Genomic DNA, 52,053 nt, shown 5'->3' on the forward strand with positions numbered 1-52,053 from the left:
ACGCATTCCTGGAGGCCGGCAGATGAGCCTGCGCGACGCCCACGGTCCGTTCTTCGGTGACTTCGGCGGGCGTTTCATGCCCGAGTCACTCATCGCGGCCATCGACGAGCTCACGGCGGAGTACGAGGCCGCGAAGGCGGATCCCGCCTTCGACGCCGAGTTCCGGAGCCTCCTGCACTCCTACGCGGGTCGCCCGTCGCCCCTCACCGAGGTGCCCCGCTTCGCGGAGCACGCCGGGGGAGCGCGTATCTTCCTCAAGCGCGAGGACCTCAACCACACCGGATCCCACAAGATCAACAACGTCATCGGCCAGGCGCTGCTGACCCGCCGACTCGGGAAGACGCGCGTGATCGCCGAGACCGGTGCCGGACAGCACGGGGTCGCGACGGCCACAGCGGCGGCCTTGTTCGGGTTCGACTGCACGATCTACATGGGCGAGGTCGACACCGAGCGGCAGGCGCTCAACGTCGCCCGCATGCGCCTTCTCGGCGCCGAGGTCGTGCCCGTCACGACCGGCTCCCGCACCCTGAAGGACGCGATCAACGACGCGTACCGCGACTGGGTGGCCACCGTCGAGACCACGAACTACATCTTCGGCACAGCGGCGGGCCCCCACCCTTTCCCCGCCATGGTGCGCGACTTCCAGAAGGTCATCAGCGAAGAGGCCCGCCAGCAGCTCCTCGACGAGACGGGGCGACTGCCCGATGCCGTGGTGGCGTGCGTGGGCGGCGGATCCAACGCGATCGGCATGTTCGACGCCTTCCTCGACGATGAGGGCGTGAAGCTCTACGGCGTCGAGGCCGCCGGCGACGGCGTGGACACCGAGCGTCACGCCGCCTCGATCGAGCGCGGACGCCCCGGCGTCCTCCACGGGGCCAAGACGTTCGTCCTGCAGGACGAGGACGGCCAGACGATCGAGTCTCACTCGATCTCCGCGGGGCTCGATTACCCCGGAGTCGGACCCGAGCACGCGTGGCTCGCCGACATCGGACGCGCCGAGTACATCCCGGCCACCGACGCCGAGGCGATGGATGCTCTCCGGCTCCTGTCCCGCACCGAGGGCATCATCCCCGCCATCGAATCGGCGCACGCTCTCGCGGGCGCCTTGCGGCTCGGGCGCGAGCTCGGCCCCGACGCCCTCATCGCCGTGAGCCTGTCGGGCCGCGGTGACAAGGACATGGACACAGCCGCGCGGTGGTTCGATCTGTACGACGACGGAGCGCAGCAATGACCTCTCGCGTCGCGGCAGCCATCGACGCCGCCCAGGCACAGGGGAGGGGAGCGCTCGTCGGCTACTTGCCGCTCGGATTTCCCGACCTGAAGACGAGCATCGACGCGGCGGTCGCCCTCGCCGAGAACGGTGCCGACGTGCTGGAGCTCGGTCCGCCCTACTCCGACCCGGTGATGGACGGCACCGTCATCCAGGAGGCGACGCAGACGGCGCTCGCCCGCGGGTTCAAGCTCCGCGACACCTTCACCGCGGTGCGGGAGATCACGGCACGTGTGGACGTGCCGGTGCTGGTGATGACCTACTGGAACCCGGTGATGCAGTACGGCGTCGACCGCTACGCTGACGATCTCCTCGCCGCGGGCGGAGCGGGACTCATCACGCCCGACATCACCCCGGATGCGGCAGCGGAGTGGATCCGGGCGTCGGAGCGCACGGGCCTGGATCGCGTGTTCCTGGCCGCGCCGACCTCCACTGACGAACGCCTCGACCTCATCGCGGCCCAGTCGACCGGGTTCGTCTACACCGTCTCGACCATGGGGATCACGGGGGAGCGGGCCCAGCTCGACGCCGCGGCGCGCACGCTCGTGAGCCGCCTCCGCGACCGCGGCGTGACCCACGCCTGCGTCGGCATCGGCATCTCCACCGCCGAGCAGGTCAGTGGAGTGCTCGAGTATGCGGACGGCGCGATCGTGGGAACAGCTCTCGTGCGCGCTCTGCGCGACGGGGGAGTCGAGGGACTCGCCGCCGAAGCACAACGCCTGTCGCGCGGCACGCGGCGGTAGTCAGCCGAAGTAGACTGCCCTTCGTGCTTTCACCCTCTGTCCTGGCCGGCGTCCCGCTGAGCATTCCCAGCCCCGGGATCAGCTCCTTCGCGATCGGTCCCCTCACGATCCACTTCTACGCCCTTTGCATCCTGGCGGGGATCGTGGTGGCCACTCTCATGACCAACCGCCGGCTCACGCGGCGCGGTGCGGAACCATGGGTCGTCATCGACATCGCGCTCCTGGCGGTGCCCCTCGCGATCATCGCCGCACGCATCTTCCACGTGGTGACTCACCCCGGCTTCTACTTCGGCGAGGGCAAGGACCTTTGGGCGGTCTTCCGCATCTGGGAGGGCGGAATCGCGATCTACGGCGCGCTCATCGGCGGCGCGATCGGCGCCTGGCTCGGGTGCCGCTGGACGGGCATTCGCTTCTGGAGCTTCGCCGACGCGTTGGCCCCCGGCCTCCTTCTCGCCCAGGCTCTGGGCCGCTTCGGCAACTGGTTCAACCAGGAGCTCTACGGCTTGCCGACCGACCTCCCGTGGGGTCTGCAGATCGACTACCCGAACTCGGCATGGCCCGCGGGTCTCCCGGAGGACACGCTCTTCCACCCCACCTTCCTGTACGAGGTCACGTGGAACGTGATCGGCGTCGTCGTCCTGCTGTGGGCCGGCAAGAGGTTCCGTCTGCAGTGGGGCCGTCTGTTCGCCCTGTACCTCATCTGGTACTCCGCGGGCCGCATCGTGTGGGAGTCGATCCGCATCGACCCGAGCGAGGTGTACTTCGGATTGCGGACCAACGTGTGGGCGGCCATCGCCGGCGTGGTCATCGGTGCCGTGATCTTCTTCGTGCAGAAGAGGCGTCACCTCGGCTTCGAGCCCTCGCCCTACGTCCCGGGACGCGAATGGACCGGCGGCGGGGCTGTACAATCGCAGAACACCGACGACTTCGTGGACATCAGCGCACCCCCGCAGTCCGAGTCCGTCGAAGACGCCGCCACAAGCACTGTCAGCGCGAAGTAGCGATCGCGCATCCAACGTGAAGTAGTCCGCAGGGCCGACGTCGTCCCAGTTGAGCATCAAGTGAGGACGGTATACATGCCTTCGAGCACCCGTATGCCCTCGAGTCCCGGCGACAACGGCGCCCGTGCGCTGGCCGGTTTCCCCGCCAAGCAGGGCATGTACAACCCCGCGTTCGAGAAGGACGCCTGTGGCCTGGCGATGGTCGCCACGCTCCGGGGCGAGGCGGGACACGACATCGTCCAGCTCGCTCTCACCGCGCTGCGCAACCTCGAGCACCGCGGCGCCATCGGTTCCGACGCCGGAACCGGCGACGGCGCCGGAATCCTGACGCAGATGCCCGACGCCTTCCTGCGCGCGGTCGTCGACTTCGAGCTGCCCCCGGTGGGGGAGTACGCCGCAGGTATGGCCTTCCTGCCGCGCGATGAAGACGCTCGGACCGAGATGAAGGCAGGCGTGGAACGCATCGCCGCGACCGAGGGGCTGACGGTCCTCGGGTGGCGCACGGTCCCGGTCGAAGACCAGCACCTCGGGAAGCTCGCCTTCGACGCGCGACCCGCCTTCGAGCAGGTGTTCGTCTCGCGCCCTGCGGTCGGCGACGCTCCCGCCCTGTCGGGCATCGAGCTCGACCGCCGCGTGTACCGGCTGCGCAAGCGAGCACGGCGCGAGCACGACGTCTACTTCGTCTCCCTGTCCAGCCGCACGATCGGCTACAAGGGGATGGTCACCACGCTCCAGCTCGAGCCGTTCTATCCCGACCTCCAGGACGAACGGTTCGCGACCGAGCTCGCGGTCGTGCACTCGCGCTATTCCACCAACACGTTCCCGTCCTGGCCCCTGGCACAGCCGCTGCGCATGCTCGCCCACAACGGTGAGATCAACACGGTCGGCGCGAACCGGAACTGGATGCGCGCTCGTCAGTCCCAGCTCGAGTCCGAGCTCATCGGTGACATCCGTCCGCTCCTGCCGATCTGCACGGAGGGCGCCAGCGACTCGGCCTCGTTCGACGAGGTGCTCGAGCTGCTCACGCTCACCGGTCGGAGCCTTCCCCACGCGATCATGATGATGGTGCCGGAGGCGTACGAGAAGCAGGGCGACATCGACCCGAAGCTCCGCGCGTTCTACGAGTACCACTCGATGCAGATGGAGCCGTGGGACGGCCCCGCCGCTCTCATCTTCACCGACGGCACCCTCGTGGGTGCGACGCTGGACCGCAACGGACTGCGCCCCGGGCGATGGACCGAGACCACCGATGGCCTCGTCGTCATCGGGAGCGAGACCGGCGTGCTCGACTTCGCCCCCGAGCGGATCAAGCGTCGTGGCCGCCTGCGCCCCGGGCGCATGTTCGTCGTGGACACCGCGCAGCAGCGCATCATCGAGGACCACGAGGTCAAGCAGCAGCTCGCCGAGCTCCACCCGTGGCAGGAGTGGCTCGACGCGGGGCGGGTGCGCCTGAAGGAACTGCCCGAGCGCGAGCACATCGTCCATCCGATCGCCTCGATCACGCGCCGCCAGCGCACCTTCGGATACACGGAGGAGGAGGTCCGGATCCTCCTCACCCCGATGGGACAGACGGGTGCCGAACCCCTGGGTGCCATGGGATCGGACACCCCGATCGCGGTGCTGAGCGAGCGTCCGCGCCTGCTGTTCGACTACTTCACGCAGCAGTTCGCGCAGGTCACCAATCCGCCGCTGGACTCGATCCGCGAAGAGGTCGTGACCTCTCTGGCCCTGGGCCTCGGACCCGAGCGCAACCTGTTGGAGTGGGGTCCCGATCACACGCGGACCATCACGCTCGACTTCCCGGTGATCGACAACGACGAGCTCGCCAAGCTGCAGAACATCGACAAGGCGCTCCCGGGTCGCCGTTCGGTGACCATTCGCGGCCTGTATCACTTCGATCAGGGTCCGGGAGCGATGGAGGCCCGTCTCGACGCGATGTGCGCGGAGGTGGACGAGGCGATCGCCGAGGGCGCCGAGTTCATCATCCTCAGCGACCGCGACTCGAACAAGGACCTCGTTCCGATCCCGTCGCTGCTGATGCTCTCCGCCGTGCACCACCACCTGATCCGCCGCGAGAACCGCATGAAGGTCGGCCTCGTGGTCGAGGCAGGCGACGTGCGCGAAGTCCACCACGTCGCGACGCTCATCGGCTACGGCGCGTCGGCGGTGAACCCGTACCTCGCGATGGAGACCGTCGAGTACCTCGTGCGCGCCGGTTTCATCACCGGCGTCACCCCCGAGAAGGCGGTCAAGAACCTGATCTACGCCCTCGGCAAGGGCGTTCTGAAGATCATGTCCAAGATGGGGATCTCCACGGTCTCCTCCTACGCCGGATCGCAGGTGTTCGAAGCGGTCGGCCTCTCCCAGGAGTTCATCGACCGCTACTTCACCGGCACCGAGACCAAGCTCGGCGGTATCGGGATCGCCGAGATCGCCGCCGAGAACGAGGCCCGTCACGACTTCGCCTACCCCGAGGACGGGGCGGCCCGCGCTCATGAGCGACTGTGGACGGGTGGGGAGTATCAGTGGCGACGCGACGGCGCCCCCCATCTCTTCAACCCCGACACCGTGTTCCGACTGCAGCACGCCACCCGCACGCGTCGGTACGACATCTTCCGCGAGTACACCAAGCTCGTCGACGACCAGGCAGCCGAGCTGAAGACGTTGCGCGGCCTGTTCCGTCTCAAGACCGGTCAGCGCCCGCCCGTGCCGATCGACGAGGTGGAGCCCGTCTCGGCCATCGTGAAGCGCTTCTCGACGGGTGCCATGAGCTACGGCTCGATCTCGAAGGAAGCCCACGAGACTCTCGCGATCGCGATGAACCGCCTCGGCGCCAAGTCGAACACGGGCGAGGGCGGCGAGGACGTCGAGCGTCTCCTCGACCCCGAGCGTCGTAGCGCCATCAAGCAGGTCGCGTCGGGCCGGTTCGGCGTGACGAGCATGTACCTCACGCACGCCGACGACATCCAGATCAAGCTCGCCCAGGGCGCGAAGCCCGGCGAAGGCGGCCAGTTGCCGCCGGCGAAGGTGTACCCCTGGATCGCGCGGACCCGTGGCGGCACTCCCGGTGTGGGGCTCATCTCCCCGCCGCCGCACCACGACATCTACTCGATCGAAGACCTCAAGCAGCTCATCTTCGACCTCAAGCGGGCCAACCCCGCGGCGCGGGTGCACGTCAAGCTCGTGAGCCAGTCAGGGATCGGCGCCGTGGCGGCCGGCACCGCCAAGGCCCTCGCCGATGTGATCCTCGTGTCCGGCCACGACGGCGGAACGGGAGCGAGCCCGTTGAACTCGCTCAAGCACGCGGGGACGCCGTGGGAGCTGGGGCTCGCCGAGACGCAGCAGACGCTCATGCTCAACGACATGCGCGATCGCGTGGTCGTTCAGGCGGACGGTCAGCTCAAGACCGGCCGTGACGTCATCGTGGCGGCGCTGCTGGGCGCCGAGGAGTTCGGGTTCGCCACGACCGCGCTCGTCGTCGAAGGCTGCATCATGATGCGCGTCTGCCACCTCGACACCTGCCCGGTGGGTGTCGCGACGCAGAACCCCGTGCTGCGAAGCCGGTTCTCCGGCAAGCCGGAGTTCGTCGTGAACTTCATGGAGTTCATCGCGCAGGAGGTGCGGGAGTACCTCGCCGAGCTCGGATTCCGGAGCCTCGACGAGGCGATCGGTCACAACGAACTGCTCGACATGAACGGTGCCGTCGAGCACTGGAAGGCGAACGGTCTCGACCTCGCTCCGATCCTGCATGGCCCCGCCTTCGCCGAGACGGCGCCACGGCGAGCGATGCGCACTCAAGACCACGAGCTCGACGAGCACTTCGATGTGCAGCTGATCCAGCGCGCACAGGACGTCATCGCCCATGGTGGTCACGTGACGATCGACCTCCCCATCCGCAACACGGAGCGTGCGGTCGGAACGATGCTCGGCAACCGGGTCACCCTCGCCCACGGAGCGAACGGGCTTCCGACCGGGTCGATCGAGGTGAACCTCACCGGCTCGGCGGGGCAGTCGTTCGGCGCCTTCCTCCCGGCCGGCATCACGCTCCGCCTGGAGGGCGACTCCAACGACTACGTCGGAAAGGGTCTTTCCGGCGGTCGAGTGGTCGTGCGTCCGCCGCGGGCTGCGACCTTCGACGCATCCCAGAACGTCATCGCAGGCAACGTCATCGGCTACGGCGCCACCCAGGGATCCCTGTTCCTTCGCGGCGTCGTCGGCGAGCGTTTCCTGGTGCGAAACTCCGGCGCGACGGCGGTCGTCGAGGGCGTCGGCGACCACGCACTGGAGTACATGACCGGCGGTCTCGCCGTGATCCTCGGGACGACGGGGCGCAACCTCGGCGCGGGCATGTCGGGTGGCTCCGCCTACGTGTACAAGCTCGACAAGAGTCTCGTGAACCGGGAAGCGCTCGCTTCCGGAGAGCTCGAGCTGCTCTCGCTCGGCGCGGGCGACGCGGAGATGCTCCGCGATCTGCTCGAGCAGCACGTCGAGGAGACCGGGTCGACTCTGGCCGCGGCACTCCTCGACGACTTCGAGGACGAGCTGACCCACTTCGTCCGAGTCCTGCCGCGCGATTACGCTGCGGTCCTGCAGACCCGCCAGGAGGCGGCCGCCGAGGGGCTCGACCCCGACGGCGACGTCGTCTGGACCCGCATCCTGGAGGTGACCGGTGGCTGATCCCAAAGGCTTCCTGAAGACCACCGAACGCGAGCTGCCCGCGCGCCGCCCGGTTCCCGTCCGTATCATGGACTGGAAAGAGGTGTACGAACCGGGTGACTCCGCCGTGCTCCGGCGCCAGGCCGGACGCTGCATGGACTGCGGCATCCCGTTCTGTCACAAGGGGTGCCCGCTGGGCAACCTCATCCCGGAGTGGAACGACCTGATGTGGCGGGGGGAGGGGCGCGCCGCGATCGAGCGGCTCCACGCGACCAACAACTTCCCCGAGTTCACCGGTCGGCTGTGTCCCGCACCGTGCGAGAGCTCCTGCGTGCTGGGCATCAATCAGCCCGCGGTCACGATCAAGCAGATCGAGGTCTCGACGATCGACGACGCGTTCGCGAACGGCTGGGTGGAGCCGGAGCCGCCGGGACGCCTGACCGGCAAGACCGTTGCCGTCGTGGGGTCGGGACCTGCCGGGCTCGCCGCTGCGCAGCAGCTCACGCGGGCCGGTCACACCGTCGCCGTCTACGAGCGCGACGACCGCATCGGTGGGCTCCTGCGATACGGCATTCCGGACTTCAAGATGGAGAAGCGCCATCTGGAGTCGCGACTGCGGCAGATGCAGGACGAAGGCACGCGCTTCCGCGCGGGTGTCGAGATCGGCAAGGACATCTCGTGGGACGAGCTCCGTGCCCGGTATGACGCGGTCGTCGTCGCCACCGGCTCGACGGTGCCGCGCGACCTGTCGATCCCCGGGCGCGACCTCGACGGCGTCCACTTCGCCATGGAGTACCTGATCGAGTCGAACAAGGCGGTCGCGGGGGACCAGGTACCCCACCAGATCCACGCCGAAGGCAAGCACGTGATCGTGATCGGCGGCGGTGACACCGGCGCCGACTGCATCGGCACCGCCCACCGTCAGGGGGCTCTCAGCGTCACGAACCTCGCGATCGGCAAGCAGCCGCCCGCGGAGCGTCCCGACCACCAGCCCTGGCCGATGACGCCGACGATCTTCGAGGTCCAGTCGGCTCACGAAGAAGGGGGAGAGCGCACCTACCTCGCCTCGACCGTCGAGTTCCTCGGGAACGCCGCGGGAGAGGTGCGCGCTCTGCGCATCGCCGAGACCGAGTACACGCAGGACGGACGTCGCGTGCCCAAGAGCGGCACCGAGCGGGAGATCCCCGCCGACCTCGTCCTCATCGCGATGGGTTTCACCGGCCCGGAGCGCAGCGCGCTGGAGGACCAGCTCGGTACCGTTTTCTCGGGCCGCGGCAACGTCGAGCGCGGCGACGACTACCAGTCGACCACCCCGGGCGTCTTCGTCGCGGGCGACGCCGGCCGCGGTCAATCGCTCATCGTCTGGGCGATCGCCGAGGGCCGCGCGGCGGCCGCCTCCGTGGACGAGTACCTGATGGGGCGGACGAACCTGCCGTCGCCGGTGCGTCCTCACGACATCGCGATCGGCCTCCAGCCCGCGTAGGCTGGAACCACCCCCGAAAATCGAACACAGACCGGAGAGTCAGTCAGTGAGACGCGCGAAAATCGTCGCAACCCTGGGACCCGCCACCGAGTCGTACGAGATGATCCGAGCGATCATCGACGCCGGTGTCGACGTGACCCGAATGAACCTGAGCCACGGATCGTACGCGGAGCACGAAGTGCGTTTCGCGAACGTCCGGAAGGCCGCCGAGGACTCGGGTCGAGCCGTCGCCATCCTCGTGGACCTCCAGGGTCCCAAGATCCGCCTCGGCAAGTTCACCGATGGTCCGCACGAGCTCGCCGTCGGCGACATCTTCAAGATCACCGCCGAGGATGTCCCCGGGACCAAGGAACTGGTCTCCACGACCTTCAAGGGCCTCCCCGGAGACGTCAAGCCGGGTGACTTCCTGCTGATCGACGACGGCAAGGTGCGGGTCCAGGTCGAGAGCGTCGACGGCCCCGTCGTCACCACCAAGGTGATCGTCGCCGGCCCCGTCTCCAACAACAAGGGCATCAACCTGCCGGGCGTCGCCGTGAGCGTTCCCGCCTTGTCCGAGAAGGACGAGGCGGACCTCCGCTGGGGGCTGAAGGCCGGAGCCGACATCATCGCCCTGTCGTTCGTGCGCAACGCCGCCGACGTCACGCGCGTCCACGAGATCATGGCCGAAGAGGGACGCAAGGTTCCCGTCATCGCCAAGATCGAGAAGCCCCAGGCCGTCGACAATCTCGAGGAGATCATCGACGCGTTCGACGGCATCATGGTCGCCCGTGGTGACCTGGGTGTCGAGCTTCCCCTGGAAGCGGTGCCGATCGTCCAGAAGCGGGCGGTGGAGCTCTGCCGCCGCATGGCCAAGCCGGTCATCGTCGCCACGCAGATGCTCGAGTCGATGATCGAGAACCCGGTGCCCACGCGCGCCGAGACGAGCGACGTCGCCAACGCCGTGCTCGACGGTGCCGACGCTGTGATGCTGTCGGGCGAGACGAGCGTCGGGAAGTACCCGATCGTCGTCGTGGAGACGATGGCCCGCATCGTGGCCTCGACCGAGGAACACGGGCTCGAGCGCATCCGCCCCTTCTCCGCCAAGCCTCGCACGCAGGGCGGCATCATCACCCTCGCCGCCAACGAGGTGGCCGAGTTCGTCGAGGCCAAGTTCATCTGCATCTTCACCGAGTCGGGGGACACCGCGCGTCGTATGTCGCGACTGCGCCCGGGCATCCCGATGATGGCCTTCGCCGTCGATCCCGCGATCCGGCGCCGCATGGCCCTCACGTGGGGGGTGCAGTCGACTCTCGTCGAGCACGTCGCCCACACCGACCTCATGTTCCTGCAGGTGGACGAGTTCTTCCTCGGCAACAAGCTCGCCTCGGAAGGCGACAAGGTCGTCGTGATCTCCGGATCGCCTCCCGGAATCATCGGCTCGACCAACGACATCCGCGTGCACAAGATCGGCGATGCCGTGCACGGCAACGCGCCGATCTACCAGGCGGAGAAGTAACGGGTCACACCGGAACGACGGAGGGCGGGAACCATGCGGTTCCCGCCCTCCGTCGTTGTCGTGCCGGTGGTGGGAGTCGAACCCACACGCCCTTTCGGGCAACCGAGTTTGAGTCGGTCGCGTCTGCCATTCCGCCACACCGGCGCACGTCTCACGACGATACCGCAGTCCGGGGTGTGCTCCTGGCCGCCGGAGCGGCGACGTGGCTCTAGGATGGACGAGTGACAGAGCAGGAACAGACCACCGCCGCCTCGTCCTCCGCTCCGCGACGCGTCGTCGTCGCCGAGGACGAGTCGCTGATCCGCCTCGACATCGTCGAGATCCTCCGCGACAACGGCTTCGATGTCGTCGGGGAGGCTGGGGACGGCGAGACCGCCGTGCAGTTGGCGACCGAGCTTCGCCCCGACCTGGTGATCATGGACGTCAAGATGCCCGTGCTCGACGGCATCAGCGCCGCCGAGAAGCTGAGCAAGGCCCACATCGCCCCCGTCGTCCTGCTGACCGCCTTCAGCCAGAAGGAGCTCGTCGAGCGCGCGAGCGAGGCCGGCGCGCTGGCCTACGTCGTCAAGCCGTTCACTCCCAACGACCTGCTCCCCGCGATCGAGATCGCCCTGGCACGTCACGAGCAGATCATCACGCTGGAGGCCGAGGTCGCCGACATGGTCGAGCGCTTCGAGACCCGCAAGCTCGTCGACCGCGCGAAGGGTCTTCTCAACGAGAAGATGGGCCTGAGCGAGCCGGAGGCCTTCCGCTGGATCCAGAAGGCGTCGATGGATCGTCGCCTCACGATGCAAGACGTCGCCAAGGCGATCATCGAGCAGCTCTCGCCGAAGAAGGGCTGACGACCCCTCCCCAGATGCGGCGAGGCCGCGTCAGGCGGGGAGCTCCCGGATCATGTTGGTGATCCGGATCGTGGAACACCGGCGTCCTTGGTCGTCGGTCACGACGATCTCATGAACGGTAATGCTGCGCCCCAAGTGCACGGGTGTGCAGACTCCCGTGACGACGCCGCTGGTCGCGGAACGCGTGTGCGTGGCGTTGATGTCCACACCCACGGCGAGGCGTCCGGGACCGGCGTGGAGATTCGCGGCCATCGAGCCGAGCGACTCGCCCAGCACGACGTAGGCACCGCCGTGCATGAGGCCCACCGGCTGCGTGTTGCCCTCCACGGGGAGGGTCGCCACGCACCGCTCGGTGGAGAACTCGAGGAACTCCATCCCCATCTTCTCGGCGAGGGCCCCCATCCCTCGCTGCGTGGCCCAGTCGAGCCCGGAGAGGTCGGTGGAAGTGGAATCGGACGTCATCGCTCACCTTCGAAGTGGACCGTTCGTGGTGTCCGCGCCCCCGTCTAGGCTTGCAGGGTGACGGACTCCGCAAAGCCTACCCTTCTCGTCGTCGACGGCCATTCGCTGGCCTATCGGGCGTTCTTCGCTCTGCCGGTCGACAACTTCTCCACCAAGGACGGCCAGCACACCAACGGCATCTACGGCTTCCTGTCCATGTTCGTGAACCTCTTGAAGGCCGAGAAGCCGACGCATCTGGCCGTGGCGTTCGACACGTCTCGTCATTCGTTCCGCACCGACGAGTATGCGGAGTACAAGGCGAACCGCTCCGAGTCGCCCGCGGAGTTCAAGGGCCAGATTCCGCTGCTCCAGGAATGCCTCGCGGCGATGAACGTGACGGTGCTGACCAAAGAGGGGGTCGAGGCCGACGACATCCTGGCGACTCTTGCCACCCAAGGTGCCGCGGAGGGCTTCGATGTGCTGGTGTGCTCGGGCGACCGCGACACGATCCAGCTCGTCACCGACGACGTCACGCTGCTATACCCCAGTGTGCAAGGCGTCTCGCAGCTCAAGCGCTACACGCCCGAGGCCGTCGTCGAGAAGTACGGTCTGCCGGCGGCCAACTATCCCGACATCGCCGCGCTCGTCGGAGAGACCAGCGACAATCTTCCCGGCGTCCCCAAGGTGGGGGAGAAGACGGCGGTCAAGTGGCTCACGCAGTTCGGCTCCCTCGACGATCTCCTCGCCCGCGCCGACGAGATCAAGGGCGTCGTCGGAGGGAACCTGCGCGAGCATCTCGACGACGTCCGGCGTAACCGCCGCCTCAACACCCTCCTGCGCGACGTCGAGCTCGGTGTCACCCCCGACGACCTCATCGTGAAGCCGCTGGACGCGCAGGCCGTGCGCGACATCTTCGCTCGTCTCGAGTTCCGCACCCTCCTGCCCCGGGTCTTCGAAGCGGCAGGGGAGGCGGGCACTCCGACGCACGACACGCCCTCGGTCAGCGCTCCGACGCCGAGCCAACCCGACGCCTTGGGCGTGGCAGCGTGGATCGCGGCGCACACCACCGATGCGGTCGACGAGACCGGTGTGCAGGGCATCGGAGTCACGCTGACGACCGTCGGCGGCCTTCCCGATCGGATCGGTCTGGCGACGCTCGATGAGGCCATCGAGGCGTCGTGGTCGGACGAGCTCGCCGAAGCGATCACCCCCTGGCTCGAGAGCGCCGCGCCGAAGATCCTCTCCGACGCGAAGCCACAGGTCAAAGCCTTGCGGCGGGCCGGTGTACGGATGGGCGGGCTCGTGTTCGACCCGATCCTGGCAGGCTGGCTGCTGCGCCCCAGTTTCCCCGACAAGTCCCTGTCCGACCTCGTGGAGCGCTACCTCGACGAGAAGCTCCCCGAGGCCGATCCGACCCAGCTGATCCCCGAGACCGAGGGCGCGACGCCTGGCCAGCTGTCCTGGTACGCGCTCCGCGTCGTCGCGGCGCTGCGCCCCGAGCTCCCCGAATCGGTGCACACGGTGCTGACCGATATCGAGCTCCCCACTCTCGACGCGTTGTCCGACATGGAACTGGCCGGCGTCGCGGTCTCGCATGAGCTCTTGTCCGCGTTCTCGTCCGACCTCGCCGTGCGAGCCGACGACGTCGCGCAACGGGCGTTCGCCGAAATCGAGCGCGAGGTCAACCTCGGCTCGCCCAAGCAGCTGCAAGAGGTCCTGTTCGACCAGCTCCAGCTCCCCAAGACCCGCAAGACGAAGACCGGGTACTCCACCGATGCCGCGGTGCTCGCCGACCTGCAGGAATCGCATCCGCATCCCTTCCTGGATCTCCTTCTTCAGCACCGCGAAGCCACGAAGATGCGGCAGATCATCGAGTCGCTGGATGCCGCGATCGGTGCCGACGGCCGGGTCCACACGACCTACCTCCAGACAGGCAGTCAGACCGGGCGGCTCTCGAGCACCGACCCGAACCTCCAGAACATTCCGATCCGCACCGAGGAGTCGCGCCGTATCCGCGCGGCCTTCGAGGTGGGCACCGCCTACGAGACACTGCTGACGGCCGACTACTCGCAGATCGAGATGCGCATCATGGCGCATCTGTCCGGCGATCCCGGGCTCATCGAGGCGTTCAACTCCGGTGAGGATCTGCACCGCTTCGTGGGCGCCCGCGTCTTCGGGGTCGATCCCGCGGACGTCACTCCCGCCATGCGGACGAAGGTCAAGGCGATGTCCTATGGGCTGGTCTACGGGCTCAGCGCTTTCGGACTCTCCAAGCAGCTGCGCATCGAGCAGGCGGAGGCCAAGCAGCTGATGACCGAGTACTTCGCGCGGTTCGGAGCAGTGCGCGACTACCTCCGCTCGTCGGTGGCCCAAGCGCGGATCGATGGATACACCGAGACGATCTTCGGCCGCCGTCGCCCGTTCCCCGACCTGGGGAGCCCGAACCGCGTGCTGCGGGAGAACGCCGAGCGCGCGGCGCTGAATGCCCCGATCCAGGGGAGTGCCGCCGACATCATGAAGATCGCGCTGTTCCGGATTCATCAGGAGCTCCGCCAGGCGGAGATGGAGTCGCGCGTGCTCCTGCAGATCCACGACGAGCTCGTGATCGAGGTCGCCGCAGGAGAGGGCGACGAGGTCGAGCGGATCGTCCGCGAACGCATGGGCGATGCGGCGGAGCTCACCGTGCCGCTCGACGTGCAGATCGGCCGCGGCGCCAACTGGGATGCCGCCGGCCACTGACTCTGTCGACGGCCTGAGGAGGGGGCCGTGCGCTCCCGGTGAGAAGGGGCGCGGGACTAGGCTCGAAGGATGACTGACGCACAGCGCACTCCCACCCAGATCGACGCGATCGCAGACGCCTGGGTCGACACCGCGGCCGAACTGTCACCGGGCCTGGCGACCTACATCGGGCGGTTCGAGTACAACGATCGACTCGACGATTTCTCTCCCGAGGGTCATGAGCGGGCCTACGAGGCGGCACGAGCGACCCTGGCTGCGCTGCAGGCGGCGGAGCCGGCCGACGAGGTCGATGTCGTCACGAAGGCGGACCTCGCCGGCGACCTCCAACTCGACATCGATCTGCACGAGGCCCGCAGTCATCTCCGCGACCTCAACGTCATCGCCTCCCCGGCACAGGACATCCGCAGCACCTTCGACCTGATGCCGACGGCCACGGTCGAGGACTGGTCGGTCATCTCGGCGCGGCTGAAGGCGGTCCCGGCGGCGATCGACGGGTACATCGAGACCCTCCGCTCCGGTATCGCCGAAGGCGTGGTTCCCGCACGTCGCCAGGTCACCGAGGTGATCACCCAGATCGCGCGTTACACCGCCGACAACGGCTTCTTCGCCACGTTCGCCGGTGAGGCCGCACCCGAGGAAGGGAACCTCCCCGCCTCCTTGGCCCGCGACCTCACCGACAACGCCAACGCCGCTCGCGTCTCGTACGACGGCCTCGCCGCGTTCTTCTCCAGCGAGCTGGCACCAGCCGCGAACGACAAGGACGCGGTGGGACGCGACTTGTACGCGCTCCACTCCCGCCGCTTCCTCGGCGCCGTGATCGACCTCGACGAGACGTACGAATGGGGCATCGAGGAGCTCGCCCGCATGGTCGCCGAACAGGAGTCGATCGCACGGGAGATCAAGGCCGGAGCATCGGTGGAGGAGGCCGTCGCGTTCCTCGAGGCGGACGAGAACCGAAAGCTCCACGGCACCGACGCGCTGCAGCGCTGGATGCAGGAGACGAGCGACCGCGCCGTCGCCGAGCTCGGCAAGACCCACTTCGACATCCCGGAGCCGATTCGGCGCCTGGAGTGCATGATCGCGCCGACGAACGAGGGCGGGATCTACTACACCGGCCCCACTGACGACTTCTCCCGGCCCGGACGCATGTGGTGGTCGGTGCCGGAGGGAGTGAACTCGTTCGACACCTGGCGCGAGCTGACCACCGTCTACCACGAGGGCGTTCCGGGTCACCACCTCCAGATCGCGCAGGCCGTGTACAACCGCGCCGAGCTCAACTCGTGGCGGCGCCTCCTCGCGGGATCCAGCGGCCACGCCGAGGGGTGGGCCCTGTATGCCGAACGACTGATGGAGCAGCTCGGTTACCTCGACGACCCGGCGGACCGGCTCGGCATGCTCGACGGCCAGCGGATGCGCGCCGCCCGCGTGGTGCTCGACATCGGCGTGCACCTCGAGAAGCCGCGCCTCGACGGCACGGGCACCTGGGACGCCGACTACGCGCTCGACTTCATGCGTCGCAACGTCAACATGTCCGACGAGTTCATTCAGTTCGAGGTCAACCGCTATCTCGGCTGGCCGGGCCAGGCACCGTCGTACAAGGTCGGTCAGCGGATCTGGGAGCAGATCCGTGATGACGTGGCCGAGCGCGAGGGCGCGGGCTTCGACATCAAGCGCTTCCACATGCGCGCGCTGCGCCTGGGAGGCGTGGGTCTCGACACGCTGCGGATGGCCCTCCTCGGCGCCTGACCTCTACACCGAAAGGGGAGGGGCGCCCGGAATACCGCGCCCCTTCCCGCGGTTACATTCGCTCGAATAGAAACCATTCGTTCGGAGTCCTCGGACCGGTCGGGGATCCTCACAGGAGGTCGCGATGGCACACCCACAATTCGGGCTCGACACGTTCGGCGATGTCACGATCGACGGCGCGACGGGGGAGCGCGTAAGCGACGCTCAGGCGATCCGCGACACCGTGGACCAGGCCGTCCTCGCCGACGAAGTGGGGCTCGACTTCTTCGGGGTGGGGGAGCACCACCGCGCGGAGTTCGCCATCTCCAGCCCCGAGATCGTCTTGGCGGCTGCTGCGGCACGCACCGAGCGGATCCATCTGGGGACGGCCGTCACCGTGCTCTCCAGCGACGACCCGGTCCGAGTGTTCGAGCGGTTCTCGACTCTGGACGCCGTCTCTCGCGGCCGTGCCGAGGTGATCCTCGGCCGCGGCTCGTTCATCGAGTCCTTCCCGCTGTTCGGGTACGACCTTCGCGACTACGAAGTGCTCTTCGAAGAGAAGCTCGAGCTGTTCGCTCAGCTGCTCGATGAGAAGCCGGTGACGTGGCAGGGAACGACGCGGGCCGCCCTGTCCGAAGCCGACGTCTTCCCGAAGACCGAGAACGGACTCACCGCCTGGGTGGGGGTCGGCGGATCTCCCGAGTCGGTCGTCCGGACGGCGAAGTACGGCTATGGGCTCATGCTGGCGATCATCGGTGGGTCGGCGGCACGGTTCCGACCGTTCGTCGACCTCTTCCACCATTCGCTGGCCGAGTTCGGTCACGATCGGCGCCCCGTGGGCATCCACTCACCCGGTCACGTGGCCGACACCGACGAGCAGGCGTGGGAGGAGCTGTACCCCGCGATGGAGGCGAACCGCAACGCCATCGGCGCGGAGCGCGGGTGGCCGCCATACAGCCGCCTCCAGTTCCAGCACGACGTCGGACCGGAAGGCGCCGTGTACGCGGGCTCCCCGGAACGCGTGGCCCAGAAGATCGCCGCGACCCTGCAGACGCTCGGAGCAGACCGCTTCGACCTCAAGTTCTCCAACGGCACCCTGTCGCACGACCGGCTGATGCGTTCGGTCGAGCTCTACGGCACGCAAGTGGTGCCGCGAGTGCGAGAGATCCTCGCTGGCGCGGCCGCCTGAGCCGCCGGGGACGCACCCTGCCGAGGCGTCGGGAGTCGAGACACCGCGTAGGCTGAGCGTCATGTCCTCGGTTCGGTTCGTCGCCATCGGCGACTCCTTCACCGAGGGCGTCGGAGATGAGCTCCCCGGCGATACGAGCCATCCGGAAGGCTACGTTCGCGGCTGGGCCGACCTCGCCGCGCAGGGCTGGGCGACCTCGCGCGGGGAGCCGATCGCGTACGCCAACCTCGCGATTCGCGGGAAGCTCGTGTGGCCCATCGTCCGCGATCAACTGGAGCGGGCACTGGCGCTGCGCCCCACGCATCTCTCCTTCAACGGCGGCGGCAATGACATGCTGCGCCCCCGCACCTCCATCGCACACATCGCCGACGCCTTCAGCCACGTGCTGCGGCGCTGCGACGAGGAAGGGGTCACGCTCATCCTCCTCTCGGGTGCGAACCCCGCCGCCGGGCTGCCGCTGGGGCGAGTGATCCAGCGTCGGGGCGACCTGATGTCGGCCGCCGTGCTCGACCGCGTCGCCCACCGCGACGACGTGATCCGCGCGCTCAACTGGCCGGACAAGGAACTGTCGGGTCCGTCGTACTGGTCTGAAGATCGCCTCCATATGAACGCCCGCGGCCACCACCGCGTCGCGGCACGTGTGTTGGAGGCGGTGGGGGAACGGCCGCCGGAGACGTGGTGGGATCTCCCGGAGTGGCCCGACGCGGCACGGTTGCGGCGCAGCGAGTACTTCCGCGAGCACCTCGGGCCCTGGATGCGACGACGCCTGACGGGCACGTCGTCGGGAGACGGTCGCGAGCCCAAATACCCAGAGTGGATCGAGATTCCCCCGGGCTAACCACAGCCGCCGCTGCGCTGTCAAGGGAGCAGACAGCGCGCCCACGCCGCCGTCACGATGGGTCGCACCACCTTCGTGATTGGAGTGCGTTATGAGCATCGGTGCCGGAATCGCCCTGTTCGTGATCGGAGCGATCCTCGTGTTCGCCGTCGATGTGGACGTGCAGTACGTCGACCTCGACATGATCGGCTACATCCTGATGGGCGCGGGAGCGGTCATCTTCGTGATCGGCATCATCCTGCTGGCGCGTCGTCGTTCCACCGAGTCCGTCACCCGCACCGTCGATCCGGCGGCCGGAGAGCGCGTGACTCGCACCGAGACCAGCACATCAGGAGACTCCACCGTCTGACGACGGGGAGGAGAGGGCGACCGCCGTGGCGCGGTCGCCCTCTCCCTTGTCAGCGCTTACGCGGCGGCTTGGTCCATCCGATGTGCGCACGGGTCCGGGATCGCTCGATGACGATGAAGACCGCTCCGGCGACCCACAACGGGATCTGCGTCAGGAAGGCGAGGCGGAACGCATCCATCGAGTAGGTCGCCGGCGTGCCGGCCCCCTGGAGGTCCAGAGCCAGTCCGATCGCAAAGACGGCGATCAGCGCTGCCAGAAAGCCCCCGGCGTTCGTGAGCCCGGTTGCCGTGCTGAGCCGGTGCGCGGGATTGTGGGTGCGGGCATGATCGAATGCGATCATCGACGCCGGGCCACCCATCGCGAGTGCAATCGCGAGCGCGTACAGAAGCCAGTGCGGCGCGGCACCCGGCCACACGATCACGGCCACCCACGCGATGAGCTGCACGGCGATGGCGGGAAGCACCAGGACGCGCGAGCGGAGGTGCGGCACGCGGCGGGAAAGCTCACCCATGATCGGCCCCAGCGCCATACCGACGATCACATAGGTGGAGATCACCGCACCGGCGGCCGTGCGTGAGAGCCCCTCGCCGGCCGTGAGGAACGGCATGCCCCAGAGGAGAATGAAGGCCGAGCCGGCGAACGGCGTCGTGAAGTGTGACCAGAACGCCAACCGGGTGCCGGGGTGTGCCCATGCCGCGCGGATTCCCACGCCGGTATCCACCGACGACGTCACGACGCGGATCGCCCCGGTGTCGGTGTTGACGCTGACGTCGGCGGCGAGAGCGGCAGGGCGATTGCGGATGAGGGCGAAGACGAGCACGGCGAACAGCACCCCGAGACCCGCGATACTCCCGAAGGCGATGCTCCACGACGTGGCGTGGAGGAAGGCCGCCAAGGGAACGAGAGCAAGGAGCTGCCCGCCCTGACCGACGATGCCGGTCAGCTGCACCATGAGCGGCGCGCGCTGCGCCGGAAACCACAGGGCGATGAGCCGCAGAACGCCTGGGAACACCGCGGCGTCGCCGGCGCCGAGCAGAACCCGGGCGAGGATCGCGACGCCGACGCTGGGGGAGAGGGCCATCGTCAGCTGGCCGGCGGCCATGAGGATCATCCCCGCCGTCATGATCGGACGTGCGCCGTAGCGGTCCAGCAGCACCCCGACGGGGATCTGCATGCCGCCGTACATCGCGAGCTGGACCACGGCGAACAGCGACAGTGTCGCCGCATCGGCCTGGAAACGCTCGGCGGCGTCCACGCCCACCGCCGCGAGCGAGGTGCGATTGGTGATCGCGAGGACGTACGCCGCCACGCCGACGGTCCAGATGAGCCAGGCCCGCGCCCCGGCGACGCGCGGGGCAGGGGAGACGGTCACGACTCCACGTTACCCACCCCGGACGGAGCGGGTCGTCCGCGACGCTCTAGGTACGTCGCTCGTGACGGCGGGGGAGCAGACGCGCGGGAACGTGCGATACGGGCGTCCACTCACAGGTGAACGATCCGCGGTAGCCGAAGAGGAACCCGAATCGCTCGTTGTGCACCTCCAAGTCCACCTGGAACCGCCCCTCGGCATCGTCGAACCACTCGCGCAAGCGCGCGCGGCCGCTGAAGACGAGAGGGAACGGGAAGGCGACGGGCCCTTCGTAGAACCGTTGCGCGTGCGAGGTCAGCACGAGCGCCCCGTCGTCGTCCACGGCGAGATCCAGATCCACCGCGAGGTGTTGATGGGTTCCCAGGTAGTCGACGATGCGGCCGGCGTCGTGCACCATCGTGGCATCGAAACGCCGCCGTCGAGTACCGATCGTGTACTCACGGACGAAGGTCACGGTCTCCCGGCCATACGGGTCGAGATACGCGTAGTTCTCGATGACGAACGGGACGTCGGTTCCGGTGTCGGGGATCAGGATGTTGCGGAGTCTCCCGATCTGGAGGAATGGCACCGTCCACCATGGTCCTCGTCGGATCCGCGTCATGACGCCGCGCCCGATGCAGGCCTCGCCGCGATCGAGCCCAACGCCGAAGCGTCGCTGGAGCTGAGGGTGGAGCCGGCTGAAATCCTCGCCCATCGCGCGTTCGAAGATCGACGTCATCGCGCCGCCTCAGGGGAGGGGAGCGAGGCCAGCGTCGCCGGCGCATCGCGTAGGTGATCGCCGCGTCGGGGGCCGCCCTCGGGGGAGCGGCGGCACCGTGCCGCGCGCGGACGCCGCGGGTTCCAGAACCAGAGCACGCTGCGCAGCGGCCAGTCCTCCGGTTCGTCCCCGCGCTCGATCCAGATTCTCAGCCGATCGAAACTCCACGCCGTGGCCCAGCCGAGGACCGGCCGAGCCACCACGTCGGCCCAGTGCCCCCACCCGGGCGTGTAGTCGTAGCCCGTGATGAACCGCGTGCCTCCGTCAGCCGACGGCAGGTAGCGCCAATATCCGCGCCCCGCACGGATCGGGGAGATTCGGTCGCGGGTGAAGAACTTCAGCGCCGAGGTGCGGCTGCCGTCAGGACGGGATCGCTCGCCGATGCTCACGCCGACACCCTCGACCGTATGAAAAGGAACGCGTCGTGCGTACGTGAACGACTGGACGCCCGAGGCATCGGGCTCCGCCGGCGTGATGCGGGAGAAGCGAAGGTCCCATCGCGAATGCTGCGCCGCGTCCTGCGTGCGTCTCCACACCTTTTCAATCGGAGCGGAGATCTCGATCTCCACGTAGATGGCGCGCGGGGTCACTCCTCGACATTACCGAGATGATCCGCACGATGAGGGGACCGGAGCCTGTCACGCGAGTTTCCGTGAGCTGACATAATGTGCATTATCGGCTATTGCACTCTACGGGCGTCACGCCGCATCCAGACCGATGAAGCGGCGGAACTCCGCGACTCCGCTGACCTGGATCGGCTCGCCGCGCACGAGATCCTCGGCGGTCAGCACGAGCCGTCGTGATACCGCAGCCTCACCACGTCGCGCGAGACGCTGCCGTCCGTCGTCGCGATAACCGACCTTCCGACTCACCGCGAGCGACGCGGCGTTGTCCACGAACGCACCGGATGTCACCTCGACAGCGCCGAGCTGGTCGAACACGAAGGCGCAGATCGCCTGACGCATCCGGGTTCCGATGCCACGGCCGTGGTGTTCGCGTCCGAGCCATGATCCGGTCTCACCCGTCCGTGTCGTGAGGTACTCCCGCGTAAAGAATCCTTGTGTCCCGACCACAAAGCCCTCATACTCCACAGCGAACTCGAGCGACCACGCCGAGGGCGACCACCGGGCACGCGCGCCCCAGTGATACTGCGCCAGCTGATGGGGAAGCTCGTCGGCGGGAGCATCGGTCCACGGAAAGTGGAACGGGCATGACGGCTGGGTCGTGGACTCCGCGGGCGGCGAGATCGATCAGGGCGGGAAGCACGCCGTCGGTGATGGGCGTGAGGACCACGGGTCCCGCTTCCACGCGCAGCCCGAACGGAGGAAAGACGGCAATGAGGTCCATGAGCCCAGTCTGCTCCTCCACCGTCGGCGCAACGCGCCTCTCGTCCGGGCCTAGGCTCGAACCATGTGGGACGCACTGACCGGCTTCGTCGTCGTGGGTCTCGCGATCGCTCTCGGTTGGCTGCTCGGACGGATCGACCTCCTCGGACCCCACGCGCGTCACGTGCTGGGCAGACTCACGTTCTTCGTCCTGTCGCCTTTCCTCTTGTTCGTCGTCCTCGCGCAGGCCGACGTCCATACCCTCTTCTCGGCCCTCCTGCCGGTCTCGGCGATCGCCGCGGTCGCCGTGTTCGCGATCTACGCACTCATCGCGCGCCTCTGGTGGCGGCGGAGCGTCGGTGAGACGCTCATCGGCGCCCTGTCGTCGGGTCAGGTGAACTCGAACAACATCGGCATTCCGCTCTCGCTGTACCTCCTGGGCAGCGCGGCATACCCCGCGCCGGTCATCCTCATGCAGCTCGTGATCTTCACCCCGATCAGCATGGCGATCTTCGAGGCCGTCTCCACGGGCCAGCGACGCCCCGCGGCGATCCTTCGCAGAACCGCGACCAACCCGATCGTGGTCGGATCGGTGCTCGGCATGCTCGTTTCCGTCTCGGGGATCACGCTTCCCCCAGTCGCCATCGAGCCGTTGCTGCTGATCGCGAATGCGTGCGTCCCCGTGCTGCTGATCTCTTACGGCATCTCCCTGCACGGGCAGCGTGTGCTCGGGGTACCCGGGCGGCGTCGCGACGTGCTCGTCGCGAGCGTCCTCAAGCTGGCGGTGATGCCCGTGGTCGCCTGGTCGGTCGCCGCGCACGTACTCCACCTCTCCCCTGCCGATGTACTCATCGTGACCGTGTTGGCGGCGCTGCCCACCGCGCAGAAATCCCCTGGGCGCAGCCCGAGGACTACGCTGGAACCGTTCTCTCACAGGGATTTCTCAGAAAGGCGCTGCCATGTCTACCGCTACCTCATTCGAGAAGGACGCCGTGACCGGCATTCGCGTCACGCTGGGCCTTGCCGGCCTCCTCACCCTGATCGCCGGGATCCTGATCCTCGTCTGGCCGGGTCAGACCGCCGCCGTGGTCACGGGGATCCTCGCCATCTACGTCATCGCCACCGGGCTGGTCTATGCCGGACTCGGGATCTTCAGCAAGACCAAAGGCGGGTGGGTACGCGTCGGCCACATCGTCCTCGGTCTGCTCTTCGTCGCGTCGGGCATCATCGCCTTCGCGAACCTTGCGGCCACCACTGTGTGGCTCGCCGTCTTCGTGTCGGTCTTCATCGGCATCGCGTGGATCGTGGAGGGCGTCGTCTCGCTCTCGACGCTGGGCGATGCCAAGTCGAAGGCATGGACGATCCTCTTCGCGATCGTCAGCGTGATCGCCGGTGTGTACCTCCTGTTGTCGCCCCTGTGGGCAGCCGTCGTGCTCTGGTGGCTTCTGGGGATCATGCTCATCGCGATGGGCGTGCTCAATCTCGTGCGCGCGTTCACCTTCGGCAAGTAGTCCCTCTTACGACGCGGTGGCCCGGAGGAACATCGTCCTCCGGGCCACCGCGTCGCATCTGCAGGAAGCGTCACTGGCCCCCGAACGAGCTCACATCACCGATCAGTCGGGTGTTGTCGGCGGGGATGGGTTCGACGGCGGCAAGAGCGACCTGCTCGGCGAACTCGGAGACGTTGTAGAGCTTGCCCGCCGATTCGCGGCGCGACTCGATCGCTCCCGGATTGGCCCGCTCGAGAAGCGTCGCGGTGATCGTCCCCTCGATCATGTCGCCGGAGACGACGACGAACCCGATGCCCCGTTCCGCAAGAGCCGGGATCCGCTCACGCAGGGCGTCTTCACCGGCGCGCTTGGACAGTGCGACGACCTCGTACTCCGGCATGGTCGGAGTGGTGCGGATGAAGTGGGCCTGGTGACTGGTCACGAACACCACGCGGGAGCCGTCGTCGAGGAGGGGAAGGGCAGCATCGAGGACGCCGAGCTGCGCGTCGCGGTTGAGCGTCATGGCGTAGTCCTCGGCCATGCCGCCTTCCATGCCACCCGAGGCGTTGAGCACCAGGATGTCGAGCGAGCCGAACCGTTCCTTCACGGCAGCGAACATCTCCGCGACCGAGTCGGAGTCGGTGAGGTCTGCACCGACCACGAGCACTTCGACCCCCAGATCACGCAACTCCGCCGCCAGCTTCTCGGCGCGCGGCGCCTTGTTCCGGAAGTTGATCACGACGTTCGCGCCGGCCTGGGCGAAGTAGCGCACCGTGTCGGCGCCGATACCCCGAGAGGAGCCGGTCACGAGCGCGGTGCGACCGGCAAGGGCGCCGGCGGGAATGGGCTGAGACATGGCGTTCAGCCTATCAATCGCCCGTCCCCGTCCCTGCGTCGCACCGGGGTGTTAGGGTTCGAGAGAGCGCTCGCGGAAGGAGGCAACGGTGTTGCCTGACCTCACCCAATACCTCTGGATCGTCTGGCTCGTGCTCGCGCTGCTGTTCGTCATCATCGAACTGCTGACGCTGGAGTTCACGTTCCTCATGCTGGCCGGGGGCACGCTCATCGGCGGCCTCGGGGTCGACCTCCTCGGCGGCGCCTGGTGGGCACAGGTTCTCGCCGCGGCCGCCATCGCAGCGCTCCTCCTCTTCACGATCCGCCCCCTGCTCTTGCGCGCCCTCCATCGGAGCAGTCAGCCGCAACCCACCAACGTCGATGCCCTCTACGGTCTGGGCGCGCGTGTCCTGGCCCCCTTCACCGACGCCGCCGGATCGGTCAAGCTCGACAACGGCGAGACGTGGACCGCGCGGCTGATAGGACCCGACCCCGGGCTGGACGTCGGCTCACGCGTGGTCGTCACCGCGGTGCGCGGCGCGACGGTCGAGGTCGCTCCCGCAGAAGCCCCACCCCTGCCCACTGACCCCACCCCCGGAGAGAGGAGCGCGGACTGATGCCCATCGACCTCGGCGCATTCATCGGACAGATCTTCATCATCGTCCTCCTGGTCGTCGTCGCGATCTTCGTGATCGTCGTCGTCTTCCGATCGATCCGGATCATCCCGCAGGCCTACGCCGGCGTCGTCGAGCGTCTGGGCCGCTACCAGCGCACCCTCTCCCCCGGGCTGAACCTGCTCGTGCCGTTCATCGACCGGCTCCGGCCCCTCGTCGACATGCGGGAGCAGGTCGTCTCCTTCCCGCCGCAGCCCGTGATCACCGAGGACAACCTCGTAGTCTCCATCGACACGGTGGTCTACTTCCAGGTCACCGACGCGCGCGCCGCGACGTATGAGATCGCGAACTATCTGGGCGCGGTGGAGCAGCTGACCACGACGACTCTCCGGAACGTCGTCGGCGGGCTGAACCTGGAAGAGGCGCTCACGAGTCGCGACGAGATCAATGGCCAGCTGCGCGTCGTCCTCGACGAGGCCACCGGCAAGTGGGGCATCCGTGTCTCGCGCGTGGAGCTCAAGGCGATCGATCCGCCCCACTCCATCCAGGACTCGATGGAGAAGCAGATGCGCGCCGAACGGGACCGCCGTGCAGCGATCCTGACGGCCGAAGGGTCGAAGCAGTCGCAGATCCTCGAGGCCGAGGGGCGACGCCAGGCCGAGATCCTCCGCGCGGAGGGCGACAAGCAGGCGGCGATCCTGCGTGCTGAAGGTGAAGCAGCCGCGATCACGTCCGTCTTCCACGCGATCCACGCCGGTCAGCCGGACGACAAGCTGCTCGCGTACCAATATCTGCAGACGCTCCCGAAGATCAGCGACAGCGCGTCGAGCAAGCTCTGGATCATCCCGAGCGAGTTCACCGAAGCGCTCAAGGGACTCAGTTCCGGCTTCGCCGCGAAGATCCCGCCGGTCGCTCCAGCGGGCGCAAACGACGGCTCGGGCGAGCCGCCGGCCGCGCCCGCAGCCCGCACGACCCCGTCCGCCTGATCGCCGCGTGACACATCCCTGGTTCCTCCCGGATCGTCCGCGCGTCCTGGCGCACCGCGGCTTCGTGCCCGATGACGCCGAGGGGGTCATCGAGAACTCGCTGGCCGCGCTGGCCGGGGCTCATGCCGTCGGGGCCGAGTACGTCGAGTCCGACTGTCACCTGACCGCCGACGACGTCGTCGTCCTCCTGCACGACCCCGACCTCCGACGGGTCGCCGACGACCCACGGCGCGTTCGAGACGTGACGGTGCGGGAGCTCGAAGAGCTGATGTCCACGCGCGGTGGTCTCGTCACCCTCGCGCAAGCGCTCGACGGCTTCCCCACGCTCCGATTCAACCTCGACGTCAAAGCAGCCGACGCTGCCGAGCAGGTCGGCCGCGATGTCGCACGGCACTCCGACAGGGTACTGCTGACGAGTTTCTCCGACCGCCGTCGACGCTTGGCCCTCGACGCGGCGCGCGCCCGGGGCGGCCGACCGGCGACGTCCGCGGGGAGCAGCGTGATCGCGCGTACCCTCGCGGCCGTCGCCTCTCGCTCGCCTCGGCTCGTCCGTCGCGCCCTGCACGGTGTCGACGCCGTGCAGGTCCCTCTCCGGCAGGGCCCCCTGCCCATCGTCCGTCGGCGCTTCGTCGACGCGGTCCACGATGCCGGAGTCGAGGTGCACGTGTGGACGATCAACGACTCCGATCGCATGGCTGAGCTTCTCGATCTCGGCGTCGACGGGCTGGTCACCGACCGCGCGGACCGGGCGCTGGCCGTCGTCCGATCGCGGTCCTGAGGAGCTAGGCTCCGGCACTCACAGGGCCGACGCGCCAGGGCGCCCGGGCATTCTGGGCATCGGCTGTGAAAGCGGCGACCAGAGCGCCCGTTCGGATGACGCGCACAGGTCAGGGCGTTATACCTGACGAGGACGAGAGGACCACACAATGGCAGATCGCAGCCTGCGCGGCATGCGGATCGGCGCATCCAGCCTACAGAGCGAGGATGGCGTCGTTTTCCATGAGCGCGCGAACTTCACCTACGTGTGCACGCAGTGCTCACGTGAGACCGTCATGACCTTCGCCGCCGACGCGGAAGCCCCGGAGGTCTGGGAGTGCCGCACCTGCGGCGCCGAGGCCGTGCTCCGTGTGGGAGACACGGTCGTCGAGGTGGATCACTCCGGCGACAAGACGCCGCGAACCCACTGGGACATGCTGATGGAGCGCCGGACCATCCCAGAGCTCGAGGAGCTGCTCGAAGAGCGCCTCGCTCTGCTGCGCGCCCGTCGCGGCGGCGAGGAGAAGGCACGCCTCTCCGCGTAACGCACACGACATCGATGACGCCGGTTCCCGACGAGGGAACCGGCGTCATCCTTGTGCGGACGACCGTGCGCGACGGATCGCGAACACACCCACGACGCCGAACGCGAGCACACTTCCCCATCCGAGAAGCGCTTGAACAGCGGGGCCGATGATCACCGCCGGGGTCAGACCGGTCCGGAGCGGCACGTCGGTGACCATGGCGCCCGGCGCGCCCGCGGCGAGGGACTGGACCGTGGACCCGTCGGGGCCGATGACCTGACTCGTGCCGACGGTCGAGAGGTTGACCACGGCCCGCCCGGTCTCGATCGCACGCATCCGCGCAAACGCTAGCTGTTGGAGGTTCTCATCGGTGTCACGGAAGTCGGCGTTGTTCGTCTGGAACATGTACACCTCCGCGCCGTCGCGCGCCCCACTCCAGATGACGTCGTCGTAGATGACGTCGAAACAGATCGCCAGGCCCACCCCGACGCCGTTCACGTCGAAGTACGGGGGGTTGGTGCCGGGCGTGTACTCCCGCTGGATGAGGCCGATGAGATCGGGGGCGAGCTTCTCGAAGAACCACCGGTCGGGAACGTACTCCCCCATCGGCACCGGGTGACTCTTGTCGTGGAAGGCGACAGGGTTGCGCTCACCGACGCGCCACAGCATCGACGTGTTGAACGTCTGGTCGCCGCGCTGCGTAGCCGCGTTGACGATGAGAGGCGCGTCGAACTCGCCCGACAACCGATCCAGGACCCGGGCGACCGAGGCGTTCCGCGTGGGGTCCGCGTCGATCCCGCCCTCCGGCCACAACAGGACATCCAGATCTTGCCCCGCGAGTTCCGCCGTCGCATCGAGCTGCGACTGCAGCACGGCGTACGGTTCCCGCTCGTCGAAGTAGCCCGCCGGGCCATTCCCCTGCACAGCGCCCACGCGTATCGTTCCGGCGTCGGAGGTGGGGAACTGGGGAACGAGCACGAGCGTCGCGAGCACGAGCACCGCGGGCGCCATCCTGACCGGCGTGCGCCACACGCGCAGGCGGACGATCTCGACGACGGCTGCGACAACGAAGACCATCAGGAAGGTGAGCCCGGTCACGCCGGTCCAGGAGGCAATGTGAGCGAGCGGGCTTTCGGCCTGGCTCATCCCGATCCTGCCCCAGGGAAAGCCCGTGTACGGCCAGGCACCGAGCCACAGCTCGCGAGCCGTCCAGACCCCCGCCACCAGGACAGGAAGCAGCACCAAGCGAGGCCAGACGCCGGCACAGACACGTGGCAGCCAACGATAGGCCAGCGCGATCGCGATGGCCCCGATCGCACTCAGCAGCGTTTCGATACCGGCCAGGGCGAACCACGGGACGACGCCCAGATAGCGAGTGATCCACACGATGTGAATCAAGTAGAACGACGCCGCGAAAGCGAACCCGACGACGAAGGCGCCGCCCGCCGAGCGGCCGATCAGCGTCACGAGCGATGCCCCCACTCCCACGAAGGCCAACGGCCACCAGCCGACGTCGGGGAAGGCGAGGTCGAGGATCGCTCCGCCCGCGATCGCGACGAGGACCGCCGCCCACAGCGGCAGCAGGGGACGGGGATCGGAGCGCACGTGACGAGCCTATTCGAGTGGATGGAAGGTGGCGGAGGTCAGACCGTGGAGTACGCGACGATTCCCCGCCGCACGCCGTCCAGCGCCGCCCGCGCGGTGGTGGCGACGGGCGGCTGCGCCACGAGGGAGAGCTGATCCAGCAGATCGATCGTCTGCTTGGCCCAGCGCACGAAGTCGCCGGCCGCGAGATCGGCCTCCTCAAGCACACGCTCGAGCGCCACACCGCGCGCCCACGAGTGCATGGCCTGCGCGAGCCCTGTCGAGAAGGCCTCGGAACCGGGGAGATGGTGTTCGCGCTCGATGTCGTCGAGCACGGCCCACAACTCCTGCGTGCGATGAAGCGCGGTGCGGAAAGCGCCGCGAGGAAGTCGCGGATCGCTTGCATCATCACGGCGCGGCTCGTAGACCAGACAACACGCGAGCGCCGCAAGCGACGGGGCGTCCAGCTCGTTCCACAGCCCGCGACGCAACGACTCGGCCACCAGGAGGTCACGCTCGCCGTAGATGCGACGCATGGTCGCGCCCGCCGAGGTCAGCCGCGTGATGCCCGTGTCGTCCCGCTCCACATAGTCCAGAGTGGTCAGGACATCGACGACGCGGTCGAAGATCCTGGCCACCGTCCCCGTCCTCGTCTCGATCTGATGGCGGAGCTTCGTCACCTGACGCGAGAGCTTCGCATGGCGCTCCCCCCAGCGCGCGTGGTTCTCGCGGTCGGGGCAGGAATGGCAGGGATGCCGCTGGAGCGCACGACGCAGCGACTGGATCTCGTTCTGGCGATGCTGACGCGTCTTCGCAGAAGCCGTGCGGTCGGCACGGTTGAGCTTCTCGGCCTCACTCAGGCGCCGCCGCAGCTCCGCGTACTCCACGAAGTCGCCACGGTCGCAGGCCATCGCCTTCTCGTAGCCCGCGAGGGACTGCTCCGCCTCTTTCACCTGCCGGGCAAGGCCGACCACGGCCCGGTCGGCCTGGAACTGGGCGAACGACGACTCCAGGATCTCGCGCGCGCGGGGCCGTCCGAACTGGTCGATGAGGTTCACGGCCATGTTGTAGGTGGGGCGGAAGCTCGAGTTGAGCGGATAGGTCCGTCGCGAGGCCAGGGCCGCGACCGACTGCGGGTCGAGTCCCTCCGTCCACTGGATGACCGCATGCCCCTCGACGTCGATCCCTCGGCGACCGGCGCGACCGGTCAGCTGGGTGTACTCCCCCGCCGTGATGGCGACGCGCGCTTCCCCGTTGAACTTCTCGAGCTTCTCCAGCACGACCGTGCGTGCCGGCATGTTGATGCCGAGCGCGAGCGTCTCGGTCGCGAAGACGGCCTTCACGAGCTTGCGCTGAAAGAGCTCCTCGACGATCTCCTTGAAGGCCGGGAGGAGGCCGGCGTGATGGGCCGCGACTCCGCGCTCCAGGTTGTCGCGCCACTCCCAGAAGCCGAGGACCGCCAGATCTTCGTCGTGGAGGGTGCGCGTGCGCTCGTCGACGATCTGCCGGATCTCGTCACGCTCCTCCCGCGAGGTGAGCCGCACACCAGACCGTCGCACTTGTTGCACGGCGGCATCGCAACCGACGCGGCTGAAGATGAAGAAGATCGCCGGGAGGAGGTTGGCGCGCCCGAGCAGCTGAACCACCTCCGGTCGGTCGAGGCGTTCGATGCGATGGACGTTCGAGGGACGCACGGGGCGGGTCCCGCCGCGCTGCGGCCTGCGGCGTGTCGCCTCGTACGACGGCTGCGAACGCATCTGTTGCGCGCGCCGATTGTTGTCGAAGCGCGATCCGGTGAACGAGCGGATCCGCATGAGCTCCTGATTGACCTGAGCCGTGGCCACGCCGGCGCGATCGTCGAACAGGGGCAGAAGGTCGCCGCGGACGAGCACATGCTGTTCGAGCGGCACCGGTCGGGTCTCGGAGACGATGACCGCCGTGTCTCCCCGGACCGTGTCGAGCCAGTCTCCGAACTCCTCGGCATTGGAGACCGTTGCCGAGAGCGAGACCAGACGTACCTCGGGGGGAAGGTGGATGATCACCTCTTCCCAGACCGCACCGCGGAAGCGGTCGGCGAGGTAGTGCACCTCATCCATCACGACATAGCGCAAGCCGCGGAGCGCGGGCGAGTCCGCATAGAGCATGTTGCGGAGCACCTCGGTCGTCATCACGACGATGCGGGCATTGCCGTTGATGTTGGTGTCGCCGGTGAGCAGTCCCACCTCGGTCTCGCCGTACACCTCTTGGAGCTCGCGAAACTTCTGGTTGGACAAGGCCTTCATGGGCGTCGTGTAGAACGCCTTGTCTCCGGGCGCGCGCATGGCCAGGTGAATCGCGAACTCGCCCACGATCGTCTTGCCCGCGCCCGTGGGTGCGGCCACTAGGACGCTCCGCCCCTCCTCCAGTGCATGGCATCCGGCGACTTGGAACGGGTCGAGGTCGAACCGCTGCGTGTCGGCGAACCAGGTCGTCACCGGGTGCGCACGAGCGGCCTCTGCCCGCGCGAATCTCTCGGCCGGGTCGGTCACGCAGCCGTACCCAGCTCCGCAACGGTCCGCTTCGCGCGACGCCGGTCGAAGAGCATCGACAGGCCCGCCGCGGCGAAGAAGAGCACCACGAGGATCCCGGCCAAGAGGAAGGTGGAGACCACGTCTGCGGGAGGTGTCGCGATCGCGGCGACGACGACGGCGACCACGACCGCCACCCGCCATGCCTTGAGGATCGCTTTGCCCGAGATGATCCCGGCGAAATTGAGCGCGACGAGGAAGACGGGGAGCACGTACGCGATTCCGACGATGAGCATGAGCTTCAGGACGAAGTCGTAGTACGTGCGCGCTTCGTAGAAGGCCGATGTGCCTTCGGGGAGGAAGTCCGCCATGAGCTTGACGATGTTGGGCATCACGAGGATGCCCGTGAGCGCCCCGGCGAAGAACAGCGGGATCGCGGCGAGAAGGAACCCGACGGTGTAGCGGATCTCCTTCCGGCTGAGGCCCGGCATGATGTAGGCCCAGATCTGCCACAGCCACACCGGTGCCGCGAGCAGGATGCCGATGGCGAAGGACATGCGCAGCTTCAGGTCGAAGGCACCGGTCACGGTCGTGTACATGACCTCGACCTTCGCCTCCTCGCCGCGTGCCATCGCGATCTCGCGCACGGGGCGCGTGATGAACTCCATGAAGGGATCGGTGAGGAAGTAGGCGATCACCATCGCCACGACGATGGCGGCGGCCGCAATCAACAGCCGGTTGCGCAACTCCACGAGATGCCCCGCGAGGGACATCCGTTTCTCGCGTCGATCAGGACGCGGCTTCTTGACGCGGGGGCGGGTCGTCCGCTCGGTCACCACGCTCCGTCGTCAGGAGGACGTGCGCGGGGAATCGCCCGTGTCGGCGCGAGAGGCGGCCGGCTCGCTCAGCGGCGTCGCGACCGTCGGTGCCGCTGTCGACGCGATGTCGGCCGGCTTGTCGTCGTCCTTCATGGCCTTCATCTCACCCTTGAAGACGCGGGCGGACTGACCGAGGCTCTTGGCCAGGGCGGGCAACTTGGCCGCACCGAACAACAGCAGAACGACGGCGAGGATCAGCAGCCACTGCCACCCATGAGGTCCCATGATGATCTCTTCCCGTTCGGAATGGAGGTAGGGCCAGTGTAACCGACCGGCACCCGCAGAGACTCAGTGATACTGCGCGAGCCCTGCCTCGGCCCACGCTGCCACGGCACGGCGCGCCTCCTCGGGCGAGCGGACCTCCACCTCGCCACCGTGACGGGTGGCCACCCGCTTGAGCGAGCGCTCGTCCGCCACCCGGATCTGAGCACTGCGGATGTCGCCCTCCCCCGTCACCGAAGAGGCATCGAGGTATTCGGCGAGCAGGGGCAACGTCGCGGCGCGTACGCGCAGGTCGACCACGGCATCGGTGTCGCTGGGTTCGAACAGCTCCGGCACGCGCTCACCCCCATGAGAGATGGGGATGTCACTCAAGCGCACGTCGGACACACGATCCAGGTGGAACGTCCGCATCGCCTCGCGGAGATGACACCACCCCTGCAGGTACCACTGCCCGGACGCGATGTGGACCTTGACCGGGTCGACCGTGCGCGTCGTGACCGGGGAGTCGGGTGCCTTGTAGGTGAACGTGACGGCGACGCCCGCTCGCACGGCATCGGCGACCGTCACGCGCACGTCGTCGACGGCCTCGGGGGCGACGATCACCTCGGCAGGCACTCCCGAGGCCCCCCGCGCGAGCTTGGCGAGCAGACCTTGAACGACGCCGCTGTCCCCGACGCCGGGGAGGCTCGCCGCGAGCTGGAGACCGGCCAGCAGCGCGGCTGCTTCCCTCGCCGTCAGCCGCGGTGTGCGCTCCAGGCCCACCGTGTTGGTGATCGAGATGACGCCGTGCTGGTCCAGCAGGTCCCAGTCGATGTCGAACAGGTCGTTCGCCATCTGCCAGAAACCGCTGTCGCCGGGCAGCCCGATGACGGTGAGCTTCTCGACCATCGTGCGCATCTGCGCTTCGGTCACCTCGAACTCGGCGGCCGCTTCCGCGAGCGACACCTCCCCCTTGCCGATCAGATAGGGGACCAGCTGCAGGATGAGGGCGGCGCGATCGGTCGCCAACAACGGCTTGGCGTTCACGTGGGGCTCCCCCCATGGAGGTCGAGGGTGCGTTGGAGGCGACGAATGACCTTGGCACGCAGATCGGCGGGTTCCACCACACGCACCTCGGGACCGTAAGAGGCGAGCTCGTCGGCGAAAACCTCGGCATCGACGTAGGGCACCCGGATCCCCTGCTCCGCTGTCGCGCCCCGGCGTGTCAGACGCAGCGCCGCCTCGGTGCCGGGGTCGACCTCCAGGAGCGCCCGTTGCCGATCGGCCACCTCCCGCAGTCCCCGCAGGGCGCGGTCGCCGGCGCCGTCTCGCAGCGCGGGGTCGAACTCGCGTTTGGTGATCCGTACGTCCGAGGACACCCGCGACAAGAGGAAGGTGCGCTCGGCCTGCTGATCGAGATCGAACCCGAAGACGTGCCATCGCCCCTCGTACTCGACGAGAGCCAGGGGGCGAAGCCGACGTCGCCGCGCCGCATCCTCCCCCGCCTTGACGTAGTCGAACTCGACGACCCGTGCCTGCTCGATCGCACGCTGCAGAGGAGCGAAGGCGGGCTCTCGCAGGTTGATCCGCGGCGAGTAGCCGATGATCGGCGCATCGACGTCGTTGCCGAGTGCGCGGATCTTGCGCAGCCCGCTGCGCGCCTGTGCCGACATGGAGCTCTCGCTCCACACGCCTCCGGCCAGATTGAGGACGGCCAGCTCCGCCGGAGTGAAGTCGATGTCCACGGGGAGCTCGTACTCGCTCGTGGGAACGCGATAGCGCGCCTCTCGGAGATCGTCCGGATCGGAGTAGTCGCCGATCGTCTCGATCGGGACGCCGAGCCCGCGGAGGTTCTCCTTGTCGCGCTCGAACATCTTCTCGAGAGCGTCCTTGCTCGCGCCTGCGTCGACCTGTTCGCGGTACCCCGACACCGAGGAGAGGATGGTGTCTTTGGTCAGACCCTGCTCGGTGGCCAAGAGCGCGACGACGAGGTTGACCAACCGCTCCTCGGGAGCGATGCGCGTCGATTCGGTGGCCACGCGATTCATCCTAGGTCGATCCCGGCAACCCCGGTCAGCGGCCCGCCGCGTGGAACCGCCGGCGGCGACCGGAGGCGACGGGCGGTGGTGACGGGCGGTGGTGACGTACGCGGGGATTACTGAGATGTGGCCGGCTTCTGGTCGACGCCGAGCACGTCCACGACGAACACGAGGGTCGCGCCACCGGGGATCGCCCCGCTGCCCTTCTCGCCATACCCGAGCTCCGGCGGGATGACCATGAGGAGCTGCGATCCCACTGTCGCTCCCTCCAGCGCCTTCGCGAAGCCGGGGACGACGCCATCAAGCGTCACGACAGCGGAGGCTCCGGACTCCCACGTGGAGTCGAACACCTTCCGATCGGCCCACGTGACGCCGGTGTAGTGCACGCGGATGGAGTCGGCGTTCGTCACCGCGGGGCCATCGCCGCGCTTGAGCACCTCGACGGCGAGGTCGGACGGCGGCGCAGCATCCGGGACGATGATGCCGGGGGCACCCGAGGGAGCGAGCACCACCGACGGCATGCCGGGGCGATCGTTGTACTGCGGCGCTCCGTCGGCAGCGGCGAGGTAGACGCGCTGGAGGTCGAGCACCACGGCGATCGAATCCCCCTCGCCCAGACCCATGCTCGATGCCGCCTCGGGTGAGACCGCGTCGACCGGCATGGCGCCCACGATGCGCGAGCCCTCGGTGGCGCACATCATCATGTCCGCGAGGCCCGCGTAGTGCTCACGCCAGCCCGAGAGGGGGCGCGCCTCCGTCGGCGTGGCCACGAGCGTCTCTCCCGTCGCGCCATTGGCCAGCGTGATGGAGAACGCCACGTCCTGCGTCTCGGCGGTCACCCGGGTGCCGGTGCCCACCGTCTCGTCCACGAAGGAGGTGCGGGAGACGTGCACGGGGTCTTTGACCGAGAGCGTCGGCTTCCCGACCTCTCCGGACGCGGCGATGAGTCCCAGAGCGCTCGAATCGGCGTGCGGACGCTCGCAGGACGCGTTCGAGGTGGACGAGGAACAGCCCACCAGCGCGAGGGCGGAGAGCCCGAGGACGGCGACAACAGCAGAGATCCGACGCAGCACCGGATCAGTCTACGTCGTCACCCGTCGCGTTCTCGGTCACCTGCCGGGCACCGCCCGCCGCGCGCTGGGCTTCCCGCATGCGCTTGCGAAGGTTCTTGTCGGTGATCTCACGATCCCCGACGGCACCCGGAGTCCAGATCTCGACGTCCTCGTCGGAGTAGCTGGGCTTCTTCGCCGCCCGCTTGCGCACGTCGGGCGGGATGGCGCCCGGCGCCAGACGTCGCGCCGTGATGAGGAATCCGGTGTGGGCGACCATCCGATGGTCGGGACGGACGGCCAGCCCTTCCACGTGCCAGCCCCGCACCATCGTCTCGGTGGCCTCGGGCTCGGTGAACAGCCCCGTGCCGCGGAGATACTCGGCGACGCGGCTCAACTGCGTCGCCGTCGCGATGTAACAGAGCACGACCCCGCCGGGGGCCAGGGCGTCGGCGGCGACATCGATGCACTCCCACGGAGCGAGCATGTCCAAGACGACCCGATCCACCGATCCGGGCCGGACCGTGGACGGCAGGTGCTCGACGAGATCGCCGACCACGACGTCCCAGTTCTCCGGCACGTGCCCGAGGAAGGTCTCGACGTTGGCCTTCGCGACCTCGGCGAACTCCTCCCTCCGCTCGTAGGACGTGAGCGTGCCCTCGGCGCCGATCGCCCGGAGAAGCCACAACGACAACGCGCCCGAGCCGACACCCGCCTCCACGACGCGGGCGCCCGGGAAGATGTCGGCAGCGGCGAGGATCTGTGCCGCATCCTTCGGATAGACGATCGCCGCCCCTCGCGGCATCGACATCACGAAGTCGCGCAGGAGCGGCCGCAGGGCCAAGTAGTCGTGGCCAGCACTGTTGCTGACGACGGATCCGTCGGGAAGGTCGACGATCTTCGCGTGCGGAAGGACACCGTGATGCGTGTGCAGTTCCCCGCCTTCGCGCAGGGTCACGGTGTGCATGCGCCCCTTCGGACCGGTCAGCTGGACGCGGTCGCCGTAGCGGAACGGGCCACGGGGACGGAGGTCGGTGTTCACGCGCGGGCCTTCCGGTGGTGTCGGTCGAGGGCATCGGCGAGGTCCTGCGGAGTGCAGCCCTCCAGGGTCGGCCAGATCTCGGCGACACCCGAGCCGGCCAGTGAGACGACGTTGGGGACCCCGATGGTCGTCACTCCTGCAGCGACGGCGGACCGTGCGCCGTTGGGCGAGTCCTCGATCGCGACACACTCCTCGGGAGCCACTCCGAGGGCCTCGCAGGCCTGCAGATACGGATCGGGGAAGGGCTTGGGGCGCGGGACGTCGTCGCCGCCGATGACGAGGTCGAAGGCCTCGAAGTCGATGAGCTCGACGATCTCGGTCGCCATGCGCCGTAGCGACATCGTCACGAGCGCCGTGCGCACACCCGCGTCGCGCAGGTCGCGCAGGAGCTGGCGCGCACCGGGGCGGAACGGAACGCCCTCGCGACGGAGCGAAGCACGAACCTCGTCGGTGAGGCGGTCGACGATCTCGGGCACCGCCAGCCGCACACCGGCTCGCTGCAGGACGCGTGCGGCGTCGTCCAAGCCGAGCCCCACCAGTTCCAGCGACTTCTCGTGCGTCCACTCGCCGCCGAAGCTCTCCACCAGGGGGCCTTCGGCGGCCATCCAGTACGGCTCGGTGTCGACCAGGGTCCCGTCCATGTCCCAGAGAACGGCGGCGGGGAGGACGGAACTCATCGTTCCATCGTATCCAGCAGGCGCCGGAGCCCCGACGCACCCCCGTCACCGGCGTGCGGCGTATCGTGGGGGAACATCTCCCGGACGGAAGGAGCGGAGTGGACGGTCTCGGTCAGCGCGTGCTGGTGATCGCCTTCGACGGCTGGAACGATGCCGGCGAGGCCGCATCGGCCGCGGTCGCTCATCTTCGAGCCTCCGGAACCTATGAGGAGTCCTACAGCGTCGACCCCGAGCTGTACTTCGACTATCAGTACACCCGACCCCAGGTCCGACTCACCTCTGAGGGCGCGCGCGAGATCGTCTGGCCCGATGCCACGCTGTGGCGACCGCCGGCGTCGAACGGCGCGGCGCCCCGGCTCTGGCTGTTGACCGGCGTGGAGCCCGCGCGAGCGTGGCAGGCCTTCGCCGCAGAGATCGTCGACGCCGCCCTGAGCGAAGACGTGACCGGAATCGTGGCGCTCGGGTCGATGATGTCAGACGTCCCTCACACCCGTCCCATCTCCGTGTTCGCCGGAAGCGACAACGACAACCTGCGCACCTCGCTCGGTCTGGAGCGACCCACGTACGAGGGGCCGGTCGGGATCCTCAGCGTCGTCGCCGCAGCCGCCGAGGATGCGGGCATCCCGACCGTCGCCCTCTGGGCGAGCGTTCCGGCGTACGTGGCCGGGCACTCCCCCTCACCCAAGGCGACCCTCGCGCTCCTGGACCGGCTCGGCGACATCACCGGCGCAGAGATCCCCCGCGGCGAGCTCCCGGCAGAGGCCCTCGCGTGGGAGGCCTCGATCGATGCGGCCGCGGCGGACGACGAGGAGATGACCGAGTACATCCGGCAGCTCGAGGCGACGCGCGACACCTGGGACTCCCCCGAGGCGTCGGGTGATGCGATCGCGCAGGAGTTCGAACGCTACCTGCGTCGCGGCGGCGAAGGACCGTCGAAGCCCGGGCGCGACGACCCCCGCCGCTGAGCACTCTGTGCGGCTCAGTACGCCTGGAGCACGCCCGTCGCCAGCAGGATCAGCAGCACGACGCCCAGACCGAGCCGGTAGAGCACGAACGGCAGGAAGCTGCCGCGCTTGAGGTACTGCATCAGGAAGGCGATGACCGCGAGCCCCACGGCGAACGCGACGACCGTCGCCACCCCAGTCTGCAGCATCGTGAAGGCCTGCGTCCCCGGCTCCCGCAACGCGTGGAAGAGCTCGTAGAGGCCGCTGCCGAACACCGCGGGAACGGCGAGGAGGAAAGCGACCTCCGCCGCTGCGGGACGCGTGTATCCGAGCGCGAGCCCCATCGTCGTGGTCGCTCCGGAACGGGAGACCCCCGGGATGAGGGCGAGCGCCTGCGCGAATCCGAGCGCGAGGCCGTGCGGGTAGGTGAGGTCCTTCTCGCGACGATTGCGTGCGCCGAGCGCATCCGCGATACCGAGGATGAGGCCGAAGACGATCAGGACGATCGCCACGAGCCACAGGTTTCGGAACGTGTCGCGGATGACGTCTTGGAACAGGAACCCCAGAACCCCGATGGGCAACGTCCCGATGATGACGATCCATCCCATCCGGGCATCGGGGTCGTTGCGCGGCACGCGGCCGGACAGGGAGCGGAACCACTGCGCGATGATGTGGGTGATGCGGTTCCAGAAGTAGACCAGAACGGCCAGCTCGGTGCCGATCTGCGTGATGGCGGTGAAGGTGGCGCCAGGATCCTGCGCGGCGGGGAGGAACTCCCCCACGATCCGAAGATGCGCGCTGGAGGAGATGGGGAGGAACTCGGTCAAGCCTTGGACGATGCCCAGGATGATCGCGTCGAAGAACGAGCCCATGGTGGCCTCTCAGTAGTCGCGGATGAGGTCGGTCAGCACCCGCTGGCCGAAGACGAGGGCGTCGATCGGAACGCGCTCGTCGACGCCGTGGAACATGCCGGTGAAGTCGAGATCGGCGGGCAGGCGAAGGGGGGCGAACCCATAGCCGGCGATCCCCAGTTGTGCGAGAGCCTTGTTGTCGGTGCCGCCGCCCATGAGATACGGGATCACCGGAACGCCGGGGTCATGGCGGCCGAGGGCCGCAACCATCGCCTCAGCGAGCGGGCCGGAGAAGGGCACCTCGAGCCCGATGTCGCGGTGCGAGACGTCCACGACGATGTCGTCTCCCACGATCCGCTGGATCTCGGCCAGCACCTCGTCCTCGCGACCCGGGAGCGTGCGCACGTCGATCGTCGCGACGGCCGCATCGGGGATCACGTTGTGCTTATAGCCGGCGGTGAGCCCCGTGGGATTGGTCGTGGTGCGAAGCGTCGACTTCAAGAATCCCGAGGCGGCGCCGGTCGCGTCGGCGACGGCGTCGGGATCGGACGGGTCACCGCCGCACAGCGCAGCGATCCCGTCGATCGTCTGTCGTGTCGTGTCGGTGAGCGCGATCGGCCACGAGGTGCGGCCGATCGCGGCGACGGCCTCGGCGAGACGGGTGACGGCGTTGTCGGGGTGGAACCTGCTGCCGTGGCCGGCGGTGCCCCGCGCCCGCAGCCGGAGCCAGACCAGCGCCTTCTCCCCCACCTGCAGCAGGTAGGCACGCTGTCCCGCCACCGGGATCGAGTACCCGCCCACCTCGCTGATCGCCTCGGTGGCCCCCCGGAACCACTCCGGCCGATCGCGGACGACCAGTTCGGAGCCTTCGACGCCGCCATTCTCCTCATCGGCGAAGAAGGTGACGACGAGATCGCGGGCGGGCTGCTCGCCGGCGCGCAAGAGGTCCGCGACCGACGTCAGGATCATCGCGTCCATGTCCTTCATGTCCACGGCCCCGCGCCCCCACAGCATGCCGTCACGGATCACACCCGCGAACGGGTCGACGCTCCAGTCCTCGGCGACTGCCGGGACGACATCCAGGTGACCGTGGAGCACCAGGGCCGGAAGCGACGGGTCCCGTCCCGGAATTCGCACACTCAGGTTCGTCCGCCGGTCGACGGGTTCGTAGTAGTCGGGCTGCAGACCCAGCGACTCCAGGAATGCGCCGACATACTCCGCCGCCTCGCGCTCCCCGCGCGCGCGGCCCTCTCCCCAGTTGGTGGTGTCGAAGCGGATCAGGTCTCGGGCGACACGCGCGACCTCGGGAAGGTCGTCAATCTCGGGCATGCGCTCCACGGTACCGGGTCGGTGCGGCCGCATCGCGCTCGGCGCGGCTGCCGCGACCCCTCAGGCGGCGCACAATGCTGCCTCCCTGCCACGGAACCCACTGAACGCGCCACCTGAGCGGGCTGGGCAGGGGGCTGAGCGGGCTGGGCAGCGGGCTGGACAAGGGCCGGGAACGAGACAACCCCCGACCGGAGAATCCCCGGTCGGGGGTTGTTTTCGTTCTGTGCGCGAGGGGGGACTTGAACCCCCACGCCCGATAAAGGGCACTAGCACCTCAAGCTAGCGCGTCTACCTATTCCGCCACCCGCGCATGGGTGTGTGGTTGTCACCAACCGAGGACCGAGCCTAGCACGTTCGGCGGGGCCCGACGAATCGGCTAGGTGGCCGACACCCCGAACAGGAGACCGAGAAGATACGTGATCGCGGCCGCTCCGAAACCGATCGCGAGCTGGCGCAGACCCCGCCGTAGCGGCGGCGCACCCGAGAGCAGACCGACGGTCGCTCCCGTGGCGACGAGGGCGAGCCCGACCAGCCCCAACGCCAGCAGCACGGCGGACCAACCCGACAGGCCGAACAGCCACGGGAGGACGGGGATGATGGCCCCCGAGGCGAAGAAGAGGAAGCTCGATCCCGCGGCGCCCAGAGCACTTCCGACCACTTCGTGCTCGCCGGCGGCCTCGCGCGGACGGATGAACGGGGCCGAGCCGTCCGAACGCTGGGCCGCGCCGACGACGGAACGGGCGTGCTCGAGGGCCTCGTCGGCGTCCATGCCGCGAGTGCGATAGACGAGGGCCAGCTCGTTCGCGTCCAGATCGAGATCGGCGAGCACATCGTGGCCATAGGTGTTGGGCTCTGTCGCATCGAGCAGCTCACGCTGCGACCGGACCGAGACGTACTCCCCCGCGCCCATCGACAGCGCGCCGGCGAGAAGGCCGGCGATACCGCTGAAGAGGACGAACTGGGGAGCGACACCGGTCGCGCCGATGCCCATGACCAGGGCGAGGTTGGAGACGAGGCCGTCGTTGGCCCCGAACACCGCTGCCCGGAAGGTGCCCGACAGCCGGCGCCGCCCGCGGGCGGCGAGGCCTCGGACGACCTCGCCGTGGATCTTCTCGTCGGCCACCATGCGCGGCGTGGCGAACGGCTCGGTGTCGTACGGCGAGCGCGCTTCGGCGTTCTGCGCCAGCGCGAGGACGAAGATGGAGCCGAACTTCCCGGCCATCCATCCCAGCGCCCGCGACCGCGTGCTGGCTCGTGGCAAGCGATCGGGCTCGCCGCCCAGCAGCTCCTGCCAGTGCTCCTCGTGACGCCCCTCCGCCTCAGCGAGGGCGAGCAGGATCTCTCGCTCCTCCCCCGACCGCCTCCCGGCGAGCTCCCGGTAGACCTGCGCCTCGGCCCGCTCGTCGGCGAGGTACTGCGCCCAGCGGCGGCGGTCTCGAGCGGACGGCTCGGTGGGGGGTGCGGCGTTCACTGCTTCTCCAGGTCGGCGAGGGGGACGATCCACGGTATCCAGGCCGGAGGCGCCGACAGTCGCGTTCGGCGGAACTGCCAGCATTTCGGGCAGCCGTAGGAAGCGGCTCCTCCCCGTCCGAGGAGGACAGGACAGCTCAGGAGCGCACGCGGGAACGGAGCACGTCGATGCGCACCTGCAATTGTGCGACGGTCGCTCGGGCGAGTTCCGGCCCGCCGCAGATCCGGCGCAGTTCGGCGTGAACGGCGCCGTGCGGTTGCCCGCTCTGACGCGCGTAGAGCCCCACGAGGCTGTTGAGGAGCTGGCGCTGCTCGCGGAGGGTCCGGTGCAGGGGGGCGGGGAGGGAGTCTTCCACCTCGGTGGTCTCGGTCGGGCTGGCCGCTCGCTCCCGCGCGCGCCGGTGACGCGACTGGCGCGCTTGACGTTGCATCAGCAGTTCGTGGACGTGCTCGGGCTCCAGGAGCCCCGGCAGGCCCAGGAACTCCTCTTCCTCGGGCGTGCCGGGCACTGCCAGCTGTCCGAACTCCTTGCCGTCGTAGAGCACCCGGTCGAAGTGGGCGACGGATCCGAGCGCCTGATAGGTGAACTCCTCGGTCAGGGCGTCGGAGGCGCTGTCCTCCCGCTCAGCCGACTCGAGGAGATCGTCGTCGAGGCCATCCTCCCCGTCGCTCTCGCGGTCGAGCGCATGGTCGCGCTCCCGCTCCATTTCGCCGGCGAGGTTCAGGAGGGGCGGCACGTGCGGAAGGAAGACCGAGGCGGTCTCCCCGCGGCGGCGTGCGCGCACGAATCGGCCGATCGCCTGCGCGAAGAAGAGCGGCGTGGACGCGCTCGTGGCATAGACCCCGACCGACAGCCGAGGAACGTCCACGCCCTCGGACACCATCCGCACCGCGACCATCCACCGCGTGGTCGACTGCGAGAATGTCTCGATCCGCCCCGAGGCGGCCTTGTCGTCGGAGAGCACGACGGTCGGCGCCTCCCCGGTGATGTCGCGCAGGATCGCGGCGTAGGCGCGGGCAGCGGTCTGATCCGTCGCGATCACGAGCCCCCCGGCGTCGGGCACCTCCTGGCGCACCTCCGACAGCCGCCGGTCGGCCGACTGCAGAACGGCGGGGATCCAGTCGCCTTCGGGATCGAGGGCGGTTCGCCACGCCTGCGACGTGACGTCCTTCGTGTTGTCCTGGCCGAGATGGGCTTCCAGCTCGTCGCCGGCCCGCGTCCGCCAGCGCATCTTCCCGGCGTAGACGAGGAAGAGCACGGGACGCACGACGCCGTCGGCGAGCGCCCTCCCGTACCCGTAGCTGTAGTCGGTGCGGGAGAGCCGGATGCCCTTCTCGTTGGGGTGGTACTCGACGAAGGGGATCGGCGCGGTGTCGCTGCGGAAGGGCGTCCCCGACAGCAGGAGTCGGCGCGTGGCCCGTCCGTACGCCTCACGGAGGGCGTCGCCCCAGCTGAGCGCGTCGCCGCCGTGATGGACCTCGTCGAGGATCACGAGGGTGCGGGCGTCCATCGTCAGGCGCTGATGGACGGAGGCCTTCACGGCGACCTGCGCGTAGGTCACCGCCACACCGTGGTAGTGGCGCGCCGGGGCATGGTGCCGGTTGCTGAAGCGGGGGTCGAGACGAATGGACACCCGGGCGGCCGCGTCCGCCCACTGCGTCTTCAGGTGCTCGGTCGGTGCGACGACCACGATACGATCCACGACACCGCGTCGCAGGAGCTCGGAGGCGAGCCGGAGGGCGAAGGTGGTCTTTCCGGCGCCGGGGGTGGCGGCGGCGAGGAAGTCGCGCGGGCCTTTGCCGACCCCGTCTGGTCCGTCGGCGTCGAAGTAGGCTTCGAGCGCCTCCGCCTGCCACGCACGGAGGTTCTGCGCCGTCCCCCAGGGTGCTCGCTGCGGGAAGGCGGGTGAGAGGTGCTCAGCGGCGAAGCTCCCGAAGTGGGACCCTTCGTTCCCCGCCTGCTCGTCCGCCGTCACGAGTGACCACCCTAAACGCTGGGCGCGAGGGGTAGCCTCGAAACGACCACGAGTCGAGGAACAGATGCGCAACAACGAACCGACACCCGACGATCACCGCTCCCCCTACGTCCCGAACGACTCGCCCCATCCGTGGCGGCGCATGGTGTCGCTCGGCGACTCGTTCACGGAGGGGATCGGCGACCCCATCCCGGGCACGCCGGGCGCGCACCGGGGCTGGGCCGACCGTGTCGCCGAGGTGCTCGGCTCACAGGTCGAGGATTTCGCCTACGCCAACCTCGCGGTGCGCGGCAAGCTCATCGGCCAGATCGTCGCCGACCAGGTGGAGCCGGCGATCGCTCTCAATCCCGACCTCATCACGTTCTCCGCCGGAGGCAACGACGTGATCCGCCCGGGAGGCGACCCCGATGCCGTCGCCGCGTTGTTCGAAGACGCGGTCGTCCGGTTGTCGTCGCGCGGTGCGACGCTCGTCGTCTTCACCGGCATCGACACCAACTTCACGCCCGTCTTCCGAGGGATCCGCGGGCGGGTGGCGATCTACAACGAGAACATCCGAGCCATCGCCGAGCGCCATGATTGCGTCGTCGCCGACCAGTGGGCGTTGAAAGAAGTGCAGGACATGCGGTTCTTCGACGACGACCGGCTGCACCTGAACGCCCTGGGGCATCACGAGATGGCGCGGATGGTGCTGCGCACCCTCAACGTCCCCAATGATCTCCAGCCCATGCAGCCCGATCCCCTCCCCTCCTTGACGTGGCGCGAGGCGCGGGCGAACGACATCGTGTGGGCGCGGCAGCACCTCGTGCCGTGGGTGCTCCGGCGCGTGCGTCACCAGTCGTCGGGCGATCACATCACTGCGAAGCGACCCGAGCCGCTGCCGATCGAGACGGTCGCCCCGGGGCCCGATCGCGATGCGCGTCCGGGCAGTCCCGCCTAGACGAAGCGGCGGCGGTCTCGGGATCAGCGCAACGCCCACAGGGCGACCGCGGAGGCCGCGGCGACGTTGAGCGAGTCGACGCCGCCGGCCATCGGGATCGTCACGACGGTGTCGGCGGCCTCCAGCGCGCGGCGCGACAGGCCGTCGCCTTCCGTGCCGAGGACGAGGGCGACCCCCTGCGGACGCCCGGCCGCGAAGGCGTCGAGGGCGACCGCCTCTTCGGCGAGGGCCAATGCCGCGATGTGCAGCCCCGCCGTGTGCAACTGCTCGCGCGCCTCCGGCCACTCCGGCAATCGTGTCCACGGGATTTGGAAGACCGTTCCCATGCTCACCCGGATGCTGCGCCGATAGAGCGGGTCGGCGCACCGCGGCGTCACGAGCACGGCATCTGCACCGAGGCCAGCGGCACCCCGGAACGCGGCTCCGACGTTGGTGTGGTCGACGATGTCCTCCAGCACGAGCACGGTTCGCGCGCCCGCGACCACCTCGGCGACGGAGCGGAGCGCGGGGCGGTGCATGGCGGCGAGGGCGCCACGATGGACGGCGTATCCCGTCACCTGCTCCGCCACCCGGTCGGACACGACATACACCGGCGCACCGACGGCGCCGGCCGCCGCGAGGAGACCCTCGATGTCGGCGAGCCACTTCTCCTGCACCAGCACGGAACGCGGGTGGTGCCCGGCGGCAAGGGCACGCGCGATGACCTTGGCGGACTCGGCGATGTACAGCCCCTCCTGCGGTTCGCGCACGCGGCGCAGCGCCACGTCGGTGAGGTCGCGATAGTCCGAGAGCCGCGGGTCGGCAGGGTCGTCGATAGAGACGGCGGGAGGCGGCGTGGTCGGCTCGGACGCGGAGATCGGCACGCCTCCACTGTGTCACGGCATGACCTCTCGCAACCGACGCGCGCGTGCGGGCCGACGAAACACAACCGAAAACCGGACGGCGTAGAGTGCAGTCGACGACCTGGGGAGAAGGCGAGCGCGATGACGACGGTGGTGCACGACGACGCGGCGACGTCCGCGGACATCGATCGCGCCGTCGAGGCCCTCGCGGGGCGTCGTGTCGCCGTCCTCACCGGTGCCGGTGTGTCGACGGACTCCGGCATCCCCGACTATCGCGGCAAGGGAGCGCCGGTACGCACGCCGATGACGGCGCAGCAGTTCCTCGCGAACGACGACGCCCGTCGGCGGTACTGGGTGGGGAGCCACCTCGGCTGGCGTGCCTTCGCGGCCGCCGCCCCCAACGCCGGTCACGCGGCGCTGGCCGAGATGGAGCGCACGGGAGCGGTCAGCGGAGTCGTGACGCAGAACGTCGACGGCCTTCACCTTCGCGCCGGAAGCCACCGGGTCGTCGAACTGCACGGCACGATGCGCCGCGTCTTGTGCACCCACTGCGGACAGGTCTTCGACCGGCGGGACCTCGCCGCACGGGTCGAGGCGGACAATCCCTGGATCACGGTTCCCGAGCGCGTCGCCCTCGGACCCGACGGCGACGTCCTTCCCGAGAGCACGGAGGGATTCCGCGTGCCCTCATGCACCGTGTGCGGCGGGCTGCTCAAGCCCGATGTCGTGTTCTTCGGCGAGTTCGTCCCCCTGGAGAAGTTCCGCGAGGCGGAGCAGCTCCTCCGCGGGAGCGATGCACTCCTGGTGGCAGGCTCCTCGCTCGTGGTCAACTCCGGAGTGCGACTGGTCGAACGCGCCCGTCGACGCCGGATCCCGATCGTCATCGTCAACCGGGGCCAGACCCGCGCCGACAGCACCGCGACCGTGAAGATCGATGCCGGGACGACCGAAGTGCTGCAGGCCTTGTCCGCTGCGCTCACCGGCTGAACCGGCGCTCCGCCCCACGCGTCGAGGTTAGGCTCGAAGGGTGACCACGTTGACCCTCGTCCGGCACGGAGAGACCGACTGGAACGCCCGACGGCTGATCCAGGGCTCGACCGACATCCCCCTCAACGACACCGGCCGGCAGCAGGCACGTGAGGCGGCCGAGAGCCTGCGGTCGCGGCTCGACCTCGACGCACCACTCGTGGTCGCCTCCAGCGACCTCTCCCGCGCCCGGGAGACGGCGAGCATCATCGCGGACGTCCTCGGCGCGACCACGCCGCGGGCGTACCCCGCCCTCCGCGAGCGGGGCTATGGCGAGGCCGAGGGCGTCGGGATCGAGCAGTTCCGCGAGACGTGGGGCGCGTGGGAAGACGCGATCGTCCCCGGCGCGGAGGCCTGGGCCGACGTGCGGGTGCGGGCCATCGCGGGCCTGCGCGCCGCGATCCGCGATGCCCGCCGCGAGACCTTCCCGCTCGCGCCGTCGCTCGTCGTCGTCTCCCACGGCGCGCTCATCCGGGAGCTCATCCGTCACGCGACCGGCGGCGCCTTCCCCGCGGCCGGCGAACGCCTCGCGAACGGGTCCGCGCACACGTTCCTCATGGAGCGTGACCGGTTGAGCCTGCTCGATTACGCGGGCATCGCTTCCTGACCCTCTCCGCCTCACCGCGCGGGGAGACCCGCGCCACGTGCTCAGTAGTGTGGTCAGCGTGAGCGACGACACCGTCTTGCTGCGCAGACGAAACGACGACCAGGGCCTGTTCGCCCCGGACCAGGACAGGGCGTTCGTGGACGAGGCGATTCCTCCCGAACGACTGGCGGAGATCCGCAAGGCGCGGCTCTGGGCCCCGAACGAAGATCCGATCGAGCGGCTTCCCGAGGTGATCGCTCAGATGCCGAACCTCACGTCGCTCACGATCAGCGGAGGTGGCGCCCGCCCCTCGATGGTGGCGGAGCTCCGCGAGGGGGATCTCCCGGACACGGTGGAAGAGCTCCGCGTTCACTCCGAGCAGGGTCGCGTGCTCGCGTGGCCCGGCGGACTCGTGCTGCCGCGCCTCACGTCGCTCTTCGTCAGCGACGTGCTCCGCTTCGACGCCGGTGCCTTCCCCCGACTCCGACGCCTGTCGATCACGCCCGATCGTGCCCTGGCGAACGTGAGGGAAGGGCTCCAGCTGCCCATCGATGAGCTGAACCTCCTCCGACTTCCGCTCGACGAGCGCGTCTTCGACCTCGTGTCGGCCCGGCCCCTCCGTCATCTCGGCCTGATCTCGGGCACCAAGCTGAGCTCTCTGGACGGGATCCAGTCCCTGGGCGGGCTCGAGTCATTGCGTCTGAAGAACCTCCGAGCCCTCTCGGACATCTCCGCTCTGCGAGAACTTCCAGACCTGAAACGCCTCGACATCCAGTACTGCCGCAGACTCGGCGGCATCGATGTGCTCGGCGACCTGCCCGCGCTCGCGCGACTCACGCTAGTCGGCTGCGGCGAGGTCGGACTGGCCGCGATTCAGGACGTCATCGACCGGATTCCGGCCACGATGATCGGCGCGACGACATGAGGCTCGGAGACGAAGAGCGAATGCGGCACGGGGGCCGGTGAGCGCGAGCTACGCGGCCGCGCGGCGCAGCACGGTGCGCGCGTGCCGGAGCACCGGCTCATCGACCATCCGTCCGCGGAAACGGAAGACGCCGCCCTCGGTCTCGGCGGCGGCGATCACATCGCGCGCCCAGGCCAGCTCGGCATCGCTCGGCCGGTAGGCCTCGCGGATCGTCTCCACCTGAGAGGGATGGATGCAGGCCGTCGCTGCAAAGCCGTTGGCCGCCGCATCGTTCGCCTCGCGGCGAAGCCCTCGCACGTCCGCGATGTCGAGGTGGACCGCGTCGATGGCGGCCTTCCCCGCGGCACCGGCAGCCAGGAGCACACGCGAGCGTGCGTAGCGCGCGATGTCGCGGTACGCACCGCGTGGCTTCCGGCTGGAGGTCCCCCCGAGAGAGGCGACCAGGTCTTCGGCCCCCCACATGAGGGCGACGACGTTCTCGCGGGACGCCAGCCGCTCCGCCGCCGCGACGCCGCGTGCCGTCTCGCAGAGCGCAATGACGCGGAAGCGCGGGTCGATGCGCTCGATGCGCTTCGGGGACTCCGCCTTGGCGATCATGATCGTGCGGTAGTCCGTCTGCGAGAGGGTCGCGAGATCCGACGCGAAGGACTCACCGCCCACGTGGTTGACGCGCACCACGACGCGCGACGGGTCGAGCGGCCTGTCGATCAGATGGCCGCGCGCAGCGGCCTTCGCACCTTCCGCCACGGCGTCCTCGAGGTCGAGGATGACCGCGTCGGAACGCTCCATCGCCTTCTCGAATCGCTCCGGCCGGTCGGCGGGACAGAACAGCAGGGCGGGGCCCAGGTCGAAGCTCCGGCTCGTCTCCATCACCTCGTCAGGCTATCCGTCAGGCGACGCCGAGCGCGCGGGCGATCACGAGCAGCTGCACTTCGGTCGTCCCCTCGCCGATCTCCAGGACCTTCGAGTCACGGAAATGCCGTGCCGACGCGTACTCGTTCATGAAGCCGTTGCCGCCGAGGATCTGCGTGGCGTCGCGCGCGTTGTCCATCGCCGCGTCACTGGCCGTGAGCTTCGCGATCGCCGCCTCCGCCTTGAACGGCAGTCCGCTGTCTCGGAGACGGGCGGCGTGCTGCCAGCCGAGCCGGGCGTTGTGCACGCGTTGACGCATCCGGGCAAGGGTGAACTGCACGTGCTGCCGGGAGGCGAGCGGTTCGCCGAAGACACGACGGGACGTGGCGTAGGCGAGCGCCTCTTCCAGGCACCCCTCCGCGGCGCCGGTGGAGAGTGCGGCGATCGCGATACGGCCTTCATCGAGGATGTTCAGGAAGTTGGCGTACCCCCTCCCCTGCTCGCCGAGCAGGTTCGCCGCCGGCACCCGCACGCCGTCGAAGGTGAGGGGGTGGGTGTCCGACGCGTGCCAGCCGACCTTGTCGTACGCCGGCCCCACCCGGAAGCCCGGCGCATCGGCCGGAACGATCAGGGTGGAGATCTCCTTCCGACCGTCGTGTTCGCCGGTGACGGCGGTCACCGTGACGAAGCGGGTCAGCGGCGTGCCGGAGTTCGTGATGAACTGCTTCGCGCCGTCGATCACCCACTCTTCGCCTTCCCGTCGCGCCGTCGTGCGCGTCGCACCGGCGTCGGACCCCGCTTCGGGCTCCGTGAGTCCGAACCCGGCCAACGCTTCCCCCCGCAGCAACGACGGGAGGAGCTCCCGCTTCTGCTCCTCGGTGCCGAAGCGATAGACGGGCATCGCACCCAGGCCGACGCCGGCCTCCAGGGTGATCGCCAGCGACTGATCCACGCGGGCGATGGCCTCGATCGCCAGGCACAGGGCGAAGTAGTCGCCGCCCTGACCCCCGTACTCCTCGGGGAACGGCAGCCCGAACAGTCCCAGCTCTCCCATCCCCGCCACGACGTCCAGCGGAAGGGTCTTGGTCCGATCCGCCTCGTACGACCGCGGAGCGACCACCTGCTCCGCGAAATCGCGCACGAGCGCTGCGAGCTCGCGCTCCTCTTCGGTCATGTTCATGTCATCCCCATCGACGTCACGAAGGCCCCCGGCGCTTGCTGGCGAGAGACGCACTCGGTTAGCTTGCACTCACCGACATTTCGAGGTTAGCGAGGGTTAACTGAGATGGCAACGGGAGTCACCGACCGCGAGCGCGCCAAGGCAGACCGCCACCGCTCACTCGTGCGTGCTGCGGCGCGTCTGTTCGCCGAGCGAGGATATGCGGGGGTGACGCTGGAGGATCTCGGTGCGCAGGTAGGGATCAGCGGGCCAGCCCTCTACCGCCACTTCCGCAACAAGCAGGCGCTCCTGGCCGAGATCCTGCTGGGGGTCAGCGAACGGCTCCTCGCCGGCGGACGAGCCGCCCGAGACGAGCACCCCCCTGCCGCCGAGGCACTGCCCGCGTTGGTCGACTTCCACGTCGCGTTCGCACTGGCCGACGCCGACGTCATCCGCATCCAGGACCACGACCTCGATCAACTGCCGGCCGAGACGCGCGCGCGGGTGCGAGATCTGCAGCGGCAGTACCTCGACATCTGGGTCGACGTGCTCCACGCGCTCCGTCCCGAGCGGACGGCTCCGGAGAACCGCACGCGCGCGCTGGCCGCGATCGGCCTGATCAACTCCACGCCTCACAGCGCCCGCGTCGGCACGCGGGAGTCAGCGCACGGCATCCTCCGGGAGATGGCGCTCGCCGCATTGCGGACGTGACGCGCAATCCCGACGCGAGGGAGTTCGGCCCCGATCAGGCGAGCAGGAGCGTGCGGGCAGGATCGCGCAGGACCTCGCCGACGGCGCGAAGGAACCGCGCGCCCTGCTCCCCGTCGACGGCCCGGTGATCGAAGGACAGACTCAGCGTGAGCACGTCGCGCAATGCCACCTCCCCCCGGTGCTCCCAAGGCTGCCGTCGGACAGCGCCCACCCCAAGGATTCCTGCCTCACCAGGATTGAGGATCGGGGTGCCGGCGTCCACGCCGAAGACGCCGAAGTTCGTGAGGGAGAAGGTGCTCCCCCGGAGGCGGTCGAGCGGCGTCCGCCCGTCTCGGGCGGTACGAGCGAGGTCGCCGATTGCTTCCGCCACCTCGACGAGCGAGAGACGCTCGGCGTGTGGGATGTGCGGGACGACGAGCCCTCGCTCCGTCGCAGCCGCGATCCCGAGATGAACGTGTCGGTACTGGACGATCTCCCCGGCTGGCTCGTCCCAGTGGGCATTGAGCTCGGGATGACGGGGAAGCGCGAGGCACACCGCCTTCGCGACGAGGGCCAGCACCCCGACGCGGACCTCGCCGGTGGTGCCGTCGTGACGTAGGTCGTCGAGGAAGCGCATCGAGCGCGTGACGTCGACGCCCAGGAAGACCGTCACATGCGGCGCGGTGAAGGCGCTCTCGACCATGGCGGCGGCCGTCGCCTTGCGGACGCCGCGGATCGGGATGCGCGTCTCATCGGCGCCCAGGCCCTCCGCGGACGACCCGGACCCTGCCGTCACCGGATCCGTGGGCCGGTCGTGAGCGGCCGCTCGGGTCGCGGCCGCGCGTTCGACGTCGGCGCGCGTGATGAGCCGATCGGGACCCGTCGGCTCGATGGCCGCGAGGTCCACGCCGAGGTCTCTCGCAAGCGTGCGAACGGGTGGCGTGGAACGCGGACGTTCCCGCACAGAACCGTCCTCGGCCAGCGCGTCGACGGCGTCGTGCGGGGCAGCAGCGCGGGCGCCGACCTCGCTGTCCGGCGCACCCTCGTGTGGCCCGCGCCGCGG

At 68.8% G+C, this 52,053-nt stretch carries 47 protein-coding genes, 2 tRNA genes and 1 pseudogene (1 of these 50 cut by a window edge); 25 read left to right on the forward strand and 25 right to left on the reverse strand.

The window, feature by feature from the left end; all coding sequences use genetic code 11:
• From trpC to pyk, 7 genes are all read left to right on the forward strand, one after another.
• Nucleotides 1–26, forward strand: partial view of an indole-3-glycerol phosphate synthase TrpC gene (gene trpC / locus QM591_RS14365; RefSeq protein WP_415133240.1) — the 3' portion only. The gene continues 751 nt to the left of window position 1, outside the view; 26 of the gene's 777 nt are visible here — the last part of the coding sequence; the start codon falls outside the window, past its left edge; the stop codon is at nucleotides 24–26.
• A complete protein-coding gene (gene trpB / locus QM591_RS14370; protein ID WP_415133242.1) occupies nucleotides 23–1,231 on the forward strand; it encodes a tryptophan synthase subunit beta in 1,209 nt (402 codons plus the stop codon). The genes trpC and trpB overlap by 4 nt, the downstream gene beginning before the upstream one ends.
• Nucleotides 1,228–2,013 carry a tryptophan synthase subunit alpha gene (gene trpA / locus QM591_RS14375; protein ID WP_415133244.1) on the forward strand — a complete coding sequence of 262 codons (786 nt, stop codon included), beginning with the start codon at nucleotides 1,228–1,230 and terminating at the stop codon, nucleotides 2,011–2,013. Before trpB ends, trpA begins: the two co-directional genes overlap by 4 nt.
• A gap of 14 nt (nucleotides 2,014–2,027) precedes the next feature.
• The gene (gene lgt / locus QM591_RS14380) at nucleotides 2,028–3,014 is read left to right on the forward strand and encodes a prolipoprotein diacylglyceryl transferase (protein ID WP_415133337.1); all 987 of its coding nucleotides are present in this window, start codon (nucleotides 2,028–2,030) and stop codon (nucleotides 3,012–3,014) included.
• A 93-nt stretch (nucleotides 3,015–3,107) separates the two neighbouring features.
• Nucleotides 3,108–7,691: a glutamate synthase large subunit gene (gltB, locus tag QM591_RS14385; protein ID WP_415133339.1), complete on the forward strand. Its 4,584-nt coding sequence runs from the start codon at nucleotides 3,108–3,110 to the stop codon at nucleotides 7,689–7,691.
• Nucleotides 7,684–9,153 (forward strand): glutamate synthase subunit beta, encoded by a 1,470-nt coding sequence (locus QM591_RS14390; RefSeq protein WP_415133246.1) that lies wholly within the window; start codon nucleotides 7,684–7,686, stop codon nucleotides 9,151–9,153. The genes gltB and QM591_RS14390 overlap by 8 nt, the downstream gene beginning before the upstream one ends.
• A 46-nt stretch (nucleotides 9,154–9,199) precedes the next feature.
• A complete protein-coding gene (gene pyk / locus QM591_RS14395; protein WP_067159869.1) occupies nucleotides 9,200–10,648 on the forward strand; it encodes a pyruvate kinase in 1,449 nt (482 codons plus the stop codon).
• Nucleotides 10,649–10,709: 61 nt separating this feature from the next.
• Here the strand turns inward: pyk and QM591_RS14400 are convergent.
• A tRNA-Leu gene (locus QM591_RS14400) sits at nucleotides 10,710–10,792 on the reverse strand.
• Between the two features lie 77 nt (nucleotides 10,793–10,869).
• Here QM591_RS14400 and QM591_RS14405 point away from each other — a divergent pair.
• On the forward strand, nucleotides 10,870–11,490 hold the full coding sequence (locus tag QM591_RS14405; protein ID WP_067159865.1) for an ANTAR domain-containing response regulator: 621 nt from the start codon (nucleotides 10,870–10,872) through the stop codon (nucleotides 11,488–11,490).
• Nucleotides 11,491–11,520: 30 nt separating this feature from the next.
• On the opposite strand, the gene QM591_RS14410 is transcribed toward QM591_RS14405, so the two are convergent.
• The gene (locus tag QM591_RS14410) at nucleotides 11,521–11,952 is read right to left on the reverse strand and encodes a PaaI family thioesterase (RefSeq protein ID WP_415133249.1); all 432 of its coding nucleotides are present in this window, start codon (nucleotides 11,950–11,952) and stop codon (nucleotides 11,521–11,523) included.
• Nucleotides 11,953–12,009: 57 nt separating this feature from the next.
• On the opposite strand from QM591_RS14410, the gene polA reads away from it, so the two are divergent.
• The 5 genes from polA to QM591_RS14435 all read left to right on the forward strand — a co-directional run bounded on the left by polA (nucleotide 12,010) and on the right by QM591_RS14435 (nucleotide 18,771).
• Complete coding sequence (polA, locus tag QM591_RS14415) at nucleotides 12,010–14,670, forward strand: DNA polymerase I (RefSeq protein WP_415133262.1); 2,661 nt, start codon at nucleotides 12,010–12,012, stop codon at nucleotides 14,668–14,670.
• 69 nt (nucleotides 14,671–14,739) lie between these two features.
• Nucleotides 14,740–16,416 carry a DUF885 domain-containing protein gene (locus tag QM591_RS14420; RefSeq protein WP_415133264.1) on the forward strand — a complete coding sequence of 559 codons (1,677 nt, stop codon included), beginning with the start codon at nucleotides 14,740–14,742 and terminating at the stop codon, nucleotides 16,414–16,416.
• A 124-nt stretch (nucleotides 16,417–16,540) separates the two neighbouring features.
• The gene (locus QM591_RS14425; RefSeq protein ID WP_415133266.1) at nucleotides 16,541–17,584 is read left to right on the forward strand and encodes an LLM class flavin-dependent oxidoreductase; all 1,044 of its coding nucleotides are present in this window, start codon (nucleotides 16,541–16,543) and stop codon (nucleotides 17,582–17,584) included.
• A gap of 61 nt (nucleotides 17,585–17,645) precedes the next feature.
• A complete protein-coding gene (locus QM591_RS14430; protein WP_415133268.1) occupies nucleotides 17,646–18,422 on the forward strand; it encodes an SGNH/GDSL hydrolase family protein in 777 nt (258 codons plus the stop codon).
• A gap of 91 nt (nucleotides 18,423–18,513) precedes the next feature.
• Nucleotides 18,514–18,771, forward strand: coding sequence for a DUF6458 family protein (locus QM591_RS14435; RefSeq protein ID WP_415133270.1), 258 nt, complete (start codon nucleotides 18,514–18,516; stop codon nucleotides 18,769–18,771).
• A gap of 49 nt (nucleotides 18,772–18,820) precedes the next feature.
• Here the strand turns inward: QM591_RS14435 and QM591_RS14440 are convergent, their stop codons facing one another.
• The 4 genes from QM591_RS14440 to QM591_RS14455 all read right to left on the reverse strand — a co-directional run bounded on the left by QM591_RS14440 (nucleotide 18,821) and on the right by QM591_RS14455 (nucleotide 22,144).
• On the reverse strand, nucleotides 18,821–20,143 hold the full coding sequence (locus QM591_RS14440) for an MFS transporter (RefSeq protein WP_415133272.1): 1,323 nt from the start codon (nucleotides 20,141–20,143) through the stop codon (nucleotides 18,821–18,823).
• Between the two features lie 46 nt (nucleotides 20,144–20,189).
• Nucleotides 20,190–20,858: a DUF4166 domain-containing protein gene (locus tag QM591_RS14445; protein ID WP_415133275.1), complete on the reverse strand. Its 669-nt coding sequence runs from the start codon at nucleotides 20,856–20,858 to the stop codon at nucleotides 20,190–20,192.
• Nucleotides 20,855–21,487 (reverse strand): SRPBCC family protein, encoded by a 633-nt coding sequence (locus tag QM591_RS14450; RefSeq protein WP_415133277.1) that lies wholly within the window; start codon nucleotides 21,485–21,487, stop codon nucleotides 20,855–20,857. Before QM591_RS14450 ends, QM591_RS14445 begins: the two co-directional genes overlap by 4 nt.
• A 108-nt stretch (nucleotides 21,488–21,595) precedes the next feature.
• A complete protein-coding gene (locus tag QM591_RS14455) occupies nucleotides 21,596–22,144 on the reverse strand; it encodes a GNAT family N-acetyltransferase (RefSeq protein WP_415133341.1) in 549 nt (182 codons plus the stop codon).
• A gap of 163 nt (nucleotides 22,145–22,307) precedes the next feature.
• Here QM591_RS14455 and QM591_RS14460 point away from each other — a divergent pair.
• Together QM591_RS14460 and QM591_RS14465 are read left to right on the forward strand one after the other, a co-directional pair.
• Nucleotides 22,308–23,045 (forward strand): annotated as a pseudogene (locus QM591_RS14460) (AEC family transporter); the annotation flags it as partial.
• 136 nt (nucleotides 23,046–23,181) lie between these two features.
• The gene (locus tag QM591_RS14465) at nucleotides 23,182–23,733 is read left to right on the forward strand and encodes an HdeD family acid-resistance protein (RefSeq protein WP_415133279.1); all 552 of its coding nucleotides are present in this window, start codon (nucleotides 23,182–23,184) and stop codon (nucleotides 23,731–23,733) included.
• Nucleotides 23,734–23,803: 70 nt separating this feature from the next.
• Here the strand turns inward: QM591_RS14465 and QM591_RS14470 are convergent, their stop codons facing one another.
• Complete coding sequence (locus QM591_RS14470) at nucleotides 23,804–24,568, reverse strand: SDR family oxidoreductase (RefSeq protein WP_415133281.1); 765 nt, start codon at nucleotides 24,566–24,568, stop codon at nucleotides 23,804–23,806.
• Nucleotides 24,569–24,656: 88 nt separating this feature from the next.
• Between QM591_RS14470 and QM591_RS14475 the strand changes: the two genes are divergently transcribed.
• The 4 genes from QM591_RS14475 to QM591_RS14490 all read left to right on the forward strand — a co-directional run bounded on the left by QM591_RS14475 (nucleotide 24,657) and on the right by QM591_RS14490 (nucleotide 27,447).
• On the forward strand, nucleotides 24,657–25,163 hold the full coding sequence (locus tag QM591_RS14475; protein WP_415133283.1) for an NfeD family protein: 507 nt from the start codon (nucleotides 24,657–24,659) through the stop codon (nucleotides 25,161–25,163).
• On the forward strand, nucleotides 25,163–26,146 hold the full coding sequence (locus QM591_RS14480; protein ID WP_415133285.1) for an SPFH domain-containing protein: 984 nt from the start codon (nucleotides 25,163–25,165) through the stop codon (nucleotides 26,144–26,146). Before QM591_RS14475 ends, QM591_RS14480 begins: the two co-directional genes overlap by 1 nt.
• Before the next feature lie 7 nt (nucleotides 26,147–26,153).
• Entirely contained in the window at nucleotides 26,154–26,924 is a 771-nt protein-coding gene (locus QM591_RS14485; RefSeq protein ID WP_415133287.1) for a glycerophosphodiester phosphodiesterase family protein, read from the forward strand.
• 148 nt (nucleotides 26,925–27,072) lie between these two features.
• Nucleotides 27,073–27,447 (forward strand): RNA polymerase-binding protein RbpA, encoded by a 375-nt coding sequence (locus QM591_RS14490; RefSeq protein ID WP_415133289.1) that lies wholly within the window; start codon nucleotides 27,073–27,075, stop codon nucleotides 27,445–27,447.
• A 45-nt stretch (nucleotides 27,448–27,492) separates the two neighbouring features.
• Here QM591_RS14490 and lnt read toward each other — a convergent pair whose 3' ends face one another.
• The 9 genes from lnt to QM591_RS14535 all read right to left on the reverse strand — a co-directional run bounded on the left by lnt (nucleotide 27,493) and on the right by QM591_RS14535 (nucleotide 37,403).
• Nucleotides 27,493–29,031: an apolipoprotein N-acyltransferase gene (lnt, locus tag QM591_RS14495; protein ID WP_415133291.1), complete on the reverse strand. Its 1,539-nt coding sequence runs from the start codon at nucleotides 29,029–29,031 to the stop codon at nucleotides 27,493–27,495.
• 38 nt (nucleotides 29,032–29,069) lie between these two features.
• Complete coding sequence (locus QM591_RS14500; RefSeq protein WP_415133293.1) at nucleotides 29,070–31,538, reverse strand: DEAD/DEAH box helicase; 2,469 nt, start codon at nucleotides 31,536–31,538, stop codon at nucleotides 29,070–29,072.
• Nucleotides 31,535–32,290 carry a twin-arginine translocase subunit TatC gene (gene tatC, locus QM591_RS14505; RefSeq protein ID WP_415133295.1) on the reverse strand — a complete coding sequence of 252 codons (756 nt, stop codon included), beginning with the start codon at nucleotides 32,288–32,290 and terminating at the stop codon, nucleotides 31,535–31,537. Before tatC ends, QM591_RS14500 begins: the two co-directional genes overlap by 4 nt.
• 75 nt (nucleotides 32,291–32,365) lie before the next feature.
• Nucleotides 32,366–32,620, reverse strand: coding sequence for a Sec-independent protein translocase subunit TatA (gene tatA, locus QM591_RS14510; protein WP_415133297.1), 255 nt, complete (start codon nucleotides 32,618–32,620; stop codon nucleotides 32,366–32,368).
• Nucleotides 32,621–32,683: 63 nt separating this feature from the next.
• On the reverse strand, nucleotides 32,684–33,643 hold the full coding sequence (locus tag QM591_RS14515) for a helix-turn-helix transcriptional regulator (RefSeq protein WP_415133299.1): 960 nt from the start codon (nucleotides 33,641–33,643) through the stop codon (nucleotides 32,684–32,686).
• A complete protein-coding gene (locus tag QM591_RS14520; RefSeq protein WP_415133301.1) occupies nucleotides 33,640–34,635 on the reverse strand; it encodes a helix-turn-helix transcriptional regulator in 996 nt (331 codons plus the stop codon). The genes QM591_RS14515 and QM591_RS14520 overlap by 4 nt, the downstream gene beginning before the upstream one ends.
• Before the next feature lie 116 nt (nucleotides 34,636–34,751).
• Complete coding sequence (locus tag QM591_RS14525; RefSeq protein WP_415133303.1) at nucleotides 34,752–35,708, reverse strand: FKBP-type peptidyl-prolyl cis-trans isomerase; 957 nt, start codon at nucleotides 35,706–35,708, stop codon at nucleotides 34,752–34,754.
• Between the two features lie 4 nt (nucleotides 35,709–35,712).
• Nucleotides 35,713–36,726: a tRNA (adenine-N1)-methyltransferase gene (locus QM591_RS14530; RefSeq protein WP_415133305.1), complete on the reverse strand. Its 1,014-nt coding sequence runs from the start codon at nucleotides 36,724–36,726 to the stop codon at nucleotides 35,713–35,715.
• Complete coding sequence (locus QM591_RS14535; RefSeq protein ID WP_415133307.1) at nucleotides 36,723–37,403, reverse strand: HAD family hydrolase; 681 nt, start codon at nucleotides 37,401–37,403, stop codon at nucleotides 36,723–36,725. Before QM591_RS14535 ends, QM591_RS14530 begins: the two co-directional genes overlap by 4 nt.
• A 98-nt stretch (nucleotides 37,404–37,501) precedes the next feature.
• On the opposite strand from QM591_RS14535, the gene QM591_RS14540 reads away from it, so the two are divergent.
• Nucleotides 37,502–38,368 carry a PAC2 family protein gene (locus QM591_RS14540; RefSeq protein WP_415133309.1) on the forward strand — a complete coding sequence of 289 codons (867 nt, stop codon included), beginning with the start codon at nucleotides 37,502–37,504 and terminating at the stop codon, nucleotides 38,366–38,368.
• 14 nt (nucleotides 38,369–38,382) lie between these two features.
• Here the strand turns inward: QM591_RS14540 and QM591_RS14545 are convergent, their stop codons facing one another.
• The 5 genes from QM591_RS14545 to QM591_RS14565 form a co-directional block, all read right to left on the reverse strand.
• Nucleotides 38,383–39,219, reverse strand: a complete 837-nt coding sequence (locus tag QM591_RS14545) for an undecaprenyl-diphosphate phosphatase (RefSeq protein ID WP_415133311.1) — start codon at nucleotides 39,217–39,219, stop codon at nucleotides 38,383–38,385.
• A 9-nt stretch (nucleotides 39,220–39,228) separates the two neighbouring features.
• Complete coding sequence (locus QM591_RS14550; protein WP_415133313.1) at nucleotides 39,229–40,527, reverse strand: M20/M25/M40 family metallo-hydrolase; 1,299 nt, start codon at nucleotides 40,525–40,527, stop codon at nucleotides 39,229–39,231.
• A 224-nt stretch (nucleotides 40,528–40,751) separates the two neighbouring features.
• Nucleotides 40,752–40,837 (reverse strand) — tRNA-Leu (locus tag QM591_RS14555).
• 66 nt (nucleotides 40,838–40,903) lie between these two features.
• Nucleotides 40,904–41,998: a VIT1/CCC1 transporter family protein gene (locus QM591_RS14560; RefSeq protein ID WP_415133315.1), complete on the reverse strand. Its 1,095-nt coding sequence runs from the start codon at nucleotides 41,996–41,998 to the stop codon at nucleotides 40,904–40,906.
• Nucleotides 41,999–42,134: 136 nt separating this feature from the next.
• Complete coding sequence (locus tag QM591_RS14565; RefSeq protein WP_415133317.1) at nucleotides 42,135–43,973, reverse strand: DEAD/DEAH box helicase; 1,839 nt, start codon at nucleotides 43,971–43,973, stop codon at nucleotides 42,135–42,137.
• Between the two features lie 64 nt (nucleotides 43,974–44,037).
• On the opposite strand from QM591_RS14565, the gene QM591_RS14570 reads away from it, so the two are divergent.
• On the forward strand, nucleotides 44,038–44,910 hold the full coding sequence (locus QM591_RS14570) for an SGNH/GDSL hydrolase family protein (protein WP_415133319.1): 873 nt from the start codon (nucleotides 44,038–44,040) through the stop codon (nucleotides 44,908–44,910).
• A gap of 23 nt (nucleotides 44,911–44,933) precedes the next feature.
• Here QM591_RS14570 and QM591_RS14575 read toward each other — a convergent pair whose 3' ends face one another.
• Complete coding sequence (locus tag QM591_RS14575; RefSeq protein ID WP_415133321.1) at nucleotides 44,934–45,773, reverse strand: TrmH family RNA methyltransferase; 840 nt, start codon at nucleotides 45,771–45,773, stop codon at nucleotides 44,934–44,936.
• Nucleotides 45,774–45,893: 120 nt separating this feature from the next.
• Between QM591_RS14575 and QM591_RS14580 the strand changes: the two genes are divergently transcribed.
• Genes QM591_RS14580 through QM591_RS14590 form a run of 3 tightly spaced genes read left to right on the forward strand, consistent with a single transcriptional unit; the run spans nucleotide 45,894 to nucleotide 48,289 of the window.
• A complete protein-coding gene (locus tag QM591_RS14580; protein ID WP_415133323.1) occupies nucleotides 45,894–46,739 on the forward strand; it encodes a Sir2 family NAD-dependent protein deacetylase in 846 nt (281 codons plus the stop codon).
• Nucleotides 46,740–46,779: 40 nt separating this feature from the next.
• On the forward strand, nucleotides 46,780–47,385 hold the full coding sequence (locus QM591_RS14585) for a histidine phosphatase family protein (RefSeq protein ID WP_415133325.1): 606 nt from the start codon (nucleotides 46,780–46,782) through the stop codon (nucleotides 47,383–47,385).
• Nucleotides 47,386–47,443: 58 nt separating this feature from the next.
• Nucleotides 47,444–48,289 (forward strand): hypothetical protein, encoded by an 846-nt coding sequence (locus QM591_RS14590; protein ID WP_415133327.1) that lies wholly within the window; start codon nucleotides 47,444–47,446, stop codon nucleotides 48,287–48,289.
• A gap of 48 nt (nucleotides 48,290–48,337) precedes the next feature.
• Here QM591_RS14590 and QM591_RS14595 read toward each other — a convergent pair whose 3' ends face one another.
• Nucleotides 48,338–49,159 carry an HpcH/HpaI aldolase/citrate lyase family protein gene (locus QM591_RS14595; RefSeq protein WP_415133343.1) on the reverse strand — a complete coding sequence of 274 codons (822 nt, stop codon included), beginning with the start codon at nucleotides 49,157–49,159 and terminating at the stop codon, nucleotides 48,338–48,340.
• A 19-nt stretch (nucleotides 49,160–49,178) separates the two neighbouring features.
• The gene (locus QM591_RS14600) at nucleotides 49,179–50,321 is read right to left on the reverse strand and encodes an acyl-CoA dehydrogenase family protein (RefSeq protein WP_415133329.1); all 1,143 of its coding nucleotides are present in this window, start codon (nucleotides 50,319–50,321) and stop codon (nucleotides 49,179–49,181) included.
• Between the two features lie 105 nt (nucleotides 50,322–50,426).
• Between QM591_RS14600 and QM591_RS14605 the strand changes: the two genes are divergently transcribed.
• Entirely contained in the window at nucleotides 50,427–51,011 is a 585-nt protein-coding gene (locus QM591_RS14605; RefSeq protein WP_415133331.1) for a TetR/AcrR family transcriptional regulator, read from the forward strand.
• A gap of 34 nt (nucleotides 51,012–51,045) precedes the next feature.
• Here the strand turns inward: QM591_RS14605 and QM591_RS14610 are convergent.
• The coding region (locus QM591_RS14610) for a dihydrolipoamide acetyltransferase family protein (protein WP_415133333.1) at nucleotides 51,046–52,053 on the reverse strand (1,008 nt) is incomplete at its 5' end.

The sequence above is a fragment of the Microbacterium sp. genome, from assembly GCF_047607225.1.
In the GTDB taxonomy this organism is placed as follows: Bacteria; Actinomycetota; Actinomycetes; order Actinomycetales; family Microbacteriaceae; genus Microbacterium.

Excerpts from the sequence above, each read along its gene's own strand:
- QM591_RS14595 (WP_415133343.1), bottom strand. The coding sequence starts at position 49,159 with ATGGAGACGAGCCGGAGCTTCGACCTGGGCCCCGCCCTGCTGTTCTGT.
- trpA (WP_415133244.1), top strand. The coding sequence starts at position 1,228 with ATGACCTCTCGCGTCGCGGCAGCCATCGACGCCGCCCAGGCACAGGGG.
- QM591_RS14435 (WP_415133270.1), top strand. The coding sequence starts at position 18,514 with ATGAGCATCGGTGCCGGAATCGCCCTGTTCGTGATCGGAGCGATCCTC.
- QM591_RS14470 (WP_415133281.1), bottom strand. The coding sequence starts at position 24,568 with ATGTCTCAGCCCATTCCCGCCGGCGCCCTTGCCGGTCGCACCGCGCTC.
- gltB (WP_415133339.1), top strand. The coding sequence starts at position 3,108 with ATGCCCTCGAGTCCCGGCGACAACGGCGCCCGTGCGCTGGCCGGTTTC.
- QM591_RS14600 (WP_415133329.1), bottom strand. The coding sequence starts at position 50,321 with ATGAACATGACCGAAGAGGAGCGCGAGCTCGCAGCGCTCGTGCGCGAT.
- QM591_RS14430 (WP_415133268.1), top strand. The coding sequence starts at position 17,646 with ATGTCCTCGGTTCGGTTCGTCGCCATCGGCGACTCCTTCACCGAGGGC.
- QM591_RS14490 (WP_415133289.1), top strand. The coding sequence starts at position 27,073 with ATGGCAGATCGCAGCCTGCGCGGCATGCGGATCGGCGCATCCAGCCTA.
- QM591_RS14605 (WP_415133331.1), top strand. The coding sequence starts at position 50,427 with ATGGCAACGGGAGTCACCGACCGCGAGCGCGCCAAGGCAGACCGCCAC.
- QM591_RS14425 (WP_415133266.1), top strand. The coding sequence starts at position 16,541 with ATGGCACACCCACAATTCGGGCTCGACACGTTCGGCGATGTCACGATC.
- QM591_RS14545 (WP_415133311.1), bottom strand. The coding sequence starts at position 39,219 with ATGGGCTCGTTCTTCGACGCGATCATCCTGGGCATCGTCCAAGGCTTG.
- QM591_RS14445 (WP_415133275.1), bottom strand. The coding sequence starts at position 20,858 with ATGACGTCGATCTTCGAACGCGCGATGGGCGAGGATTTCAGCCGGCTC.
- QM591_RS14480 (WP_415133285.1), top strand. The coding sequence starts at position 25,163 with ATGCCCATCGACCTCGGCGCATTCATCGGACAGATCTTCATCATCGTC.
- QM591_RS14580 (WP_415133323.1), top strand. The coding sequence starts at position 45,894 with ATGACGACGGTGGTGCACGACGACGCGGCGACGTCCGCGGACATCGAT.
- trpB (WP_415133242.1), top strand. The coding sequence starts at position 23 with ATGAGCCTGCGCGACGCCCACGGTCCGTTCTTCGGTGACTTCGGCGGG.
- QM591_RS14570 (WP_415133319.1), top strand. The coding sequence starts at position 44,038 with ATGCGCAACAACGAACCGACACCCGACGATCACCGCTCCCCCTACGTC.
- QM591_RS14410 (WP_415133249.1), bottom strand. The coding sequence starts at position 11,952 with ATGACGTCCGATTCCACTTCCACCGACCTCTCCGGGCTCGACTGGGCC.
- tatA (WP_415133297.1), bottom strand. The coding sequence starts at position 32,620 with ATGGGACCTCATGGGTGGCAGTGGCTGCTGATCCTCGCCGTCGTTCTG.
- QM591_RS14420 (WP_415133264.1), top strand. The coding sequence starts at position 14,740 with ATGACTGACGCACAGCGCACTCCCACCCAGATCGACGCGATCGCAGAC.
- QM591_RS14550 (WP_415133313.1), bottom strand. The coding sequence starts at position 40,527 with ATGCCCGAGATTGACGACCTTCCCGAGGTCGCGCGTGTCGCCCGAGAC.
- tatC (WP_415133295.1), bottom strand. The coding sequence starts at position 32,290 with ATGTCCCTCGCGGGGCATCTCGTGGAGTTGCGCAACCGGCTGTTGATT.
- QM591_RS14465 (WP_415133279.1), top strand. The coding sequence starts at position 23,182 with ATGTCTACCGCTACCTCATTCGAGAAGGACGCCGTGACCGGCATTCGC.
- QM591_RS14535 (WP_415133307.1), bottom strand. The coding sequence starts at position 37,403 with ATGAGTTCCGTCCTCCCCGCCGCCGTTCTCTGGGACATGGACGGGACC.